Below are 48293 nucleotides of genomic sequence, written 5' to 3' on the forward strand. Positions count from 1 at the left end.
CATTCGTGCCAACAGTCGATTAAGTTCCAAACAGAATGGCGCACTACACTAGCAGAAGCAGTGGCTCATTGAAAAATAATTGCTCTGCTTCCGCCATTGATACTCCGTGCTTATCGTTCTTACGGTCGTTAATCGTTGTCCCAATCAAAACCGATGATGTTGGTCAAATTAAGCATTTTTGTATATTGTCAACGTATACAAGATGGCGCAACTCATGTCGCTTCATTGCGGCGACGATAGTCGTCGAACAAGGTTGATTGGACGATGACTACAAAGAGAATGGCTTCCCGATATTTGCCGATATTTATATGGACATCGAACTGCGCTATTACAAAGTGGAGTGGTCGTCAGCAAATGAACCGGAACGCTCGTTAAACGCATACCATGCTTGTGCGGCGACTTCAGCGGTGCGGGCCTTTTCCTGCCGCACGCTGTTCTGCTTCATCACGAAGTCGGTTAACAGTTGTTCGGCCACGCCGGAGAGGTTGTCTGTCATCCCCTTTGCTTGGGATACCAGTTCTTCGTTGAGGGTAAGATTGACCGGGCGCTTGCGCGATTGATTGCTTTGCATTGATTTCATGGCTTGCCTCCTGTGCGCAGGGTATGCGCATCAGAAAGATTTGTGAATTGAAAATTTGCCTGCCATGCGAAAGACAAAAGTCATTGCATGCCGAAATCACGCGGCCTTACATCTGACATTTTCAACCGGTTTGCCTGCATGGAACTCACGCTGCCAGCCTCAGTTCGACTTTCTTACCGGCCCGAGTCGCCAATGTGATCAACATGTCCAGGCTGAACTTTTCGAACTTGCCGCGGATCAGGTCGGACACGCGTGATTGGGAGATGCTTAGCGCTTGGGCTGCTTCGGCTTGTGTCCATTGTTTGTCGCGGATCAGGATTTCAAGCTGACACATGAGTTCGGAGCGCATCGCGAGGATGACAGCCTCGTCCGGAGGAAAGCCGAGGTCGAGAAATACGTTTCCACTGGATTGGGTAATTTTGAGTTTTTCTTTTTTCATTTCGAGTTCTCCTTGAGTTGCCTGTAGCGGTTGGCTGCAAGCTCAATATCTTCTTTACGCGTTTGCTGCGTTTTCTTTTGGAATGCGTGCAGCACATAAATTGAATCGGCGAATTTCGCAACATAGATGACACGCCACTCGCCCAGTACATGAACGCGGATTTCATAAGCACCCGCCCCCACCCCCACACTCAACATCGGCTTCCAATCGGCGGGCATCAGTCCGGCTTGAACGCGGAATAGCTGAAAGCCAGCAGCTTGCTTCACTTCACGGGGGAAGGCGGCAAGGTCGTCTTCGCTAGAGCCGATGAACTTGAGTGGTTTCATGGCGTCAATATATTAGTATTTATATAGAAGCGCAAGCGAGGGGGTTCAACACATATCAGTCGTAGCGGCGTTGCGCTTCTACCGCGAGACCCGCCCCGACGCTGCCAAACAAGTCACCTTCCATGCGTCTAGCCATAGGCAAGATTGCAGCAATGCGTTCGCGCAGCATGGGCACGCCACTGGCACCACCGGTAAAAAATATTGTATCCACCGACTCGCTACGCACGCCGGCTTTTGTCAGCAAGGTGCTCAGGGTGTCGCCGATCTTTTCTACCAATTCCGCCGACGCTTGTTCAAACTCGATGCGGGTCAGCGTGTGGCGCATGCCGGGGGCGAGTCTATCCAGATGCAGGGTTGCGCTATCGCCAGCGGACAGGGCGATCTTGGCTTCTTCCACCTGCACCGCCAGCCAGTGGCCGGTGCGGTCGCGGATCAGCTTGAGCAGGCGGTCCATTGCTTCGGGCGCCTGCGTGTCTAAATACAGTTCTTGCAGATCGGCCCAAGTGCGGCGGGTATAGGCCTGGTTGATGGTGTGCCAGGTGGCAAGGTTTAGGTAGTAGCTCGTGGGCATGGTCAAGCCGCGCTTGAGCGGGGTGCCATAACCCAGCAGGGGCATCACGCCTTTCAGGCTCAGTTGACGGTCGAAGTTGGTGCCGCCGATATGCACGCCGCTGTTGGCCAGCAGATCGTTGCGCCTGTCGGCTGCCAGTGCGCGTTGCGGCGAGAGCCGGATCAGGGAGAAGTCGGAGGTGCCGCCGCCGATGTCGGCGATCAGCACCAGTTCCTCGCGGTCGATCTGGCGTTCGTAGTGATAGGCGGCGGCGATGGGCTCGTACTGGAAGCTTACTTCGCTAAAACCCGCAGTGCGGGCTATGGCTTCCAGCGTCGCTTCGGCCTTTTGGTCGGCGGCCGTATCGTCATCCACAAAAAACACCGGCCGGCCAAACACGGCCTGTTCGAAAGTGCGATCCGCCGCCGTTTCGGCGCGGCGCTTGAGTTCGGTGATGAACTGGGTCAGCAATTCCTTGTAGGGCAGTGAGCGCCCATTGATTTCGGTTTTGCCTTCCATCAGGCTGCTGCCCAGCAGGCTTTTCAAGGCGCGCATCAAGCGTCCTTCGTAGCCTTCCAGATATTCCTGGAGGCCGGCCTGGCCGACGCTTACGGTGTTCTCCTCGGCATTGAAAAAAACCACGGAGGGCAGGGTGGGCTTGCCGTTTTCCAGTGCCAGCAGGATAGGCTGGCCGGGACGCAGCCAGCCTACGGTGGAGTTGGACGTACCGAAATCGATGCCGCAGGCGCGGGCGGGAGTTTCAACAGGCATGGTCAGGAGAGAGGTATGAAACCGAACCGATAAAAAATGGAGGGAGATGCTACCGCCCGCGCAGAAAAATGTCGAATGGCAGTTAGAAATGATTGTTCAAAATATGCTCCGAAACAACAGCAGAAGCCGATGATCTGCCCGTCGGCCATTTTATTGCAAAGATGTTTTTATTTATGGGCGCCTCTAAAAATTCAATTTTCTAGACAAGACAAGGCGCGAGTAAAAATTTGAGCGCGGCATATAGTTGATATGTAAGCGATAATTTTTTAGAGTAACGCAGTATTGTGACGAAAATTGGATTTTTAGAGGTGCCCTTATGTTCCACCAGCAATGTCCTGGTGCCAGTATCGTGTGTGGCTTTTACGATATCGCTCCACGCTAATATTTTGCGCATCCATTTTTACGATGATGGCGCCGTCCCGGTCCGAACGCAATGGTTCGCTGTCCACTGCAAGATAGCGTTCGACCACCTCCTTTTTCGGATGACCAAAGCGATTGCGGTAACCCACGGTGAATACAGCATAGCGAGGATGTATGGCCGTTACGAAAGCATTCACCGATGAGGTTTTGCTGCCGTGGTGTGGCACCACCAAGAGTGTGGAGGGGAGCTTTTCTTCATGCTGTTTCAGTAATCGCCATTCGGAATCTTTTTCGATGTCGGCGGCGAGCAACACGCTGTTTTTGCCCGTGCTGATTTTCAACACGCAGCTGCGGTTGTTGTCGCGGATTTTTTCTACTGTATAACTTTCCGCTGTCGGGTGTAGCACTTCAAAGTGTACGCCGTCCCATTCCCATGTTTGCCCATCCATGCAGCGTTGTGTGTTCGAAGTGTGTTGTAACAGGGGATGGTTTGCGGCGAGCGAGGATGAGAGCCATCCTACTGGCATTCCTTGCAAAATAGATAATGCGCCGCCGGTGTGGTCGTTGTCATCATGAGTAAGAATCAGGCCGTCGAGTTGAGAGATGCCCATGCCGCGCAGCGCCGGGATGAGAATGCGGTTGCCACTGTTGGCCTCGCTATTAAAATTGGGACCGGTGTCATATAGCAGTGCATGGTTGTGTGTCTGCGCGGCTACCGCCAAGCCTTGCCCGACATCGAAAATTACCAGGTGTAACGCACCTTCTGGCGGTACTACGGGCAGTACCAGAAACATCGGCAGCAGGGCGATCAGTCCCAGCCAGCGTGCGGGAAATCCGCGCGGCAGCAGCATCCATAGCACACCAAACATGCCAACGACTATGCTCCATGTGGGCGGTGCGTGCTGTGTCCATACCGCATCTGGCAAATTATTCAGCCATTCCAACAGGTTGATACACACGCCCATGACTTGATGTGCCAGCCACAGCGGCCAATCGAAGGGAAGCACCGCGCCCAGCAGGGTGAGCGGCACCACCACGAAGCTGACCAACGGAATGGCAAAAGCATTGGCGATGGGCGACACCAGTGAAATTTGCTGAAACATCGCCAACAGCGGCGGAATCAGCCCGATGCTCATTGCCCATTGAACTCGACCATAGGTTATTAACCAGTGTGGAGGGCGTAAACGGTGCGCAGTCACATAAAAAATCAATGCCACGGCACCGAAAGAGAGCCAGAATCCCGGCGACAGCACCGCCCATGGGTCGAGCAATAACACAACGAGCAAGGCGGCGGCAAGAATTTGCGACGGTGCGACAGTGCGGGAAAGCCACAATATGGAAGCGATCGTCGCCAGCATATAAACCGTGCGTTGCGCCGGTACACCATAACCTGCCAGTAGCGCATAGCCGAGTGCCACCAGCAAACCAATGAGCGCAGCAGCTTTGCGTGCCGGTAGCGCGCGCGTGAGGCGCGCACTGCGTCGCCATAACCAATAGCTTGCAGCAAACGCCAGCCCGGATAGCATGGTGATGTGCAGGCCGGAAATACTCATCAAATGATTAACGCCGGTGCGTGTGAATACCTGCCACTGTGCTGCTGGGATACTGGCCTGGTCACCGATGGCCAGTGCGGTTAACACGCCGACGTAATTATTTTCTGCGACGACACTCACTTCAGCGTTATCGCGAACTACTTTCTCGCTTGCAGCTTGTGGGGTTTGCAGGGGATGAAGCTGATTGGGGAGGGGGTTTAACGTATGCTGGATATGGTCGCGTGCTTTTTCGCGCAGGCTCTGGATAGTGTAATCGGGTGATTTCACTAATGCATCCAGTCGCGAGTTATCGTGCTTTCGATTAATGTAACCGTTGGCGCGCAGGTTGTTTTCCAGCATCCATGCTTCAAAATCAAAATCGTGGGGATTGCTGCTGCCGTGCGGTTGCTTCAAGCGTACTGTGAGCCGCCAACGTTCACCGGCGTGGATGTCAAGAGGTTCTTCCCGTATACCATCGTAACTGGCTAGCAGGATGTGTGGCGGAACAATGGCATTAGGGGTGAGCACTTGTTCAACATCGAAGACAAAACGAAGTCCGTGTTCATGCTGTGCGGGTAGTTTTGCGACCACGCCTATGACTTGAATATCTTTGCCTTGCCATTCGGCAGGTAAAGCATCGGACAGACGTTGCTGCGCAAAAAATGCGGCGTAGAAAAAACCAAGGGAACAGGCAAATGCCGCGAGAAAAACAAGATATGTCTTGCGTTGCACGAAAGTGTTACGCGGTAGTACCCAAGTAACAGCAAATAATAATGTCAGTCCACTCCAGGCGAAGTTGGGAAGCGCTGCCTGTTGTTGCAAAAGCCATACGCCAAATACAAAAAATAAAACGGCATAGCGCATGGCCTGTTTAGTGTCGCCGAATGAATTTGAGCAATTCGAACCAAACTACGCTGCATAGACCGGCAGCACAACTTAGCGCGAGTTGATAGGGGGTGAGAGGCGCGAAGTGGAATATTTCGCGTAAAAAGGGTAAATGCAGGATCAGGAGCAGAAAGGAAAGTGCACCGCCCGTCACCCACCACAGTGCAGGATTGCTGCTATTGAGGGAGCTGAATATGCTGAGTTGCCAGGAACGGTTGACTAAAATCAGCCCAATATTACCGATTACCAGCGTGGAAAAAGTCAGTGCGCGGGCCTCCTCTTCCGTTGCGCCATAATGCAGCGCATAGCCCAGCACTATGAGAGTGGTTAGCAATAGTAACGTACCCTGTATTAGGCTGAGCAGGATGACCTGCTTTCCGAACAACGGCTCCTGTGGGCTGCGCGGTGGACGCTGCATGACATTGCGTTCTGCCGGTTCTGCTTCGAAGGCGATGGAACAGGCCGGGTTGATGATCATTTCCATAAACACGATATGGACCGGAGCGAATACCGTTGGCCAGCCCAATAACAGTGGGATCAGAGATAAGCCGGCGATGGGTATGTGTACCGCAAGAATATAAGCCATCGCTTTGCGCAGGTTATCGAAAATACGGCGCCCGATACGCACGGCGCGCACGATAGAAGCAAAATCATCATCCAGCAATACCAGTGCGGCCGCTTCGCGTGCCACATCGGTGCCACGCCCACCCATAGCGATGCCGATGTGCGCCGCTTTTAACGCGGGAGCGTCGTTTACCCCGTCGCCAGTCATCGCCACTATCTCGCCATTTGCCTTGAGCGCGTTCACCAGCCGCAGTTTTTGCTCCGGAACCATGCGCGCGAAAATATTGCTGTGGCGGATGCGTTCGCGCAATGTTGCATCATCCATTTTTTTAAGTTCAGTACCCGTAATAATGCTGCCGTGCCCACCGGGTAGACAGATTTGTTGAGCAATTGCGGCGGCGGTAGCAGGATAATCGCCGGTTATCATTGCCACGCGGATGCCCGCCGCAGTGCACTCCTTGAGTGCTGCTGCAACGGTAGGGCGGACTGGATCAGCCAACCCGATCAGGCCGATAAATTCGAACTCGAAATCATGCTGGATACCAGGCCATTCATGACCGCGATAACTGGCCTTGGCTACCCCCAATACGCGCATGCCTTGTGTAGCAAGTATGTTTACCCGAGTAGAAAGTATGGATAATTGATGCTCATCCAGATGGCATAGATCGGCCACTGCTTCCGGCGCGCCTTTGGTTGACACTACATACTCATTGCGGTCGTTTGCCTGCCATACGTGCGAGAGCGCGAGTAGTTCCGGCGACAATGAATATTCATGTACCAGCGCCCAATCATGATGTAGATGTTCTGTGTCGGTCAGATAATATTCGCCGAGTGCGTGGATGGCTTTTTCCATTGGGTCAAATGGATCGCTTTTGCTCGCCAGAATACTGAACTCGACCAACTCATGAAATGTCTCGGGTAGTGGCGTGTGCGATGCATCCACTACAAACGATGCATCGCCAACGATTAATTGCTGCACCGTCATTTGATTAAGCGTGAGTGTGCCGGTTTTGTCTACACACAGCACAGTGGTCGAGCCCAGCGTTTCCACCGTGGGCATGCGGCGGGTCAGCACCTGATGGCGAGAAATGCGCCATGCCCCCATCGCCATGAAGACGATCAACACAAATGGATATTCCTCCGGCAAAATTGACATCGCCAGCGTGATGCCAGCCAGAAACCCGTGCAGCCAATCACCACGGCTAAGGCCATAGATTATTACCAATAGCATGCTTAACAGAGCGCCGACAATGGCAAGGTTGCGCACCACCCTGTTGATCTCTTTTTGTAACGGTGTGGTTTCGTTATCCAAGACCTGTAATGCCTTGCCGATTTTGCCGAGCTCGGTGTGCGGCCCGGTTGCCAGTACACGTGCTGTGCCTTGTCCTTGAACCACCAGCGTGCCGGAATACACAAACGGCAAGTCATCGCCGCCGGGCGGATGCAGTGTATGGGCATCAGGTTGGCCGATCTTGCGTACCGGAACTGATTCGCCAGTGAGCATTGATTCATCCGTCGCAAAATCATTGCAGGAAATCAGTGCCGCGTCTGCTGGCACCCGATCACCTTCGGCCAGAACCAGGATATCGTCGCGCACCACTTCACGTCCGGCGATGCGTTGCGCGACACCTTCACGCACCACTAGCGCGCGCGGACTGCTAATGTCGCGCAATGCCTCCAACACCCGTTCCGTCTTGCGTTCCTGATAAATGGTGATCCCCATCACCATGCATACAAAACCCAGCAACATCAGCGCATCACTGATATCGCCCAACAGCAAATAAATCATTCCAGCCACCAACAATAGCAAGAACATAGGTTCGCGCACCACTTCCAGTGCAATCGCCGGGATGTTGCGGCTCCTGCCTGTGGGCAATTCGTTCATACCTTCAACTTCCAGTCGCCGATGTGCTTCGGCATGCGTCAGGCCGCGAATGTCGGTTGGATCGGGTATTTTCGGGCTCATATGTGCAAACTTCCCAAAGAGGGCTGGCATATCAAATATAATCAGGTAATCTACTATCCTGATTTTGTTCAGTAACGATTTTGCCTCATTCAACGAATACCCGTGCCGAAAAAATATTTCAGAAAACTCCTGCCCAGCCATGAAACATTCAAACAAAGCCGTTGGGCGCGTTGGTTTGGCGGCTGGCTACATCATCCCAATCTATGGCATCTTAACCGCCACTCAGTGTCGGGCGGTGTAGCCGTCGGTCTCTTCGCCGGACTGATTCCTGGTCCGTTGCAAATGATAGGCGCAGCTTTACTGGCAGTAATGTTCCGCGTTAATTTGCCGGTAGCTGCGGTCACCACGCTGTACACCAACCCGTTTACCATCGTACCTCTCTATGCGCTGGCATATGAGCTCGGTGTATTTGTTACCGGGCATGTTAATGGCCAGTCGCCCGTCAACCTTTCCCTGCCGGAAATGACGTGGGTTAACTGGCCTGCCGTCATGCTGGATTGGATTGTGTCATTGGGTAAACCCCTCGCTGCAGGCTTGCCGCTTTTGGCGTTAAGTTTTGCTATTGCGGGTTATTTTGGTGTGCGTATGTTGTGGCGTGCGATGGTGATATGGGAATGGCGCAAGCGTGCATCACGGCGGCGCTGATGTTGCGCATGGAAAGCGTGTAGGACACTGAGCTCAGTTTTTTACTGCTTTGTATGGATTTCAGTAAACCGGATTTATCGACTAAATATAAAATATTGCTATGAAAAAATTGAACCAACTGAATTTCGACAACACTTTTTCTCGGCTGCCAGATATTTTTCATAGCCGTCAGAATCCTACGCCTTTGCCCCATCCCTATGTGGTTAGTTTTAATGCTAGTGCTGCCGAATTAATTAATCTGGATGTAACTGAAGTTGAACGCGCGGAGTTCACCGAGTATTTTATCGGCAACCGTTTGCTGTCCGGCAGCGAACCATTATCGATGCTTTACGCTGGGCACCAGTTTGGTTACTTTGTGCCGCAGCTGGGAGATGGACGCGCAATTTTGCTTGGTGAAGTAAAAAATAACGCTGGAGAGTATTGGGATATTCAATTGAAAGGCGCAGGTATCACACCGTTTTCACGCAATGGCGATGGGCGTGCCGTGTTGCGATCAAGTATTCGTGAATACTTGTGTTCAGAAGCGATGCATGGCTTGGGTATTCCGACTTCGCGCGCTTTGTGCATTGTCGGCAGCGATGCAGAGGTGTACCGCGAGACTATCGAAAGTGCCGCCGTTCTTACTCGTTTGTCACCGTCGCATGTGCGTTTCGGGTCGTTTGAGGTGTTCGCCTATAGAGATCAACATGAACCGATCGCCTTGCTCGCTGATTATGTTATCGCAAAGAACTTTCCTGACATTGGCGATGCGCCGGACAAGTACTTGCGTTTTTTGAATGAGGTAATCGCGCGCACCGCAAATCTGATGGCTAAATGGCAAGCTGTCGGTTTTGCACATGGCGTGATGAATACAGACAACATGTCGATCCTTGGGCTGACTTTCGATTATGGTCCGTTCGGTTTCATGGAAACCTACGACCCGGGTTTTATTTGTAATCATTCCGACCATGGTGGGCGCTACGCTTTTGATCAACAGCCGCAAATCGGTCTGTGGAATCTGTCTTGTCTGGCGCAGGCTTTGACGCCTATTATCGAAGTGGAGAAAGCGCAAGAGGCTCTGGAAAATTACGAGCCGACATACTACGCACACTATATCGAATTGATGGGCAAGAAGCTGGGGCTAACCAATGTCAGCAAAGAAGATGCTACTCTCATTACACCATTGCTGGAGATGATGCACGCAAGTCAGCTGGATTACACTAATCTGTTTCGCAATTTAGGTTTGTTCAAATTCGCACCGGATGAGAAGAACAGCGAGTTACGAGATCAATTCATCGATCGACTAGCGTTTGACGCATGGGCCGAAGTTTATCGTGCACGCCTACAGAATGAGCCGGGAACGGATGAGGAGCGGAAGGTACGCATGGATAAGGCCAACCCAAAATATATTCTGCGCAATTCCATGGCGCAAAGTGCCATTGCCATGGCTGAGCGGGAACGCAATTTTTCGGAAGTAGATCGCTTGTTGGCATTGCTTAGCCGACCCTTCGATGAGCAACCAGAGATGGAAGATTATGCCGCACCAGCACCTGATTGGGCGCGCCATGTCGTGGTAAGTTGTTCATCCTGATGAATGTTGCCAGTTCCACATTTGGTTATTACAACACAAAGCCTTAACACGATACTTGGCCGGAATTTAAACTTGGCCGATAGAGTAGGCTGTGTGTGTTGTTTGATAATGAATACCTGCGGCTAAAGTTACTTACACATATGCTACTGGAATGAGAAATTCACCACAAAAGTATTCAAAAAATAAACAGTCAGGTTGTTATGTTAGCTAAGCATAGCGCGTTGAGCGACTGGCTCGACTATCTTGAGACCAAGCATCCCAAAGCCATTGAGTTGGGCCTTGAGCGCGTTGCAAAAGTTAAACAGCAGTTGGGACTCAACCCAACTTTCCCTGTCATTGTTGTCGGCGGCACTAACGGCAAAGGTTCAGTGTGTGCAATGCTCGAAAGCATGTTGCATGCAGCGGGTTATCGCGTTGGTTGTTACACCTCGCCGCATTTGCTGGATTACAACGAGCGTGTCCGCATCGGCCAGCGGCAGGCCAGTGATATGGAGCTGTGCGCAGCATTCGAGCGGGTAGAGCAAGCGCGTACTGCATCTCATTTGCAAAATACTGACTCTCATTTGTGGGGCAAGGATGAATTGTCAGAAGTTTCGTTAACTTATTTCGAGTTTGGCACGCTGGCTGCGATGCAATGTTTTATTGATCAAGCAGTAGAGGTGGCGATACTTGAAGTGGGTCTGGGAGGGCGGCTGGACGCGGTTAATGTGTTTGACCATGATTGTGCGGTGGTTACCAGCATTGACTTGGACCATATGGAGTATCTTGGTGATACGCGTGAAGAAATTGCGTTTGAGAAGGCGGGCATTTTTCGTGTTGGGAAAGTGGCGGTGTTTGGCGATATGGATGTGCCCATTACGATTCGTGCGCAGGCGCAGCATATCGGCGCGCAGCTGTGGTGTCTGAGCGAACAATTCAGTTTTACGGCAGGTGCGCAACAGTGGAATTATCATGGTGTGAATAACACTCGCAGCGCCTTGCCCTATCCTGCTTTGCGTGGAGCATTTCAATTGCACAATGCCAGCGCCGCATTGGCGGCGCTGGATGCGCTTAAGAATAAATTGCCGGTGAGTATGGCGGCGGTGCGGCGCGGCTTGGTCGAGGTCGTATTGCCCGGTCGCTTTCAGATTGTGCCCGGTAGGCCGATGCTGATTTTGGATGTGGCGCACAATCCACAGGCGGCTCGCTCGCTGGCGCAAAATCTGACTGACTTGCCGCCTTGTAAGAAGACTTTTGCAGTGTTCGCCATGCTTAAGGATAAGGATATGGCCAGTGTGGCGCGTGCGCTTAAAGGGCAAGTGGATGTCTGGCTAGTGGCTGGCATAGCCGCGCCGCGCGGAGCAACGACTGCGGAATTATCCAGTGTGTTATATGCCGATGGAGTGAAATGCGCGGTGCTGACGTTCGTCACGGTAACAGATGCGCTTCAGTATGCCTGTAATGAGGCCGTCGAAAATGATAGAATCATAGCATTTGGTTCATTCTACACAGTAGCAGAAGTAATGCGTGCGCAGTCTATGCTGCGCTTGATTTGAACGGAGATACATGATGGCAAAACAACTCATGGATGATGAAATCAGTCTCAAACGTCGAGCAAGACGTCGGTTGATTGGCGCAGGAGCGCTTGCCATTGTGATTGTGGTATTGCTGCCCATGGTGTTGGATAGTGAACCCAAGTTAGTGGGGCAGGATATTGAGTTACGAATTCCAGATAAGGATAAGGTGGGTGAGTTCATGCCCAAGATGGGCGTGCCGTCAGCGCCAGTCTCCTTTCCTGTGGATTCTTCACCGCTTGCTGTCCCTGCTTCAGCAGTGCCCGGCATGCCTGTTGTTAAAAGCCAAGTAGCCGCAGCACCGCAACAAGCTGATAAAAGTAAGCTTGCTCCAGTCAAGGCTGAAACTGCGTCAGTGGAGAATAATCCTATAGAAGATAGGCAACACACGCCACACTCTGGTTTTGTGGTGCAAGTCGGCGCATTTACCAACGCCGACACTGCACACCAATGGCAGAAAAAATTGAGCAAACAAAATATCAAGGCTTACACCGAGAAGATCGGTAACAAGACCCGTGTGCGCGCGGGGCCTTATGCCACGCGTGAAGCTGCAGAAAATGTGAACAAAAAACTGGAGGCGCAAGGCCTGAAGTCGACGGTAAGTTCAGTGTATTAAGCATGACATGGTTTGATTATATTGTCGTTATTATCACCTTATGGTCGGTGTTGCTGGGATGGTGGCGTGGTTTTGTGTATGAGGTACTTTCGCTACTCGGCTGGGTCATAGCGTATGTGGTGGCACGTTGGCAGGCTGTTAATTTTGCAACGTTTATGCCGACAGCGTTGGGAGTGGATGCGATTAAAGTCACGGTTGCTTTTGCTTTGCTGTTTGTGGCTACTTTGATTGTCAGTAGTATTGTGGTATGGATGTTATCGAAATTAATTAAATCGATAGGCCTTGGATGGTTGGATGGCTTATTCGGTAGCATGTTTGGCATGTTACGGGGCACGCTATTAGTGCTGATATTGGTGCTGCTGGCAGGATTAACTGATTTGCCGAAGGAGCCGTTTTGGCGTGAGGCGAAGCTGAGCAAGCCTTTGGAAAGAATGGCTCTGGCAAGTCTGGTCTGGTTGCCAGATAGCGTGGCGCGCCATGTCCATTTCGGATCGAAAAAATGATTATTGGGGTTAAAATATGTGTGGCATTTTAGGCGTTGTTACGCAATCATCGGCCAATCAAATTCTATATGATGGGTTGCTTGTGTTGCAGCATCGCGGGCAGGATGCCGCAGGTATTGCCACCATTGAAGGAAATACCTTTCATCTGCACAAAGGTAATGGCTTGGTACGTGATGTGTTCCGAACGCGTAACATGCGAGCGCTGCGTGGCAATTCGGGCATAGCGCATGTCCGCTATCCTACTGCGGGTTCTGCCATCGATCACAATGAAGCACAGCCATTTTATGTAAATTCGCCATTCGGCATTGTGCTTGGACATAACGGTAACTTGACCAATACCGAGCAATTGCAGCAAGAATTGTTTCTGGAAGATAGGCGTCATGTAAATACCAAGTCCGATTCGGAAGTGTTGCTGAATGTGCTTGCACACGAGTTGCAAGCTAATTCCACAATGCGTTATCGGCTTGATATTAAAAGTATCTTTGCAGCCGTATCTGGAGTGCATCGTCGCTGCCATGGTGCTTACGCAGTGGTGGCAATGATTGCGGGTTATGGTCTGCTGGCGTTCCGAGATGTTTATGGTATCCGGCCACTGGTATTGGGTAGTAATCAAACTGAAAATGGCACGGAATATTTGATTGCTTCGGAAAGCGTCGCGCTGGATACGCTAGGCTTCAAGTTTCTGCGCGATATTGCACCAGGTGAATCGGTATTTATTGAATTTAATGGGAACTTGCACAGTCAGCAATGTGCAGAAAATCCCACACTTAATCCATGCATTTTTGAGTATGTTTATCTGGCGCGTCCGGATTCAGTGATCAATGGGGTTTCGGTATATGAGACACGTTTGAACATGGGTGAAAATCTGGCCGACAAAATTTCTCGTGAATGGCAGCAGCATGATATTGATGTAGTAATTCCTATTCCGGACTCCAGCCGTCCTAGTGCCTTGCAATTGGCTAATCGTTTGGGTATCTCATTCCGTGAAGGTTTTGTGAAAAACCGTTATATTGGACGTACCTTCATTATGCCGGGACAGGCAATGAGGAAAAAGTCTGTGCGTCAGAAGCTAAATCCAATTAGCGTAGAGTTTAAGGATAAAAATGTCTTGTTGGTGGACGATTCCATCGTACGCGGCACCACTAGCCGTGAAATTGTTCAAATGGCGCGTGATGCCGGAGCGCGCAAGGTGTACTTCGCCTCCGCTGCACCCCCGGTACGTTTCCCAAATGTGTATGGGATTGATATGCCGAGTCGCAGGGAGCTGATTGCCACCGGCCGTAGTGATGAGGAAATTTGTCGTGAGATCGGTGCAGACAGATTGGTTTATCAGGATATTGAAGATCTTAAAGCGGCAGTGCGCAAGATGAATCCGAAACTTAAGTACTTTGATGCTTCATGTTTTGATGGAGATTACATAACGGGAGATGTTACATCAGAGTATCTCGATGCAATTGAAGCGGCGCGTGAAAATAGCAAGGTAAGTACGGATGATGATTCCAGCCAGCTTGATCTTGATTTAGTCGCGAACCAATAATGTGAATTTCTGATAAAACTAAAGCGACCAGAAAATGCATGCTACAGAAATAGAAATGCTCCTTGGTACTGGAACCGAGAATTGAATTTGTTTGACAGGGGCCGGTCTTTTAGCATAGAATTCGCGCCCTTGAAAGTTCACTAATTCTTGTTTTAGGAAGTGCTATGAAAACATTTTCAGCTAAGGCTCATGAAGTCCAGCATGACTGGTATTTGGTAGATGCTGCTGACAAAATTTTAGGTCGGTTAGCCAGTCAAATTGCAGCCCGTCTACGCGGTAAACATAAGGCAATATATACACCGCACGTGGATACGGGCGACTTTATCGTCGTGGTCAATGCTGAGAAGCTGCGCGTTACCGGTAACAAGGCGCAAGACAAGGTTTATCATCGTCATACTGGCTATCCTGGCGGACTTTATACCACCAACTTTATTAAGTTGCAGGAACGTCATCCAGACCGCGTGCTGCAAAAAGCGGTTAAAGGTATGCTGCCAAAAGGTCCTTTAGGCTATGCCATGTTGCGTAAGCTTAAGATTTATGGTGGAGCTGAACATCCACATTCGGCACAGCAACCTAAACCTATTGATCTATTGAAAGCTTAATCATGAATGTGACTTACAACTATGGTACCGGTCGTCGTAAGAGCGCAGTAGCTCGAGTATTCATTAAACCAGGCAAGGGTGATATTGTGGTAAACGATAAGCCTCTCGATGTATTTTTTTCGAGAGAAACTGGTCGTATGATAGTACGTCAGCCGCTGGAGCTTGCTGAGATGGTTGATAAATTTGATATTTTGATTACCGTGTGTGGAGGTGGTGAATCTGGCCAAGCTGGAGCGGTTCGTCATGGCATCACTCGTGCTCTGATAGATTTTGACGCGAGTTTGAAACCAATGTTGAGCAAAGCTGGACTTGTTACCCGCGATGCGCGTGAAGTTGAGCGTAAAAAAGTTGGTTTACGCAAGGCGCGCCGTCGCAAGCAATTCTCCAAGCGTTAAGCGTATTTGGAGTGTTTGGAAAAACCGCCTTTGGGCGGTTTTTCATTTTCAGATTTAATTTCGTAAAACAAATAGTTGGCAAACAGCTGAACATTGCATAAGCTGGGATAACGCATTGACATTATTTTGATAAGCTTGAAGAAGTCTGACGCGGTTAAATCTGTCACGTACTGAACGAGTTTAGCACTGTCGATCGCCTTCACAGTGATAATTGCTGCTGAATGATATTTGCAATACATAACGCAACGTTCAATAGGGGAAGGAAGTGATTAAAGTTGGTATCGTTGGAGGTACAGGTTATACGGGAGTCGAGCTGCTAAGGTTGTTAGCGCTACATCCGAAAGTGGAGTTGCGTGCCATTACCTCGCGCGCCGACCAAGGAGTGCCAGTCAGCCAGATGTTCCCCAGCTTGCGCGGCTATGTGGATTTATGTTTTACCCACCAAGACGAAGCACACCTAGATCAATGTGACTTGGTGTTCTTTGCCACACCCAATGGTATTGCCATGCAGCATGCCCGAGCATTGCTTGACGCAGGTGTGCGGATAATAGATTTAGCGGCGGACTTTCGTATTCAAGACGTGGGGGTGTGGGAAAAATGGTATGGAATGAACCACGCTTGCCCTGATCTGGTTCCTGAAGCAATATATGGTCTGCCAGAGAGTAACCGCGAGCAGATTAAACATGCGCGGTTAGTGGCCAATCCGGGTTGCTATCCAACGGCCGTTCAGCTCGGTTTTATTCCGCTGCTGGAAGCGGGGATTGTGGACTGTAACAGCTTGATTGCTGATGTTAAATCGGGTGTGTCCGGTGCGGGACGCAAAGCAGAGGTCAGTATCATGTTTGCCGAAGCGGCGGACAACTTCAAAGCCTACAGCGTATCTGGGCATCGCCACTTACCGGAAATTAGCCAAGGACTCGCGCGAGCGGCACAACAGAAAGTCGATCTTACCTTTGTGCCACATCTGACCCCGATGATACGTGGTATTCATGCCACATTGTATTCGCGTATACAATGTGACGTCGACCTGCAGGCGCTGTATGAGCGGCATTACGCCGATGAGATATTCGTGGATGTAATGCCAGCCGGTAGTCATCCGGAAACGCGTACGGTACGCGGTGCAAATTACTGTCGTATCGCGGTACATCGGCCGCAACAAGGTAATACTGTGGTTGTATTATCAATAATTGACAATCTGGTCAAAGGTGCAGCTGGTCAAGCGGTACAAAATATGAATATTATGTTTGGCCTACCTGAAACAACAGCACTGACTAGCATCCCACTCTTGCCTTAGAATAATTATAGATGGCCTGAATGGACTTAAGCGAGAGGCAATAACCCAACGCACCTGCTTGCGTGCTTGGTAATAGCTTGCATGGCTTCTACACGAGGTTTTGAGCGGGTCAAGCTTCACTTTACTTTCGGCAGTTAATTTTTCAAATTTTAATCATCATGTTATTCCACTTACCCTGGCAGCCTGTCGGACTTAAAGAAAATCGGCTGCATATTTAGCTGAGTGGCGATTATTTCGCAGAATGCTTGGGAAATAGAACAACGATTACCCTGCAAAATCGTTAAGTAGGTAAGCAGGCATTTAGCCGCAAGGTGAAAGCTCGCAAAATCTACACTGGCTCAGCTAAACTTTAGCTACAATTCTTAAAGTCCGACAAGCTGCTAGATCAAGAAGCTCACGAAATTCAGGACAGTTCGAAAAAATCGTTCATTAGAAACCTTTTGATTCATGTTTGAACGATACTATTACTTCATAAAGTACACGGAAAACGTTAGAATCGCGGTCTTTGCAATACTCTTGAGGAAATTCAACCATGTCTATGGCTGACCGCGACGGTTTTATCTGGTATGACGGCAAACTCGTGCCTTGGCGAGATGCCACAACACATGTATTGACGCATACCCTGCACTACGGCATGGGTGTGTTTGAAGGTGTGCGAGCATACAAAACTGCTCAGGGTACGGCAATCTTCCGCCTTAAGGATCATACCGACCGGCTGTTCAATTCAGCCTATATCTTTAAGATGAAGATGCCGTTCGACAAAGAAACTCTGATGGAGGCGCAACGAGAAGTAGTGCGCGCCAATAATCTGGAGTCCTGTTACATCCGGCCCATTGTGTTCTATGGCTCTGAAGCCATGGGTATCGCTGCCACTGCTGTAAGCGTCCATGTCGCCGTTGCGGCTTGGCCATGGGGCGCGTATCTTGGTGTAGATGGAATGGAAAAAGGCATTCGTGTAAAAACTTCCAGTTTCACCCGCCATCACGTAAACATTAATATGTGCCGTTCCAAATCAGTCGGCACCTATACCAACTCCATTCTGGCCCATCAAGAAGTAGCGCATGATGGCTATGATGAGGCGTTGCTACTGGATGTGGATGGTTATGTGGCGGAAGGAGCGGGCGAGAATATCTTTATTGTGAAAAAAGGCAAGCTGTACACACCCGACCTGACTTCCTGTCTGGAAGGCATTACGCGCGACTCCATCATCACACTGGCGGCTGGTCTTGGTTTGCAACTGTTCGAAAAACGCATCACGCGCGATGAAGTATATTGTGCCGACGAAGCCTTCTTTACTGGAACTGCGGCAGAGGTTACACCGATCTGTGAGCTGGATAACCGCACTATAGGCAATGGGTCGCGCGGCCCGATCACAACGCGCCTGCAAGCGCTATTTTTCGATTGTGTCAGTGGAAAAAATCCGCAACATGCCGATTGGTTGGCACACGTTTAAAAGGAATTATATGCAAACCGAACACGCCAAGCTACGCTATATCGAAGTGACCACTGCAGACTTACCACTTTTTTGCCCCATGCCTAATATGAGCTTATGGAATGCACATCCTAGAGTGGCTATTCCCGTAGACAAAGTCGGCGAAGCGCGCTGCCCCTATTGCGGCACACTTTACAAGTTCAAGGGAGAGTTACCTAAAGGACATCATTAAAAATCCCCTTTAGGTGCGGACTCATGGAGTGCGCGATCACATCAAGCACGCACTCCCGCTAACGTTGTTTCGTGACTCTTGATAGAGTCACATGCATATCCTTATCCAATTCATGGAGTAAAACAATGCAAAACATACCTAAGGAAATTTTCAAGGCCTATGATATTCGTGGCATTGTCGGTAAATCACTGACCCAGGAAATTATTGAGATTATTGGCCATGCCATCGGTTCAGAAGCCACAGCACGCGGTCAGCACACGATTGCCATTGGCCGCGACGGTCGTCTATCTGGCGTGGAATTTGCCGCCGCTTTGGCACGAGGCATACAGAAGAGCGGCATCAACGTCATTGATGTTGGGCGTGTGGCCACTCCCATGGTGTATTTTTCAGCTTATCATCTGGAAACGCATTCCGCAGTGATGATTACCGGTAGCCACAACCCCCCTGATTACAATGGACTGAAAATGGTACTGGGAGGCGAGACGCTTTCCGGTGATGCCATACAAGCGTTACGCACACGTATCGAGCAAAATAATCTCAGCCATGGTGCGGGTGTTTATTCGCAATACGATATAAGCCCCGTATACATTGCACGCATCGTTTCCGACATCAAATTGGAACGACCCATGAATATTACGGTCGATTGCGGCAATGGTGTCGCTGGAGATTTTGCCGCCAATTTGTATCGCCAGTTGGGCTGCACAGTCACGGAACTGTTTTGTGAAGTGGATGGCAACTTCCCTAATCATCATCCTGATCCTTCACAACCGGAAAATCTGCAAGACCTGATCCATGCACTCGCCAGTAATGATAGTGAACTGGGTTTGGCCTTCGACGGCGATGGCGACCGCTTGGGTGTAGTCACTAAAAATGGCAATATCATTTTTCCAGACAGGCAGTTAATGCTTTTCGCTGCCGATGTGCTGGCACGCAATCCTGGTGCAGAAATAATTTTTGACGTTAAATCCACGCGAAAGTTGTTTGGCTGGATCACACAACATGGTGGTAAACCCATACTCTGGAAAACCGGCCATTCCTTCATCAAGTCAAAAATGAAGGAATGCGGCGCATTGCTGGCCGGCGAAATGAGTGGCCATGTATTCTTCAAGGAACGATGGTATGGCTTCGATGACGGATTGTATGCGGGGGCCCGTTTGCTTGAATGCTTGAGCAAACAGACAGATGCAAATAGCACGCTGAATGATCTGCCCAATTCAATAAACACACCGGAACTGCAAATTAAGCTAAAGGAGGGTGAGAACTACGCTCTGATTACCCAACTGCAGAAAGATGCCAAATTTACCAATGTAAAAGACATTATCACCATAGACGGTCTGCGTGTGGAATATGCCGACGGCTTTGGCTTAATACGATCCAGTAATACAACGCCAGTGGTCGTATTACGCTTTGAAGCAGATAATGAGGAAGCTTTAATCAGAATTCAACAAGACTTTCGCCACGTACTGCTGAATGCCAATCCAAGTTTACAGCTACCATTCTGATCTGAATGATTGGATGTCCTTTCTCAAAAATAATGGGCACCACAAAAGTCAAACTAAGTGTTGGACAAAGCCGCTACATGGAGAAACGCTATTTGTACTATCTGCGCCCACAATTAAAGGGCGCCTCTAAAAATTCAAGTTTCTAGCGAGTAAAAAAGCAGCGCTTGGAAAAGATGTATAACAACCCAGAACCAAGCAAATGTTATAGCTAAAGGGAAAAAATGCCCGAAGTTACACGTGATCATTTCCTGCGAGCAGCTGCTGACATCAGCGCACATGGCGACAACGACACACTTCCGTTTGATATTGACACACAGTTTACTTCGTATAAGCAGTTTGAGCTTGCAAGCCTAGCGTTTGCTTTCTTCGAGCAGTTGCAAAATGATAATGAACAAAATAGCGCACGAAAAATATCCGCACTTAGTGTGTTTAGCGAACGTCTTCTAGCACCAACTGGGCCGACAGGCTTTCGCGTTGTAACCAAGATTCATCCATTCTGGAACATTTACTTCAACGGCCTCGGTATAGCAATTGCTGAAGCATTAGAAAGTAACCGTGATGGTCGTGCTCATTCATACCGCCTCCTGCTCAACGGCGGTAACGAACTGTTCGATAGAACATCCTCGTGGAAAGTATTCCGTGAAAAAACTGTTACCGATGCCAATGCATCCAGTGATGGAACAATCATAGTTCAAACCGATATTTCAAGTTTCTACGAACACATTTCACATCACCATATTGAGAACTTAATAGACGACTTGTTTCCTGACAATGGACGTATTGGCAATCAGGTGAATGCCCTCCTTAGTAAGTTCTCATCTGGCAGGTCATTTGGCCTTCCAGTCGGAGGACAGTGCTCCCGAATTCTTGCGGAGCTATTCCTCAATTTGGTTGATCATCGAATGACGGGAGCTAGAATTCGATGGCACAGGTATGTCGATGACTATGTACTTATAGCAAGCTCTCATGCGGATGCTTACAAAGCACTTGCTTTTCTTTCGCACACGCTTGCTGATTATGGACTTACGTTGAACAAGACAAAGACTGTAATGCTTACAGCCAAGCATTACTCGGACTATGTAACGGCTCAACTTGGCGGCAATGATGATGAAGCAGGAAAGCTTAGAGAGATTGACCTGCGCTTTGATCCTTACTCAGATACATCAGTCGAAGATTACGAATCACTGAAGCAAACCGTCGAAAGCCTTCAAGTTCATAGACTTCTAAATCGAGAGTTGGAGAAAGCCATCCCCGATACTTTCTTAGTGACGCAGATTGGGAGAACTCTAAGGTTACAGGAGCCTAATATAGCAATTCAACTAGCGTCCGCGCTCCTCAGTCAAGGAAACCTTCACGCTTTCCGGGCATCTTGGTCAGCCATCATGCGAGGAATTGCAAATCTTCGCTCTTCTGAAGAACACAGCAACATCTTTGCCGAACTCGATCAACTTTTAGACCTTATCCCAGAGCATTCCGCACATCTATTGCAGGCAGAAGCAGGTCTTCTTCATTATCTCCGAACGCTGAGGTTCGCGAGGACAACTCAACGCACAGCCTTCGCCCATAATGTTTACAGTAATACTCGTTCAGATACAGTCAGGAGGTCTTGCATTGATTGTTGGCGGCAGTGGAAAGACAGGGATGCTTTCACCTTCCTTCGAAATAGATGGAACGAACTTAGCGCAGAGTGCCAACGCATTGTGTGGCTTTCGGCATCGGTGTTTGGTGATCAAGGTGATGGGTTTAAGCGGCAAATTAAACCAAGCCTAGGTCAATCATGGAGGCTTGGGATTGAGTGCCAAGGTGTCACTAGTTATGCCACTATTTATCAGGAGTGGTGCGATGACGCACAATCCTGTGAATGACCCAAGAACAGTCGCCCGCAACATTCCCGGCGTTTTTGACTCATTATTTCCTCAGTTAACTCCCAGTATCGTCGCTCATTTTAACCGAACAGCGCAGGTTTCACTGTGCGCGCCTATCCCTATTAAGATGGTGCAGGAGAGTAAGCTTCTTAAAGCCATGCTCTTTGAACTTGGTTTCACTGTTGGTGAAAAGCAGCTCGCGGGAAATAAATTTGACTGGGATGATTGCTTGCGGATTGCTATCGCTCGGCAGAAACGTTATTTCGATGCACAAGTACCGAGTGAGCTTACCAAGCTTGACAAACAGGTAGCCGAAATGACTGGCAATAATATTGCAACAATGATTAAGGAATTGGCCGCAGAACGTAAACATCCTATAAGGTCAGCACCTGCTGTTTCGGGTTTTCAATGGATTTCTTCAGGGCACGGTGATTTTGCAATCGGCCCAACCCTTATAGAGGTGAAGTGTAGTAGTGGAAATTTTTCAGCTCCAGACTATCGGCAGATAGTTATGTATTGGCTACTTAGCTTTTCTGCATCAGTAGAAGACAATCGCGCAGAATGGTCTGAAGGTATTTTGTTAAATCCACGTTCAGCAAAGTATGTGGCGTTTGAACTTGACGATTTTTTACGTGTAATAAGTGGCGGGCGTACAAAAGTTGAAATTCTTCAGCTTTTCTCATCAATGGTTGGAACACGCGATGTTAAATAAGGTAATGAAGATTAAGCTCGTCATCATATGGACCTGCGCATATCTTTTGAGGAATCGTTACCCATGGATTCTAAGTATTGGGCAGTCGTGTAAGTCATAGTCAACGCATTCAATGCGTAACGATTTTTATCAAAGCGTTTTTTACTCTGATCTCAGGAGAAATATTGATTCCTTGAGCGATCAAAAAGATCAAGTTCTCTCCCCGTATCGAAATGGCACATGTGTAACATCAGTGACTTACTAAAGTATCGTCATAAAAAATAACCTCACCTGTGGAGATATTATGAGTGCCACCGATAATTCCACATTCACCCTTTTCAATCATTTCTTTTAAAATCGGACTACTTTCCATAATGGCGTGGACTGTTCGTTTAACATTACCCGTGGAGACTTTTTCTACAAATTCATCATTACTTGAAGTGCGGTTATCGGTGACAGTTGTTTCATCATCAACTGCAGGTTGTAGCTTACTTAACAAGGCTGTCAAATTCCCCATTTCTACATGATCGCAAGCCCCTTTTACCGCACCGCATTTAGTATGACCTAAAACCACGATGATTTTAGCGCCGGCGACTTTGCAACCAAATTCCATGCTGCCCAATATATCTTCATTAATGATATTTCCAGCTATACGCACACTAAAAATATCGCCCAATCCTTGATCAAAAATCAACTCTGTAGATGTGCGGGAATCTATGCAGCTCAAAATTACCGCAAACGGATGTTGTCCATCGGAGGTTTCATTAGCCTGTTGCAGCAAGTTACGATTGACTTTCAAGTTATTGATAAAGCGCTCATTTCCTTCTTTTAATATACTTAATGCCATTCTAGGGCTAATGGCAGACTGTAGTTTTTTGGTTAATGTTTTTATTTTTGTTTCAACCGTTACATTTTTTGTTCTAGCATTACTTTCATAATTTTTTATGATCTCAGCAACATCGTAAGCAATGAATTTTGAATAGGTGGCATCAATAATCACTTTGGCATTATTAGGGATACTATTTAAAGTATTTAAGATCCCTGCTTTATTGATAAATGACACCTCTTCTGCCAAAACCAGATGATGAACTTCTTGTCCGTTTTCTGAGCTAATAATTTTTTTCACAAAATGCGAATTTCGGTAGCTGTGGCGTAATGTAAAGAAAATACCAAAAGCCATACCAATCAATATACCGCCTAATAAATCGGTCGCCAATATGCCGATTACTGTCGCGATAAAAGGCACGAATTGCTCCCACCCTAACTCGTACATTTGTTTAAATAGCGCAGGTTTAGCTAATTGATAACCGACTATAAGCAAGATTGCCGCTAAACTAGCTAACGGAATTTTGTTCAATAATCCCGCAATGGTAATCGCGCTAATGAGTAAAAAGATGCCATGAAGTATCGTGGATAGTTTGCTTTTTCCACCAAAGGAAATATTAGCCGAACTACGCACAATCACTTGGGTAACCGGCAAACCGCCAATCAAGCCAGAAATGATATTACCCAAACCTTGCGCTTTTAATTCTCTATTTGCAGGGGTCACTCTTTTGTCAGGATCCAATTTATCGATTGCTTCAACACATAACAGGGTTTCTAAACTGGCGACAATTGCAATAATTAACGCAACTTTCAAAACTTCAACATTGCTAATGGCCGAGAAATCAGGGAAGGTAAACTGATTAATAAATCCGGACAAGTTATCAGGCACGGGAAGTCTCACGACTTGATCAGCTGCCAAACTAAAATTCAATAATCCATTTTGATAAGCCATGTTCATGAAAATGCCTAACACCACGACGACTATAGGCCCTTGAATAAATTGAAATATCTTATTTTTTTTGATTAAAACCGTATCCCATAAGATAAGAATAACCAAGGACAATGCTGCAATTAATAACGCGCCAGGGGAAAATGCATTTATAGCACTGACAATTGATGTAAAGGTGTTTTCTCCACTGACTTGCAAAAAAGCATCAGCTCCTACAGCATCTTTGCCATAACCTAATGCGTGCGGGATTTGCTTTAGAATAATCAATAAGCCAATGCCTGTTAACATGCCTTTAATCACCGAAGAAGGAAAAAAATAGACAATAAAACCCGCTTTAGCAAAACCCATAATAAGCTGGATAATTCCGGCTAAAACCACCGCTAATATAAAGACTGGCCACGAGCCAAGAGTCGCAATACCTGAAAGCACAATCACAGCCAAACCAGCGGCGGGACCACTAACGCCATGAGACGAGCCACTGGCAATACCGACCACGATACCACCAACGAAGCCAGCAATAATTCCCGAGAATAAAGGCGCACCCGATGCCAAAGCAATTCCAAGGCACAAAGGAAGAGTCAACAAAAACACAACAATACTGGCAGGCAAGTCGTTTCTAATGTCTTTAAACATTGTTTACTTCTCCAAACAGTTGGTTTAGGATCATGTGGAATAGCAACGCTATATGATTAAGATAGTAATGCTATCATTATAAGCTAGTAAAGCGATTATTTTTTTCAAAAATTTGCTGAACAGCTCTGTCAAGACAATCAAAAAATTAAAGCTTCTAACAGTCTATCAGGCTTAAAGAATCGTAGCGGGAATTGAACTGAACGAGAATATATTTTGCAAGCTTTCACCTTATGGCGGAATGTCTGCTTACCCCCACTTGACGTTTTTGCAGAGTAATAGTTGTTCTATTGCCCAAAAAAAACGAAAAAGTCACCGCTCAGCTGAATTTTCTGCCGATTGCATTAAAGTCCGACAGGTTGTTAAAACAAGCATAATTAGGTAGCGCAATGGAAATTCAATTACACGTTAATATGAATGAGAAATTATTTCTCAGAAACCCAGAGCAATCGGAACTGGGTAGAAAAATCATCTTGCACAGCATTCAATTAATCCATAAAAATGGCTTTGAAGTCTTTACGTTTAAAAAGCTGGCAAAGGAAATGGGCTCTACTGAGGCCGGTATTTATCGGTATTTCGAGAATAAGCACAAGGTATTAATTTATTTGACAGCTTGGTATTGGAGTTGGCTTGAATATCAGGTTAGTTTCCAGACCAACAATATTAAAGATTCGATAGTTAAACTTAAAGTAGTTATCAAGTTACTCGCTGGCACTGTCGAGGATGATATCAGAACTGCCCATATTGATGAGCGTTGCCTGCATCAGATTATTATTACTGAAAGCTCAAAAACCTATTTAACCAAAAATGTATCCCAAGATAATAAAGATCAGCTATTTAAACCTTATAAAGACCTTTGCGCCGTCATCGGAAATATAATTATTGAGTGTAATCCGAATTACAAATACCCGAAATCATTAGCCTCTACGATCATTGAAGTGGCACATTTGCAGAACTTCTTTATGAATAATCTACCGTCATTAACTGATTTCGGCTCTCATAAAGATGAATTAGAAATTGTTTCATTTCTGGAAGATTTAGTGTTTTCCAGTATTAGTAAAGCTTAGAATAACTGCTGAATATTAAACTTAATTATTTGAATGGCATGAGACACCTCACACGCTTGAGAAAATTTTGCCGCCGTATTACCTTGATAATCTGTCAGCTTCGAATTCGGTGACGCCCGCCCCTTGAGTTGAGCAAGAGGCTCTACAAGCAGTACATGCCCCGACACGCTTAACACGACTGCCAGACCGCTCTATTGCGAGCAACCTACCACCCACCTCCAAGTGCTTTGTATAGCGCAATAAGATCAGTTACCGCAACTGTATGCGTTTTTGCGTATAAATCTTCGGCTTCGTGCAAACTGCGCACAACTTCCAACAGGTCTGCCAGCGCTATATCTCCGAACTTGAAACGTTGCTTGGCATGGCCATAACTACGACGAGCAGATTCTATAGCAGTGCGCTGAGCCTGAACCGACTCAAGCGAGAGTTGGTAATTGCTGAGGCTCCGCTCGGCATCTGTCAAAGCTGACAATACAGCCTTTTCGTAGGCGTGCGCCGCAGCTGTTTGGCGTTCCTCTGATGCTCGGATCTGTGCTTTTACCCGGCCGCCATCGAAGATACGCCAGGAAATTAACGGGATGATCGACCAAGTCTGGCTGGTTGACTTAAACAGATCGTCAATAGCAAGCGCTTGGAACCCGCCATTCGCAGAAATTGACAATCGTGGAAACCACTCGGCAGTGGCGACCCCAATATTTGCCGTTGTAGCTGCCAGACGCCTTTCGGCAGAACGAACATCAGGGCGACGGCGTAGCACGTCGGCACGCTCGCCAACAGGGATAGTCCTGAGCATGATCTCAGCACTTTTGCTGTCAGCCAGCGCCAGTTGACTCTCAGGCAATTCCCCAAGCAAAACGCCAATACCTAATGCAGCAGCCCGGATGCGTGCCCGGATGCCAGGTAACACGGCGGCGGCAGTATCGAATTGAGCCTGCGCCCGGTCAACATCACTCTGTGCGAGATCGCCCCCGACTGCACGTCGCCGTACCGTATCGGTAATGCGACGCAGCGTTTCGACCGACGCTGTGCGAGCGACCAACTCGCGTTGAGTTCCTCGCAAGGTCAAATATGTGCGAGCCACCTCGGCAACAATGCTTATTCGTATATCGCTTGCAGTTTCTTCGGTCGCTTGTAGTTGGGCTTCAGCAGATTCCACAGTCCGGCGTATACGGCCGAAAAGATCGATTTCCCAAGCTGTATCAAAGCCCACATCATGTATGGTCTGGTCGCGACTGAGTCCCGGAATGGATCCGATCGGAAGAGGGCCGTTCTTACTTTGGCGTCGCCGGTTGACACTTGCATCGGCTCCTAGCGTGGGCGCTTTCGCACCAATTGCCAAGTCGCGCAATGCGCGCCCTTCAGCGATACGAGCTTGAGCCTGACGAATGTCCAGATTCTGCGCGAGCGCCATTTCAATCAGTTGATCCAGCATGGGATCGCCCAAGGAGCGCCACCATGTGGCCAGTTCCGGGTCAACCACCACAGCTACTGCTGGCTTGGACCAACCTTTTCCAGTGTCTATTTCGGGGACTCGGTACTCGGGACCGACCGTACACGCAGCAAGAAGCCAAACGGATGCGACCATAGCAATGCGCCACAACATAATCTGGCTGAATCGAAACGATATAGGCGCTCGGGTAGGTTTGGTAATTAGCATTCAATACCTCACTGCAACTTACCGCGAACAAACAAGGTTGCAGCGGACAGGGTAACGAGAGCGATGACAGCCATCGGCCAAATATTTGCAAAGACTTCAGATGGGGGTAGCGCTTTTAGGAAGCTGCCCTGAAGAATAATTAAATAGTGCTTGAGCGGAATCGCCTGAGCCAGCCATTGAAGAAAGATTGGCATATTCTCAACGGGGGTAGCAAAGCCGGATATCAGAACAGCGGGTACACCAACGGCAAAAGTTCCGAGAATAGCTTGCTGCTGGGTTGCGCATACCGATGAAATCATCAGACCAATACCTACTAGAGAGAGAATGAAAAGAACCATGCTGATTAGCAACAGGACAAAACTTCCAGTGAATGGGATGCCAAACACAAAAATGCCAGCCGCCACCATGAACAAGCCAAGCACGATATTGATCAACAAGGCTGGTGCCATCTTGGATACGATAATTTCTATGGGTGTACAGGGGGAAACAAGTAGCTGATCGAAGGTCCCGAGCTCGCGCTCCCTGGCAATTGACAGCGCTGTAACGAGCAACGTTATAAATGTTACCAGTATGCCACCGATGCTCGGCACAATAAACCAACGGTAGATAAGGTTCGGGTTAAACCAATGGTTCACCACAGCACTCTCATTTGTGAGCCGGGGCCATGGAGTTAGTTCGGCACTGAGCCCGCTTGCGATGCTATTCAGGTACCCCAGCACGACTTGCCCTGCATTGGCACGGCGGCCATCGAGAATGACTTGTGCTTTTCCTATACGGCCGGCGTCGATATCTCGGGAAAAATATTCTGGTATGTTGATCACTGCAATGACTTCCCGCTGCTCGATCATCCTCTTGATCTCAGCAGGGCTTTGCACTGGAAGCAAACGGTGAACGAATTGAGCTGCACCAATACGCTCTACAAGTTCGTGTGACCATTTGCCAGCATCACGATCGTAAACGGCAATATCGACATTCTTCACATCAAGGGTTGCAGCAAATGAAAAGACAAAAAGCTGTACTAACGGGGGTACGATCAATACAAAACGGCTCTTGGGGTCGCGCAGCACGCTGAGTAACTCTTTGACAATTTGCGCCATAAGGCGTGGAGAGAACAGGCGCATGGTCTAGTTATCCAGACTCTTTGCCGTTTTTGCAAGTGCAACGGCGAAAAACACAATACCAATGGCCAGCATCGCCAGCATATTTGGAAGCAGGAGTGCCCAAATATCCCCAGCAAGAAATACGGTTTGTAGCGAAGAGACAAAATAGCGCGCTGGAATCACATAAGTCAGGATGCGAATCGGCGCTGGCATTGAATCAATTTCAAACAGATAACCTGAGAGCAGGAATGCGGGGAGGAATCCAGATAAGAGTGCGACTTGAGCAGCAATAAACTGGTTCTTTGTAACCGCTGATATCAGTAAACCTTGACCCAGCGCGGGTACAAGAAAAACGGATGAAAGAGACAGCAGGGTCAGCCATGAGCCGCGCAAAGGTACGCCGAAAACAGTTATTGCCAGAAGCGCGGAGATGATAGTCGCGCCCAGACCAAGCACAAAATAGGGCAATAGCTTTCCAATCAGAATTTCAACGACTGATGCGGGTGTGGACATGATCGCTTCCATGGTTCCGCGCTCCCATTCTCGCGCTACCACTAACGCCGTAAGCAAGGTGCCTATCATCGTCATGATGATAGCAATAGCGCCTGGCACAAGAAAGTGACGGCTTTCAATCTCTGGGTTGAACCAGAATCGTGGCTCCAGTGTAAGCGCACTGCCTATAGCCGGGGAGTGAGCTGATTGCCATATTTTGATCACGCCTTGCGCATAGTTGGCGACAAAGCGAGCCGTATTAGGTTGTGCCCCATCAGTTATGATCTGAACAAGAGGAGGGCGGGTGCCGGATGCTAGCCTCTGCTCAAAATCCTGGGGAATTACCACGTAACCCCGGAGCCGCCCGCCAACAACCTCCCCGGCAACCTCACGCCGGTCACGCGCAGGCGTAACAGCGAAATATCGTGTACCGGAGAAAGCCGCCGCTAATGATTGCGCAGCGGCACTGTCGGATTCCAAAACTATGCCGATGGGCACTTTCTGGGTATCGAGCGATACGGCATATGCAAAAAGAAAGAGCATTACCACGGGTAATACGAATGCGATTAGTATCGTCGAGGGATCACGGATTACTTGCAAACTTTCTTTTCGTACCAATGCCCATAGGCGCCGGAAATCGAATCGGGAAGCAACCTTTTCGGTGACACTCATTTAGTCTCCGTTGCCCGGGTGGTTGTGTTCTCTGCATCTGCTGATTGAATGAGCTGTATAAACGCGTCTTCCATCGTCGGCTCATCGCTCCCGTCCTTGAATACGCTCCGCTTCAGCGCGTCAGGTGTGTCCAGTGCGATCACCTTGGCTTGGTACATCAGCGCGACGCGGTCGCAATATTCGGCTTCGTCCATGAAATGAGTGGTCACGAGCACAGTCACCCCCTTGCGCACTAGTCCATTGATGTGCGTCCAAAATTCTCGGCGTGTTATCGGATCAACACCTGAAGTAGGTTCATCAAGAAACAACACTGGTGGCCGGTGCATCAGCGCACAAGCCAGTGCCAGCCGCTGCTTGACGCCAAGAGGGAGGTCGTCTGGCGACAAGTGTATATATTGCTGCAGGTGGAATATCTCGATCATTTCGTTTATACGTTCCCGCTTGGCAGCGCCGTCAAATCCGTAGACGCCTGCCGAGAATTCGAGATTTTGTCGTGCTGAAAGCAGACCATACAGGGAAAATTTCTGCGCCATATAGCCCAGCTGGCTCTTGGCTTCGCTCGTTGCTGTGCGAAGATCCAGTCCCATTACATGCGCTCCACCCGAGGTCGGTTTGAGCAAGCCACAAAGCATCTTGAAAGTCGTTGATTTGCCTGCACCGTTGGGGCCGAGGAGGCCAAATATTTCACCTTTCTTCACCTGAAAACTCACATGATCGGTCGCGATGAAATCACCAAAACGGCGAGTGAGGTCAAGACACTCGACAGCAATGTCTCCCTTGAAATTTACGGTCGCCATTCGCTCTGCAAGTGCTGATGTTCCGCCCGGTCCCCCGCCGAGCAAATCAACAAAGGCATCCTCGAATCTTGGAGTAACGGGTGCAATTTCTGCGCCGACTTCCCCGGCCAAGGCATCAATCTCTTCCCGGGTAGCATTCTTACGCAGAACGGCTCGAACGGAATTACCCTGAATGACGCCATCACAAACTGATTTCAGGTCTAGCACCCGTGACAGAACGATCCGGCGCTCTTGCTGTGGATCGAGCAGACGAAAGCTTCTGTGCTTCAACGTCGTCGTCAGCTCGTCTGGTGGGCCATCGTATTCGATCTTGCCCTCATTCAGGAGGAGTACAGTTGCGCAGCGTTCGGCCTCGTCGAGATAAGCCGTTGACCACACCACCGCCATGCCTTCGTCAGTTAGTTCGCGCACCATTTTCCATAAATCTTGTCGACTTACGGGATCAACACCAACGCTTGGTTCGTCCAGCAGCAAGACGCGGGGTTTCCCCATCATCGCGCAGGCAAGCCCCAGCTTTTGTTTCATGCCGCCAGAGAGTCGGCCAGCTAGACGCTTTGTAAAGGGCGCGAGTCGGGTAAACGTGAGCAAGCGCTCGAATATGTCCTGATGGGTGTTAGGTTCGACTCCCTGTAACTGCGCATAAAGACGAAGATTCTCCATCACCGATAGATCCTCATACAGCCCGAAACGTTGCGGCATATATCCCGTTAACGTGTGAATGCGGTCGCTGTCGCGCACGGTATCGCAGTCGGCGACAATAATGCGCCCCGCGCTTGGTGCCATAAGCGCCGCCATCAAGCGCATCAAAGTAGTTTTCCCTGCTCCATCAGGCCCAATCAAGCCAGTCAGCCTGCCCGGCAAAATGTTTGCAGTAATTTCGTGTAGCGCCTCGACATTTCCAAAGAACTTTGTAACACCGACAATCTCGACTGCCGGCTGTGATGACAGCTTGACCCGAGAAACTTGTGTGCTCATCTCATCGGTCATGTGCTTCAGTAGCAACTCGTATCGTCACTGGCATCCCCTGGCGAAGGGCGCTATCTGAATTTGAAACGACAATTCGTATGCGGTATACAAGATCAGTTCTAAGATCTGTAGTTTCCACAGATTTCGGTGTGAACTCAGCACGCGGAGAAATAAACCCGATCTCTCCCTGGTAGACTTTGTCTGTTGAATCAGTTCGTACCGTCACCTTGACGCCAGGGATAACCCGACCAAGATCCGGTTCGCTCACATAAGCTCTTATGTAGACCGGATCACGAAGCGACAGGATGTAGACGGCCGAGCTCGCGTTCACCATACTGCCCGGCTCGCGTACTCGAGACAGTACGGTTGCATTGGTCGGAGCAGCCAAGCGAGTATCAGCCAATGCTGTCATGGACTGTGCAACCATAGCCTCTGCTACGGCTAACCGTGCCTCTCCGGCAGCGACATCCTCCCGACGGGAACCTTCCTTTTTCAAGGCTAACGCTTGTTTTGCTGAGGCAAGAGCCGCCTCTGCCTGGTCACGTGCCGCACGAGCGGCATCGCTGACACGTTGGCTTACCGATCCTGATTTCACAAGCGCGCTCTGGCGTTTGAAATTATTATCCGTATTTTTGAATACGGCCTTGGCTTGGCGCACTGACTCATCTGCTTGTGCGATTTCTTGGGGACGATTGCCGTGGCGTAATTTTTCGAGTTCGGCACGGGCACGCAGCACCTCGGCTTCAGAGACTGCCAGTGCATCGCGGTATGGGCGAGCATCAAGTTCAGCCATAACGTCGCCGGTCTTTACTGTGGCACCCTCGTCAAAGAACGCTTTCGCCAGACGACCAGGCTGTCGGAAAGCTAGATCAACCTCGCGAATATCGACGTTTCCATAGAGAAGGAGTGAATTTTTTGGACCCGGATTACGGCTCAACAACCAGTAGCCCGCCACCAAGATGGCAGCGATGGCAACAACAAGAATAACGCGAAGTTTGACGGAATTCATTTCAACCTCCGGAAAGGAAACGGACAGTGTGGCGATATTTCGGTGGATTTGGGTTTGACTAGAATCGAGTTCGATCTCTCCGATAATTTCCCATCCTATGAGCCACAGTATACCGCTTCGTGCAGCCCGAAACACCCGCTCCTGCCCAAGAATGGCTGCATTTAGCAAGCGTGCAGGAGTCGCCTCTCTGTAAGCCATGCACCCGTTGAGTCAGCATCAGTAAACGCTCCATGAGCCAGTCGTAGAAAACGGCGTGACGCAGCACGCTGCTTCACCTGTTCGGCCAGGTTGCGTACCAATGAGATTGGTGGCAGCATTAACATGTCCAGCCAGAACTTAACGTGAAGATAAGGATAGCTACCATGCCCGCTTTTTTCACTTGTCACCTTCTTTGAGCCAGTCACATGGCCTACGAGATCAATGCTAATGCTCCACCTGTTGCCGTATCTCCTCCTGTGACCAAAAGAATCGTACTATTTTCCGACGGCACCGGTAACAGTTCCGCCAAGGCGGAAAAAACCAACGTGTGGCGTCTCTTTCAGGCGCTCGACCAAAAAGAGCCGGGCCAGATCGCATATTACGACGATGGCGTGGGGACATCGTCGAACAAGTATCTTGCCATGCTGGGTGGAGTCTTTGGCTGGGGCCTGAAGCGCAACGTCATCAATCTCTATAAATTCGTCTGCCGAAATTATGAGCCAGGCGCCGAGATCAGTGGTTTCGGTTTCAGCCGTGGCTCATTCACAATTCGAGTACTTACCGGGCTTATCACCACCGAAGGCTTGATCGCATTTCGCTCCGAGGAGGAGCTGGATCGCTACGCTCGCGCTGCCTATAGACACTATCGGTGCAAACGCTTTCCCTCCTACAGTCCAGTCGTTGTCATCATGCGCAAATTGCGCGATTTCATCATATGGGCGAGGGATTACGTGCGCAGGTACCAAACCTACAAAGAACTGGCTGAGGTCACACGCAAAGCGAAACGCACTGACATTCCCATACACTTTCTCGGTTTGTGGGACACAGTGGCGGCCTATGGAATGCCAATCGACGAACTTAAACACGGGATCGACTGGTTATTGTGGCCAATGCTGTTTGCCGACTGCAAGCTCTCACCCCTAGTCAAGCATGCTTGCCATGCGCTCTCGCTCGATGATGAACGCACCACGTTTCATCCCGTGCTCTGGGATGAGATCGCGGAAGCCAAGATGGTGGCAAACAATGAGGTACCGGCCGGTCGTCTCACCCAAGTATGGTTTGCTGGCGTGCACTCCAATGTCGGCGGCGGCTACCCAGAAGATCGGTTGCCGTTGGTTTCGCTCGATTGGATGATGAGCCAGGCAGCCGCCAATGGGCTTACGCTGCTCAAACCTGCAGTCGATGAAGTCGCTTATGCAAAATCTGCGTACGCACGGATTTACGATTCGCGCGCCGGATTCGGAGTCTATTACCGCTATTCGCCACGGCAGATACCGGTCGGGACGGATACTGAAGATTTGAGAATTCGTCCGATTATTCACGGTAGTGTCGTAATGCGGATGGCTTACGGTTCTGATCTATATGCGCCGATTTCTTTGCGTCGGGAATTCTGGGTGCTGGCACCAAACGGCGAACTCTTACCGATGGAGGGTGGCCCGGGAGCCCTAAAGCTCGACTCGCTTAAACTGCGATCTGCGGCCGCGCCTTTACAAACGCTAAACATAGCCCAAATAGTTGCTGATAAAACTGCGCTGCAACAAGCCATTGCATCACTCGATCGCCCGAACACCGACGCAGTCGGGTTAGTTTGGGACACCGTATGGTGGCGACGAACAGCCTATTTTATTACCCTGACTCTCACCGCGCTTTTGGCCGCCTTCCCCTTGTTTGGTGAAAATATTGCTAAGTTGTTTTTGAATGTAACCGACGGCCCGGTGATCAGTGCCATCACTTTCATCAGTAGTTACATGCCCAGCTACAGCGCTACGTGGACTAATTCATTCCGAAAATTTCCTACCGAGTTTACTCTGGTTCTTCTTGCCCTCCTGGTTAGCTTTTATCTCAGTCAAGTGATGAAGAAACGCATCCATGATCGTGCGCGTTTCGCTTGGCACAAGGAACTCAAACACGACTACCTCGACTGGCTGCTCCGATCAGAGTGCGGCGGCCGCAACGCCATGACGGTGTTTTTTGGCGGTGCATTATTGCTCCTGACTGCATCCTTCGTCTTAAGTTGGAGCGTGCTGACAAGACTTGAAATTGCAGCAGTCGCAGTCGCGTTTTTACTGTTACTTGTGTGGCGCACAAAAAGGATTTCGAAGCTCAAAGTCGACTCGCAATCTCTACCGAACTCATCGACATGGCCAAGCACCTTTGCACTGTCACTCGCCCGCAAGCTGCGCACGAACGCCACTCTAACCCACATATTCAAGTGGGTTAACGATAAGCTGGTTCCCTTATTGTTTGCAGTGGGTCTGTTCGTCGTCTGCATGCTGATTGCAAATCGTGTGCTCTTCGATGCCATAGATTCGACAGGATACTTTTGCACCAATAGTCATAGCGCCGGTAAGAGCAACGAGGATAACTTCAGCACCGATTATTTGTGTTGGGCATCGGGCTATACGCTTGACGAAGGTGTCCGTTATCGCATTACTTTGACGACGCCCGGTAACTGGTTTGATCGCGCAACTCGGGCTGATGTGAGTGGCATTTCGTCCTCCAGCGCAGTGCATTCAGCAGGGACTTTAATGAAACGCTGGTGGTTTGAAGATTGGTTCAAGCCTATCGCAAGGATCGGCAGACCCGGCAACGATGAGTATGTCCTGGAACCCGTCGCACCATTCAAGCACCACAGCTACCTGAATGACGCGAAGAAGCCACCTGGCAAGTTGTTCGAAAAAATTAGCCCTGATGATGCAAAGCAGCGTATGAGCTCCGATCCCACACCCGACGAACGAAAGACGCTCGTAGCCGAGTTTACTGCGAGAACAAAAGGAGAGATGTTCCTCTACGTGAACGATGCTGTTCTGTTGTGGCCCGGAAAGATTGATCTATTCTATGGCAATAATTCGGGCACCGGAATGTTAACGGTAGAGCGTGTGATGCCAGATGGACAATTGGCGCGACTTGATCGCCAGTTATAAGCGAACTGATCCTGAACTACCTGCGAGCCAAAAGAGCAGCTATCACGGGCTTGGGTAGAGTAGAGAACAGGTTCTCGCCTGCCCTCCCTCATCAAACCGTACGTGCGCTACTAACGCATACGACTTTCCGATGTTCTACACGCCAAGGCATGCGCCGATTTCCAGCCTGCTGTTGTTGGAACCTTGTATAGCCCATATTTCGTATAAAGCTGCTGGCTCGGGAAACGGCCTAAGCCGATCCCTCTGTCCTTGACCTTGTGACACTTCATCAGGTGCTTTCGCATTCGTTCTTCTGTATGCGTCTTCACCTTCTCCAATGCTTGGTTGGAATTGCGGTAATGAAAGTAGTTAGCCCAACCGAGAAGAGCGGAGTTCACACTTCCCACAACATCAACTATCGCTATCGGTGTGCGTTTCCTTGTTCACCCTGATTGCAAATCCCAGGAAATTAAAACTTTCCTGTCGGGCATCAACAATGTGGGTCTGGCTCTCGTTTAGCGTGAGATCAAGCCGTTCCAGTACATGCCGAACTGCTGCCAAGGGCGCATCTACCTTGCCCCTACATAGCACCACAAAGTCGTCCGCATAGCGGAAGATGTGCCCTTTCAGCTTCCAGCGCAGTTGACGTTTGTCCCATATCCGATCCAAAAGTCGATGGATGCCACTTCCGTTATTTCAGCATCCATCCAACGGCCTTCCCCTTCTGACCACAGGGTCGGCTTCTCCAATTCATTTACGAGGCTACGTCTAGGTTCACTTGCGTTACGGCCTGCTCTCTTGCTGTGTGGAAACTCACGACCCCGTGTTACCACGACGACGCTTCCTTATGCTACCGAGGCGTACGGACAACTCCTCGGACGGGACTTTAACCCGTTGGATCTATTACATTTACTGCGAACGGTCAGTTCTAACATTACAATATTATTTTCTTGTCTTCTTTAAATTTCCGCACTGCGCGACTTACCGTCATGTAGTGTACCCCGAAATGGCACCCGATCTCTTTCATCGTATAAGCACCGGATAGGTAAGCCCGAGCTATCGCCTGATCTCTATCCGGGTAGCGCATCAGAATAATGGGTAAGATGCTTGATTAATAATAAATTTACAGGCCTCTGCTACTTCATTTGTCAATTCGAAATGCTTACTTTATTGCTTACTTACCAAACAGGTGATATGGCTAACTGAGCCTGAATGTCCAAGTCCAAAAATAGGCATTTTTATATTCGATTTGTTTGGGACGGGGCATGGGCGTGCGACAACATATCAATTATGTATTGATCAAGCGACTTCACCCGTTACTCTGTTTGCATAAAATTAGAGATCAGATGGTCTTGTGGCGCAAGTTAACGGCATAAGTGCATCAAAACCCATAACGAAGCGCCAGATAAATATTACTGTTGTCCCTAAATTGGCCGAAAAAAGTATGGACATTTTTACCGCCAAATAGATTGCCACCCAGCTCTGATATCCAGTGATCATTTATCCGGTAGTTAACCTTGGGTCGTATATAAAAATCTGCATCCGAAGGCGAGTAATAGCTAAATACTGACCAGGTTACATTCTGGCTATGCGTTAGTAGCGTTAGTCGGGTAGTTAATAGGTGTCTATTTTCATCACGTGCGGGAGATCCGACAGGCAAGGTACGCAGGTAATTATTGTGATCAACCAGATGTTCCAGGTAATACTGGACACCCAGCGTCAGATTCTTGACGATTTCCTGTTCATAACCAGCCAATACTCTAAACTCACTATTATTGACGAACGGATTGTTGCCGTTGTTATCATCACGTGAGTCATAGTAACCAACTTCAATATTACCGATACCATTCGCTAATGGACCGCGAATACTGCTTCCCGTCACACGCAACTTCGGAAACAACGCAAGGCTGTTAACTGAATCAAAACCACCAGGACTTTTCCAGTGACCATCATAGAAATAAACTGCAGCTTCATAAGCACCTATGTTGCGATACAGTCGTAAAGCCAATTCACCATCGTTTGGTCTATTACTATTGGTAATGGCATTACGGCCAGCAATTGCGCCCAGTTGCGGTACAAAAAAGGAAATGCGACGACCATCGATAAATCGATCCGCATCAAATTCCGGTGTGTAAGCGATATCAAGATTGGCCAAATCACTGAACAATGAAGTCTTGAACGTATCCGATGGCGCCTTCAAATACTCTACGTCACGACCGATAAAGAATGCGTTCCAATCCTTGGGAAAGAGGTCATTGATAAACAGCAGATCGCCCGTACCCCAAGTGAGTATCTGTCTACCTGCTTTTATGTCCATAAAACCAGTTGGAGAAATAGTTAAGTTTGCGCTACGCAAATCAATCCAACCACGACCTGTATTGAGATCGATTCTGTGATCGTTGGCCACATTGTCATAAATCAGATCGGTCGTCAGATTGAATGACACAGCTCGAAAATTTTTGTCAAGCTCCAATTGCAAGCGGCTTTCTGCGATTGATGTGCCGCGTTCATGCGCATCATTAACGACGCGTGTACCGCCTCGTGCTTCCCAGAAACCCGATAACGCAAACGGTAATTTCACATCTGTTGAGGAATCCAGCAAAGACTTGACGTCATTTTTCGCACTTGGCATTCCTAGTAATGCTGGTGCTGATGCATTATTCAACCCGCTGGGTAAAGCCGGTTCGTCATCATGAACTTTAGGCAATGCTGGCTTTTTAGTGGTGAGGCCAGCGGGCAGATCTGGCTCATTGCTATTGTCTTTGCCGAGTCCAGCCGGTAAAGCTGGTTCTTCTGCCATGACCGGTAAAATAATCAGCCAATAGAAAAAAACTAGAATGAGCGATGATTTCATTAACGCAGAAATTTTCTTGGGGGGGTGCGTAGATAACGTTCGCTAAAGATATCATCGGGTAGGCCAATGTCATATTTCACGTCACTATATTCCATCACTGTTTTGCTGCCAGTTTTCAGGTTTTCCATGCTGGCTTTGGTGACTGTCGCATGTCCTTGAATGATATCAACCTTAAGTGCAGTGGCAACGCGGTACTTGCTGCCTTTTGCATCATAATACTCAACTTGCACCGGGATGAATGAGTCCTTGTGGATATACATCTTGTAGTGATCAAATTCTACCGATGATCGATCAATCGGCGTGTTTTTGAGTACGTAATAATTGTCTGTTGTCTCAATTAATTCGTGCTTATCTTCATCAATATCCCGACCAGATACATCCTCATAATAGAAATCAGAACCAACGAAACTGGTACGTTTATCTGATGCCGCAATACGTTTTACCAGATCCAGCGCAGGTAAATACAACCAGCGTTCATCATCGGTATCAAGTTCCTTCCAGACCAGAAAAGCCATTTTATTGACATCGGCAGGACGCGTGAAATAGACGTAGAATTTTTGCTTACCCCGATAAGCACCTTTCTCCAGCGCATCCGTTTCAGGCATATCTTTACGCAGAATTGTCATACGGCGATTACGCACACGGTTCTGATTATCCGTTATAGTCATCTCTACTTGGGCACGTCCGTCCTGACCTGCGTAATAAGATACCTTGTTGGCGCGATGGACAATGTCTTCAACGGACGGGGATTTCGCAATAGCTTGGCCACCTGCAAACACAAGGCATGCAGCGATTAGATTTAATAGTTTGCCTTTCATGTTGCCTCCATCATGATTGATTAAAATAATTTAATTTGACAATATCCATTACCGAAAAAGCCATTTTTCCAATATCCGGATCGTTGCCGGCAGAATCAACAATGAAGCGATGCCAGCACAGACGATAATCGCGGCAATGAATACACCCACTGTTTTATAGGGAATGAGGGGTGCTGCCAGTAAAGGCAGAAAACCTGCGCCAAGAACAATTGCATTGCGGGTAATAGCACGCGCCGGTTCGCCAAACATTTCGGGAATCGTTTCCTGCCATGAAGCATGATTTTTGCGAGCTTCGCGGGCTCTAGCCAGAAAGTGGATCGCATAATCTACCGCCAGACCCAGACTCAGTGAGCTTAATACCGCTACGGGCATATCATAGTTTTTGCCTGTTAGCCCGACAATACCGTAGATTAAGCCAACTGTGACTGTTAACGGGATCATGGCTAATATCCCCCACGGCAGCGAACGAAACAAGAACACCATCATCACTAATACAATTAAGAAGCTTCCGGCAAATGCTTCCAGCATTCCCGACACCATTTTGTCTTGCCATACGGTATTAATATAGGTTAAACCAAACCAGTGTGGCTGAAGCGCATGCGGTGGCGGGTTATCAGCAACAAATGTTTCGACAGATTTGATTACAGTTTCCATATCCTGATTATCACCACTGGTCAGTTGTAACCAAAGCACCGCTTTACGGTAATCTGGCGTGACTAAATGCCAGAGATCCTGTGGGCGATGGCTGTTCTGATAAGTAATGAGCGTTTGTGCCACCGCACTGGCCGTATCTGGTATGCGGAACGCCTCATCTTTGCCAAGCAGCAACTCTCTATGTACAGTTTTGACCACATCGACCACAGAATTAGATTTACCGACGATACCGGTCGTAAGTAGGTGTTGTTGCAATTTATCCAGATAATTCAGAACTTCCGGTTGTTTGAAAAGCTCATCACGCTGGCGCTCTTCATCAAAAAACAACAATAGATCATCCCACGCGTCGTATTCATCATCGGGCGCTTTATCAAGTGAGGTTTGCGCCATTAAGATCAAAGCGGACAACAGCTTGTTTTTGGATTCCGCAGAGGGCAATTCGGTCTCTATTTTGCTGATGGCCCGATCGAAAACTTTCCCGGAAAATAAGAATTTATTGCTTATAGATTGTGTCTTGCGTACTTGCAGCCTTTGTTTCAAAAGCTGCGCATAATCCGTGAGCGGTACACTATCGGATGATTGCTCAAATTGAAGATAAGCCATATAGGTGCCACCGAAGTGTTCATTTAACACCTTGTCGGCAACACGTATGGGATGTGAGGCAGTAAACCACTTGATTGGATTGTCGTTAATCTGGATCAGGCTGATACCCCAGGCTGCGATTAGTACTAGCGCAAATGTGCCCGCAATGATTTTTCGTGAATGATCATAGGTCCATACCCCAACCTTGTGGAGCGTTCGGCTCATTGGCGTTGAATCTTCCGCTTCACTGGAAGCATGTCCGAAACTTGCCAGTTTATGTTCCGGAATTAGCATGATAAAAGCGGGTATAAAAACGATAGTCCATAACCAGGCCAGGAAGACACCAATGGCAATGAAGATGCCAAATACCTGCACGGGTGGGATAGGCGTCAGCGCCAATGAAGCAAATCCGGCAATGGTTGTCAGTGAAGTGAATAACATCGGCTTGAACAGGTGTTTCATCACTTGTTCTATGGTGCGCCGACGGTCTTTAATCTGCGGATAGCGATCAAAAAATTCCGACAGAATATGCACTGAATCCAATACCGCAATAGGCATAATGAAAATTGGAATCATCGAACTCATGATATGCACGGTATTACCCGAAATTACCAGCAGTGCCATGGTAGATAGAGCGCAAACCACAGCTAGAATCATCGGTGAGATGATTAATACGAAATGTCGAAAAAACCACCAGAGCAGACAAAAGATCACCAGCATCGCCATCGGTGCCGATACAGCCATTTGGACAAACATCTCAACACCAAAGGTGTCTTCAGCTACCGGCAAGCCGGTAATGTAGACCTGGTCACCCGACCCCTTCCAATCTTCAACATATTTCAGTAACGCTTTTCTGACTTCATAGGAAATATGCTTGTTGGTCAGCGGCAGATACAGGGCAATCGCTTTGCCGTCACCGCTGACCAGCGTATCGTGCAAAAAGGGGATACGCGCAGCACGATCGCGTACAGCAACCGCCTCTTCCTCACTGGCGGGAGGTTGCGGCATCAGCCAGTCAAAATTTACTGCACCCAAACCACCTTGTTCAATATTGTCGACCATGGACGGCGCAATCATGTCGACTTCTACAACACCTTCCCACTGAGTGGGATCTTGGGCGCCTGGCCAGTTTAACTGTCGAGCGAATTCTGTTAATTTGAATATTCTTGTGAGAGAAGCGACGTTAAATACGCCATTCGGGTGTTTGTCATTGACGATTCCGACAACAACCATGTCATACAACGAGAATTCCTTCTTTGCTTGATTATGGAAAACGCGCGCCGGTTCAGTTTCGGACAACATATTCTCGGGGTCGGTATCTATTTTAAGGCTCTGCAAAACAGGAAATTGCTGCGGCCAGATACTAGGCAACGTTGCCAGCGTAACCAGCAACAGAGTCGACACAACCACTGCCAATATGATCGTTCGAGGTCTATCCAGGGAAAAACGGATAACGCTTTCAGCAAAAGTATTTTGCGTCACTTAAAACTCCGATTTGAATTGACAGTAAGAAAACATTAACATAATATTAGTATATTATAATATAAGAATCAACTAATATTAATATGGAAGATATGCAACAAAATGCTTACGCCGCATCGAAATTACTAAAGACGCTGGCGAACCCGGCCCGTTTGATGATTTTGTGCAACATTGTTAAGCAAGAGCGCGCAGTCGGTGAACTGGAAAAGCTGATTGGTTTGAGTCAGTCAGCATTGTCACAACATTTGTCACGCTTGCGCCATGAAGGGATCGTGGAATGTAGACGAGAAGGACAGAGTGCCTATTATTCTTTGAAGGATGAAGGCGCACGCCGTGTACTTGAAGTGCTGTATGGCATCTACTGTGGAACAGAGAATGAATAATTAATCAGTCAATCAGCATAAAAATTCAGCATAAAATTTTTAGGAGGAATGAATAATGGCAAAAATTATTATTATCGGTGGTGGCATTGGCGGTGTATCCATGGCTTATGAAATGCGCTGTCTTGCTCGCAAGGAAGACGAAGTTATGTTGGTCTCTGATAGCGAAACTTTTCATTTTGTGCCGTCTAATCCTTGGGTCGCTGTCAATTGGCGCAAACCAGCAGATATTAAAGTTGAACTTGCTCCCTGTCTAAATAAGAAAAATATTAATTTTAGTGCTGTGGGGGTCAAACGTGTGCATCCAGAAGAAAACCGTCTGGAATTGTGCGACGGATCCGATTTAATCTATGATTATCTGGTTATTGCCACCGGACCACGTTTAGCATTTGAAGAGATCGAAGGTCTGGGGCCAGAAGGCTTTACGCAATCCATTTGTCATGTTGATCATGCCAATAATGCAGCGGCAGCTTGGGATGGTTTCATCCAAAAACCGGGCCCTGTTGTCGTCGGTGCGGTGCAAGGTGCCTCCTGTTACGGGCCAGCCTATGAATTCGCGTTCATTATGGATGCAGATCTGCGCAAACGACGCTTGCGGGATCAAGTACCTATGACCTACGTGACAGCAGAGCCTTATATTGGTCATTTGGGACTGGGTGGTGTCGGCGATTCTAAAGCTATGATGGAAGGTTTGCTCCGCGAGCGTCACATCAAATGGATTACTAATGCCAAAGTAGAACGTGTTGAAGATGGCGTGATGCACGTGCTCGAACATAATGAAGACGGCTCTGAAAAACAACGCCACGAACTTCCCTTTAGTTATTCAATGATGTTGCCGGCATTCACCGGTATTGAGGCCGTTAGCAATATCGAAGGCCTGACTAATCCACGTGGCTTTATTAAAATTGATAAGTATCAACGCAATCCCCGTTATGAAAATATTTATGCGATTGGTGTATGCGTTGCGATTGCACCACTAGAGAAAACACCAGTACCAGTCGGTGTACCGAAGACTGGGTACATGATTGAATCAATGGTGACCGCAGCCGCGCATAATATTCGTGACGTTATCAATGGCAAAATACCCTCTACTGAAGCGACATGGAATGCCATTTGTCTGGCAGATATGGGAGATACGGGTGTCGCTTTCGTGGCTATCCCGCAAATACCACCACGTAATATTACCTGGACAAAATCCGGCAAATGGGTGCATCTCGCCAAGATAGCCTATGAAAAATATTTTTTGCACAAAGTCAGAAAAGGAACGACGGAACCAATCTATGAACACTACGTATTAAAGGTATTGGGTATTAATAAACTCAAATAGACAAAAGGCGCAATAACCATGAATATTGATCGTATGGTAATAGCATTCGCTGGCGTCATGATTCTCGTGAGCCTGTTGTTATCGCAACTACACTCTGACTATTGGTTATGGCTGACAGCCTTTTTCGCCGCAAACCTTTTTCAGGCATCTTTCAGCGGCTTCTGCCCACTGGCGATGTTTCTGAAAAAGATGGGATGTAAGCCGGGCGTCGCTTTTTATTAGCAGGATCAGAAATATCGTACGGTTACGGTTGAACAACATTCGCTTACTTCGGACTGAATTCATCCGACTGCAAATCTCCCAAAGGATTTTGTGCTGCGCTGATCTGTAGCTGTATGAGTAGTTTATTTGCGACACGAACTACGTCGTTTGGCACACCTGCCATTAAAGCAACTTGCAGACCGTAGTTTTGACTGGCCGCGCTTTCGATAACGCTGAGCAGGCTCTGTTGTGCAAGAATCCAGGCGTGCCGAATATTCTAGTGAGCGTTATTTAACAGCCTTTCGCGCACTAAATTAATGTGCTGGCGGAGAATATAGAACTGGTCGCCAAACGACTTGGGTACCGTTATCCTGTTAACTGCCTGTTCGATCTCATCCAGCCTCTTGATCAGTTCACCTCGTTCCTTTGGTGCGCGAACATCAAGCTGTCCTCGTTCAAGTTCCAGTAACGCGCCATACCATTTGTAAAGGCGTGACCTGATGCGCCAGCGATAAATTGGAGGCAGCAATCGTAATCCGGGGATCAGCACGACCAGAATGGGTACTATCACAATCAGGACGCGGTTCAGAAGTGTGGCCAGCCAGAACGGCAAGTTACGGTAGAGGAAGCTCTTGCCCGTTTTGTAATAACGGCTGGCATCTTCGCTAATACGAAATTCATGCTCAAGTGGCGCGGGGAATTCCCCTTGACGCTGTAACAGACCGCTACCGCCATGAACCTCATGTGCAGCCTCGAGCAATAGGTCGGATAAAGCTGGGTGCAAGCCTTTACGCGCGACAAGTTCAACCGTGGGGCCGACCAGCATCACGTTGTGTCCGGGAATGTTCTTGCCAAGGTCTAGAGAACCTTCCGGTAATTCAATCTTGTTGAGATAGCCTAGTTGACGACTATAAGCATCGGCCCGTGAGAAGCTCATGAGCTTTATTTCCGGGGTGTTCAGCATTTTGCGCGTGGTTTTCAGCGAAGCTGATTCTCCCATCATGAACACGGCATCGATCTTGCCTGCAATCAAGTTTTCTGCAGCCTCGTCCGTTTCCAGGTTCAGTAGTTCGGTGATGCCGCCTAATTCGATGCCGTTGGCCTTGAGTAATACTGAAGACAGGTTGTAGGTACCGCTGTTGATTTGGCCGATAGCCAACTTCTTGCCACTTAACTGGGTTAGTTTGTCTATCGTCTCTTTGTCACGGTAGAACACCATCAGCGGTTCATAGAAAATGCTGCCGAGGGAGATAAGTTGGTCTGTGTCCATGCCTTCTAGCAAGCCCCCTTGTATCAACCCACCCTGAACAAAACCGACATCCAGATGGTACGAAGGATCGATCAGATGTGCCAGGTTTTCTAGCGAACCTTGCGAAGGAATGACATTCAGTTTTACCCCGCTACGCGCCAATATTTCTTCATATTTCTTGGCAGTGAGTTGGAACATGCTGTCCTTCGGGCCACCGATTAAGGTAATAGTGTTAGGAGGTGCCGAGTCGACAAACCATAGCACGGCGAAAAGCAGGATCAGTGCCGTCGACATGATGGTGATAATTCCCAGTATCTGGCTAAGTCCAATCATTTCTAGGACGGTCAACTATATCTCTGAAAACGGCTTGATCTTCGTCATTGCATTACAACATTTTTTTTCAGATCTTCTTCAAATTTCCGCACTGCGCGACTGACCGTCATGTAGTGTATCCCGAAATGGCCCCCGATCTCTGCCATCGTATAAGCACCGGATAGGTAAGCCCGAGCTATCGCCTGATCTCTATCCGGGTGGCGCATCTGGTACTCATCCAGCGACAAAGCGACCGATCTTCGATGGGCCTTTGAAACTTCCCGTAGCGCTTCTCGATTTTTTGTTTGCCAGTGGCGCTCTACGAAAGCATTGTCACCCAGCAACAATTGATGGCGAGTTTCCAGCATGGGGCTGGGCAAGCCCCTGCCCGCCATCACGAACTGGCGATAACCCCTGAGCGCTTTGCTGCGCTGTGAACCAAACTGACCAAGCAACCAGTCCGCATCCAGCCACGGAGGGGCTGCCTCCTGTCCCGTGATAAAAGGGTAACTGCTCCAGCGCCAGTCCTCAAGCGATTCCACCATGTTGGCGCGCAGTGGGTTCAGCACCACATAGCGCGTTAACTCCAGTAAATAGGCTTCCTTTTGTACCAGGATCGCCTTGTAGCGCCCCTGAAAAAGATGCCCCGCCAGGCCATGGCGGCGGTTGAAGCGCTGGGTATACAGGCCGTTCAATTGCCGCATCCCACCGGACAAATTACCGTCCACCGTCTCCACCAGCAGGTGATAGTGATTGGTCATCTGGCAAAAAGCATGAACCACCCAGTTAAATCGAGCGCAAACAATGCCCAGCACCGCCAGCCAATCACTGCGATCATCGTCGCTCAGGAAAATATCTTCCCGACGATCCCCACGCGAGGTGACGTGATAAAGGGCACCCGAAAATTCTAGTCTGAGAGGTCTAGCCATCAGTGAAGTGTAACAGAGTTTGTTGGAATGTTAGAACTGACCCCGTGCGCTTTAGCCATCCAAAATAAAGGTTGTGGCCAGAGCAGTAAATGTTTATCGCGGCTGTTTGCGAGTATTTTTTTGCGCTCTTGACTTAGGGGAGGCTAATGGGTGACCCCGTGACCCCGTGCGCTGTTGAGCTGCGTTAAGAGCCGTCTGAGTTGAGCATGCGATCGATTAGCCAACGTCCAGCAGCAGTGTGATCCAGTTCGGCAAAAACCGTTTCGATTGAATGATACTCAATCGGCGCGGGACATTGATGTTGAGCGTCCGCTGGCCCAAAAAAATGAAGCGTACGGTTTGGCTGAGCCAATCGCAAGAGCTTTGCCGCCTTGGTGGCGACATGATTCGTGGAGACGGTTGTTTGGGCCAAGAGTTCCTGGCCGTTTTGCCGATAGCCAGCATGATCGATATCTTCGAAGGCGCGCGAGCCGCTCCACACACACACGCACATGCCGCTGGCAACAAGATAGTTGGTGACAAGCGTTTCGACATCGCGATTGTGCAGCGACCAAACGGCGCGAGGTGAGCTCTCACCGCGAACCAGCGCCGAGAGTCTACCCCTCGCACGTTTAGCGCATGATTGAACAGTACATTGTCTCGGAGGAAGGTTGCCCAGAAAATTTGCGGATGAGTCGACCACGCGAGCGTCGGAGAGCGGCAAGCACAGTAATCCATTGAGCCGTTGAAATTCGGTGCCCGGTCTGATTAATCCAACGAGACGGTCCGATCGATTGGTCGTGGCACCTTTGTAAGCGGCGATCACAGCTGCGCCGTCCCGCCGCATGGTGTGAAACAAGGTTACGTCAGTGTGGCCGCGGCCTATATAAAGACTTGGATCGGGACCTTTGCGGTCCCAAGCGAGCGCAATGAGTCGGCGGCGAAACAGTTCAGCGACCTCTGTCAGGTCGGTCAAGTTGTGCGTAATCGTGATTTCGAGTAATTCAGCCATGAGTTCGGAAGGGTGAATGTGTGGGGTCTGAATGTGTGGGGTCAGTTTTAACATTACAACATTTCTTTTGTGCCATGAAGGTCAGACTCGATTTAATCTTTATGTCCTCGTTACCATTGATTTAATCGAGTCCGATCCCAATTTCGACAATTTCGAAAATTGCGTCTTAAGCTGCGCTTAACTTCATCAGCCAATACATGAGCGCTGCACCGAGGATAAAGCCGGCGAAGAACAGTTGGGTGTCGCCTGCGGTGCGGGTCTCCTGTGTGGATTCTGCCACTGGCGGTTGTATTGCTTCCCATGCGCTGATGATCTGTCTGGCTTGGTCATAGTCTTCCTCCTCCACCATCACCCGCACGAATCCCATTGCCTGTAGTTCGCCGATACCGCCTTGCAGATATTCGCCCTCAATGCGTCCCTTAATGCTGCGCTGTTCGAGCAAATTCAGGATCATGTGTCCGTCCAGTCCGCTGGAGGCTTCGTAAACGCTTTTCATTTCGATATCATTTCGGTCATGTGTATAGTGCCGTGCTCAGTGAGGCGACAGAGAGGATGAATGAAAGCGAGGGCGAGCTGTATTATAGCGAAATGTGTCTGCCTGCCATCCCTGCATTATTATTTTCGACCTTGTCTGCAATGTCGGTTCGACCCACCATCGTTAAGCCGAGCAGTCTTAAAGCCTCCGCATGTCAGTCAGCAGGAATGGTGTTAGTCATTGCCTTGTGCATATTTCGCACATTTTGCAAGTTACAATGACTGACCCAAATTTCGTTTTTCGAACTCTTCAAGGGCGCCTCTAAAAATTCAATTTTCTAGACAAGACAAGGCGCGAGTAAAAA

The 48293-nt window shown here is 48.7% G+C and carries 43 protein-coding genes; 19 read left to right on the forward strand and 24 right to left on the reverse strand.

All coding sequences use genetic code 11. The annotated features are described in order from the left end of the window. Nucleotides 1–328 precede the first annotated feature (328 nt). The 6 genes from MJ769_RS00030 to MJ769_RS00055 all read right to left on the reverse strand — a co-directional run bounded on the left by MJ769_RS00030 (nucleotide 329) and on the right by MJ769_RS00055 (nucleotide 7973). Nucleotides 329–580 carry a type II toxin-antitoxin system CcdA family antitoxin gene (locus MJ769_RS00030; protein ID WP_239233803.1) on the reverse strand — a complete coding sequence of 84 codons (252 nt, stop codon included), beginning with the start codon at nucleotides 578–580 and terminating at the stop codon, nucleotides 329–331. 145 nt (nucleotides 581–725) lie between these two features. Beyond that, on the reverse strand, nucleotides 726–1019 hold the full coding sequence (locus tag MJ769_RS00035; RefSeq protein ID WP_239233804.1) for a helix-turn-helix domain-containing protein: 294 nt from the start codon (nucleotides 1017–1019) through the stop codon (nucleotides 726–728). Next, nucleotides 1016–1345 carry a type II toxin-antitoxin system RelE/ParE family toxin gene (locus tag MJ769_RS00040; protein ID WP_239233805.1) on the reverse strand — a complete coding sequence of 110 codons (330 nt, stop codon included), beginning with the start codon at nucleotides 1343–1345 and terminating at the stop codon, nucleotides 1016–1018. The genes MJ769_RS00035 and MJ769_RS00040 overlap by 4 nt, the downstream gene beginning before the upstream one ends. A gap of 55 nt (nucleotides 1346–1400) precedes the next feature. After that, nucleotides 1401–2666 (reverse strand): Hsp70 family protein, encoded by a 1266-nt coding sequence (locus tag MJ769_RS00045; protein WP_239233806.1) that lies wholly within the window; start codon nucleotides 2664–2666, stop codon nucleotides 1401–1403. A 314-nt stretch (nucleotides 2667–2980) separates the two neighbouring features. Then, nucleotides 2981–5422 carry a DNA internalization-related competence protein ComEC/Rec2 gene (locus tag MJ769_RS00050; RefSeq protein WP_239233807.1) on the reverse strand — a complete coding sequence of 814 codons (2442 nt, stop codon included), beginning with the start codon at nucleotides 5420–5422 and terminating at the stop codon, nucleotides 2981–2983. Between the two features lie 7 nt (nucleotides 5423–5429). After that, entirely contained in the window at nucleotides 5430–7973 is a 2544-nt protein-coding gene (locus MJ769_RS00055) for a cation-translocating P-type ATPase (RefSeq protein ID WP_239233808.1), read from the reverse strand. 102 nt (nucleotides 7974–8075) lie between these two features. On the opposite strand from MJ769_RS00055, the gene MJ769_RS00060 reads away from it, so the two are divergent. The 8 genes from MJ769_RS00060 to rpsI all read left to right on the forward strand — a co-directional run bounded on the left by MJ769_RS00060 (nucleotide 8076) and on the right by rpsI (nucleotide 15394). Further along, nucleotides 8076–8618: a DUF2062 domain-containing protein gene (locus MJ769_RS00060; RefSeq protein WP_239233809.1), complete on the forward strand. Its 543-nt coding sequence runs from the start codon at nucleotides 8076–8078 to the stop codon at nucleotides 8616–8618. A gap of 100 nt (nucleotides 8619–8718) precedes the next feature. Further along, entirely contained in the window at nucleotides 8719–10188 is a 1470-nt protein-coding gene (locus tag MJ769_RS00065; protein WP_239233810.1) for a protein adenylyltransferase SelO, read from the forward strand. Between the two features lie 200 nt (nucleotides 10189–10388). Beyond that, nucleotides 10389–11723 carry a bifunctional tetrahydrofolate synthase/dihydrofolate synthase gene (gene folC, locus MJ769_RS00070; protein WP_239233811.1) on the forward strand — a complete coding sequence of 445 codons (1335 nt, stop codon included), beginning with the start codon at nucleotides 10389–10391 and terminating at the stop codon, nucleotides 11721–11723. 10 nt (nucleotides 11724–11733) lie between these two features. Continuing rightward, complete coding sequence (locus MJ769_RS00075) at nucleotides 11734–12357, forward strand: SPOR domain-containing protein (protein WP_239233812.1); 624 nt, start codon at nucleotides 11734–11736, stop codon at nucleotides 12355–12357. Between the two features lie 2 nt (nucleotides 12358–12359). Beyond that, nucleotides 12360–12860 carry a CvpA family protein gene (locus tag MJ769_RS00080; protein WP_239233813.1) on the forward strand — a complete coding sequence of 167 codons (501 nt, stop codon included), beginning with the start codon at nucleotides 12360–12362 and terminating at the stop codon, nucleotides 12858–12860. 16 nt (nucleotides 12861–12876) lie between these two features. Continuing rightward, nucleotides 12877–14397 carry an amidophosphoribosyltransferase gene (gene purF, locus MJ769_RS00085; protein ID WP_239233814.1) on the forward strand — a complete coding sequence of 507 codons (1521 nt, stop codon included), beginning with the start codon at nucleotides 12877–12879 and terminating at the stop codon, nucleotides 14395–14397. A 164-nt stretch (nucleotides 14398–14561) separates the two neighbouring features. Beyond that, nucleotides 14562–14999, forward strand: coding sequence for a 50S ribosomal protein L13 (gene rplM / locus MJ769_RS00090; protein ID WP_239233815.1), 438 nt, complete (start codon nucleotides 14562–14564; stop codon nucleotides 14997–14999). A gap of 2 nt (nucleotides 15000–15001) precedes the next feature. After that, on the forward strand, nucleotides 15002–15394 hold the full coding sequence (gene rpsI / locus MJ769_RS00095; RefSeq protein WP_239233816.1) for a 30S ribosomal protein S9: 393 nt from the start codon (nucleotides 15002–15004) through the stop codon (nucleotides 15392–15394). On the opposite strand, the gene MJ769_RS00100 is transcribed toward rpsI, so the two are convergent. Continuing rightward, the gene (locus tag MJ769_RS00100; RefSeq protein WP_239233817.1) at nucleotides 15391–15597 is read right to left on the reverse strand and encodes a hypothetical protein; all 207 of its coding nucleotides are present in this window, start codon (nucleotides 15595–15597) and stop codon (nucleotides 15391–15393) included. The two genes, rpsI and MJ769_RS00100, sit on opposite strands and share 4 nt — an antisense overlap. A 62-nt stretch (nucleotides 15598–15659) precedes the next feature. On the opposite strand from MJ769_RS00100, the gene argC reads away from it, so the two are divergent. From argC to MJ769_RS00130, 6 genes are all read left to right on the forward strand, one after another. Beyond that, nucleotides 15660–16688 carry an N-acetyl-gamma-glutamyl-phosphate reductase gene (gene argC / locus MJ769_RS00105; RefSeq protein WP_239233818.1) on the forward strand — a complete coding sequence of 343 codons (1029 nt, stop codon included), beginning with the start codon at nucleotides 15660–15662 and terminating at the stop codon, nucleotides 16686–16688. Between the two features lie 532 nt (nucleotides 16689–17220). Beyond that, entirely contained in the window at nucleotides 17221–18141 is a 921-nt protein-coding gene (locus MJ769_RS00110; protein WP_239233819.1) for a branched-chain amino acid transaminase, read from the forward strand. Nucleotides 18142–18151: 10 nt separating this feature from the next. Next, on the forward strand, nucleotides 18152–18352 hold the full coding sequence (locus MJ769_RS00115; RefSeq protein ID WP_239233820.1) for a zinc-finger domain-containing protein: 201 nt from the start codon (nucleotides 18152–18154) through the stop codon (nucleotides 18350–18352). A gap of 125 nt (nucleotides 18353–18477) precedes the next feature. Beyond that, nucleotides 18478–19854: a phosphomannomutase/phosphoglucomutase gene (locus tag MJ769_RS00120; protein ID WP_239233821.1), complete on the forward strand. Its 1377-nt coding sequence runs from the start codon at nucleotides 18478–18480 to the stop codon at nucleotides 19852–19854. Between the two features lie 221 nt (nucleotides 19855–20075). After that, on the forward strand, nucleotides 20076–21719 hold the full coding sequence (locus tag MJ769_RS00125; RefSeq protein ID WP_239233822.1) for an RNA-directed DNA polymerase: 1644 nt from the start codon (nucleotides 20076–20078) through the stop codon (nucleotides 21717–21719). After that, on the forward strand, nucleotides 21697–22431 hold the full coding sequence (locus tag MJ769_RS00130; protein ID WP_239233823.1) for a hypothetical protein: 735 nt from the start codon (nucleotides 21697–21699) through the stop codon (nucleotides 22429–22431). The genes MJ769_RS00125 and MJ769_RS00130 overlap by 23 nt, the downstream gene beginning before the upstream one ends. Nucleotides 22432–22660: 229 nt before the next feature. On the opposite strand, the gene MJ769_RS00135 is transcribed toward MJ769_RS00130, so the two are convergent. Next, nucleotides 22661–24817 (reverse strand): bifunctional SulP family inorganic anion transporter/carbonic anhydrase, encoded by a 2157-nt coding sequence (locus MJ769_RS00135; RefSeq protein WP_239233824.1) that lies wholly within the window; start codon nucleotides 24815–24817, stop codon nucleotides 22661–22663. A 386-nt stretch (nucleotides 24818–25203) separates the two neighbouring features. Between MJ769_RS00135 and MJ769_RS00140 the strand changes: the two genes are divergently transcribed. Continuing rightward, entirely contained in the window at nucleotides 25204–25881 is a 678-nt protein-coding gene (locus tag MJ769_RS00140) for a TetR/AcrR family transcriptional regulator (RefSeq protein WP_239233825.1), read from the forward strand. A 205-nt stretch (nucleotides 25882–26086) separates the two neighbouring features. Here the strand turns inward: MJ769_RS00140 and MJ769_RS00145 are convergent, their stop codons facing one another. The 6 genes from MJ769_RS00145 to MJ769_RS00170 are packed head-to-tail and all read right to left on the reverse strand — an operon-like array spanning nucleotide 26087 to nucleotide 32960. Then, on the reverse strand, nucleotides 26087–27538 hold the full coding sequence (locus tag MJ769_RS00145; RefSeq protein ID WP_239233826.1) for an efflux transporter outer membrane subunit: 1452 nt from the start codon (nucleotides 27536–27538) through the stop codon (nucleotides 26087–26089). A gap of 8 nt (nucleotides 27539–27546) precedes the next feature. Further along, nucleotides 27547–28659, reverse strand: a complete 1113-nt coding sequence (locus tag MJ769_RS00150) for an ABC transporter permease (protein WP_239233827.1) — start codon at nucleotides 28657–28659, stop codon at nucleotides 27547–27549. A 3-nt stretch (nucleotides 28660–28662) separates the two neighbouring features. After that, the gene (locus tag MJ769_RS00155; RefSeq protein ID WP_239233828.1) at nucleotides 28663–29802 is read right to left on the reverse strand and encodes an ABC transporter permease; all 1140 of its coding nucleotides are present in this window, start codon (nucleotides 29800–29802) and stop codon (nucleotides 28663–28665) included. Continuing rightward, nucleotides 29799–31574, reverse strand: coding sequence for an ATP-binding cassette domain-containing protein (locus tag MJ769_RS00160; RefSeq protein ID WP_239233829.1), 1776 nt, complete (start codon nucleotides 31572–31574; stop codon nucleotides 29799–29801). The genes MJ769_RS00155 and MJ769_RS00160 overlap by 4 nt, the downstream gene beginning before the upstream one ends. Nucleotide 31575: 1 nt before the next feature. Continuing rightward, complete coding sequence (gene hlyD / locus MJ769_RS00165) at nucleotides 31576–32772, reverse strand: secretion protein HlyD (RefSeq protein ID WP_239233830.1); 1197 nt, start codon at nucleotides 32770–32772, stop codon at nucleotides 31576–31578. Next, nucleotides 32736–32960, reverse strand: a complete 225-nt coding sequence (locus tag MJ769_RS00170; RefSeq protein WP_239233831.1) for a hypothetical protein — start codon at nucleotides 32958–32960, stop codon at nucleotides 32736–32738. The genes hlyD and MJ769_RS00170 overlap by 37 nt, the downstream gene beginning before the upstream one ends. Nucleotides 32961–32978: 18 nt before the next feature. Here MJ769_RS00170 and MJ769_RS00175 point away from each other — a divergent pair, with 18 nt between their 5' ends. Further along, the gene (locus MJ769_RS00175; protein WP_239233832.1) at nucleotides 32979–35696 is read left to right on the forward strand and encodes a DUF2235 domain-containing protein; all 2718 of its coding nucleotides are present in this window, start codon (nucleotides 32979–32981) and stop codon (nucleotides 35694–35696) included. 110 nt (nucleotides 35697–35806) lie between these two features. On the opposite strand, the gene MJ769_RS14575 is transcribed toward MJ769_RS00175, so the two are convergent. From MJ769_RS14575 to MJ769_RS00195, 6 genes are all read right to left on the reverse strand, one after another. Beyond that, a complete protein-coding gene (locus MJ769_RS14575; RefSeq protein ID WP_445083043.1) occupies nucleotides 35807–36082 on the reverse strand; it encodes a group II intron maturase-specific domain-containing protein in 276 nt (91 codons plus the stop codon). A 4-nt stretch (nucleotides 36083–36086) separates the two neighbouring features. Continuing rightward, on the reverse strand, nucleotides 36087–36344 hold the full coding sequence (locus tag MJ769_RS00180; protein WP_239233833.1) for a hypothetical protein: 258 nt from the start codon (nucleotides 36342–36344) through the stop codon (nucleotides 36087–36089). 265 nt (nucleotides 36345–36609) lie between these two features. Next, nucleotides 36610–36762 (reverse strand): helix-turn-helix domain-containing protein, encoded by a 153-nt coding sequence (locus tag MJ769_RS14545; RefSeq protein WP_338140731.1) that lies wholly within the window; start codon nucleotides 36760–36762, stop codon nucleotides 36610–36612. Between the two features lie 294 nt (nucleotides 36763–37056). Then, the gene (locus tag MJ769_RS00185; RefSeq protein ID WP_239233834.1) at nucleotides 37057–38529 is read right to left on the reverse strand and encodes a hypothetical protein; all 1473 of its coding nucleotides are present in this window, start codon (nucleotides 38527–38529) and stop codon (nucleotides 37057–37059) included. After that, the gene (locus tag MJ769_RS00190) at nucleotides 38529–39347 is read right to left on the reverse strand and encodes an outer membrane lipoprotein-sorting protein (RefSeq protein WP_239233835.1); all 819 of its coding nucleotides are present in this window, start codon (nucleotides 39345–39347) and stop codon (nucleotides 38529–38531) included. The genes MJ769_RS00185 and MJ769_RS00190 overlap by 1 nt, the downstream gene beginning before the upstream one ends. A gap of 48 nt (nucleotides 39348–39395) precedes the next feature. Beyond that, nucleotides 39396–42065 carry an efflux RND transporter permease subunit gene (locus MJ769_RS00195; RefSeq protein WP_239233836.1) on the reverse strand — a complete coding sequence of 890 codons (2670 nt, stop codon included), beginning with the start codon at nucleotides 42063–42065 and terminating at the stop codon, nucleotides 39396–39398. An 83-nt stretch (nucleotides 42066–42148) separates the two neighbouring features. On the opposite strand from MJ769_RS00195, the gene MJ769_RS00200 reads away from it, so the two are divergent. Genes MJ769_RS00200 through MJ769_RS00210 form a run of 3 tightly spaced genes read left to right on the forward strand, consistent with a single transcriptional unit; the run spans nucleotide 42149 to nucleotide 43994 of the window. After that, a complete protein-coding gene (locus MJ769_RS00200) occupies nucleotides 42149–42448 on the forward strand; it encodes an ArsR/SmtB family transcription factor (RefSeq protein ID WP_239233837.1) in 300 nt (99 codons plus the stop codon). A 55-nt stretch (nucleotides 42449–42503) separates the two neighbouring features. Further along, nucleotides 42504–43772 carry an NAD(P)/FAD-dependent oxidoreductase gene (locus tag MJ769_RS00205; protein ID WP_239233838.1) on the forward strand — a complete coding sequence of 423 codons (1269 nt, stop codon included), beginning with the start codon at nucleotides 42504–42506 and terminating at the stop codon, nucleotides 43770–43772. A gap of 18 nt (nucleotides 43773–43790) precedes the next feature. Continuing rightward, complete coding sequence (locus MJ769_RS00210; protein ID WP_239233839.1) at nucleotides 43791–43994, forward strand: YgaP family membrane protein; 204 nt, start codon at nucleotides 43791–43793, stop codon at nucleotides 43992–43994. A gap of 256 nt (nucleotides 43995–44250) precedes the next feature. Here MJ769_RS00210 and MJ769_RS00215 read toward each other — a convergent pair whose 3' ends face one another. The 4 genes from MJ769_RS00215 to MJ769_RS00230 form a co-directional block, all read right to left on the reverse strand. Further along, nucleotides 44251–45570: a TAXI family TRAP transporter solute-binding subunit gene (locus MJ769_RS00215; RefSeq protein WP_239233840.1), complete on the reverse strand. Its 1320-nt coding sequence runs from the start codon at nucleotides 45568–45570 to the stop codon at nucleotides 44251–44253. A gap of 29 nt (nucleotides 45571–45599) precedes the next feature. Further along, entirely contained in the window at nucleotides 45600–46463 is an 864-nt protein-coding gene (locus MJ769_RS00220; protein WP_239233841.1) for a transposase, read from the reverse strand. A gap of 184 nt (nucleotides 46464–46647) precedes the next feature. Further along, nucleotides 46648–47508 (reverse strand): hypothetical protein, encoded by an 861-nt coding sequence (locus tag MJ769_RS00225; protein WP_239233842.1) that lies wholly within the window; start codon nucleotides 47506–47508, stop codon nucleotides 46648–46650. A gap of 112 nt (nucleotides 47509–47620) precedes the next feature. Continuing rightward, a complete protein-coding gene (locus MJ769_RS00230) occupies nucleotides 47621–47950 on the reverse strand; it encodes a putative signal transducing protein (protein ID WP_239233843.1) in 330 nt (109 codons plus the stop codon). Between the last annotated feature and the right edge of the window lie 343 nt (nucleotides 47951–48293).

Source organism: Candidatus Nitrotoga sp. BS, from assembly GCF_927797785.1.
Classification (GTDB): Bacteria; Pseudomonadota; Gammaproteobacteria; order Burkholderiales; family Gallionellaceae; genus Nitrotoga.

What these genes read in the sequence shown, in the direction of transcription:
- MJ769_RS00220 (WP_239233841.1), bottom strand. Translation starts at nt 46,463, where the DNA reads ATGGCTAGACCTCTCAGACTAGAATTTTCGGGTGCCCTTTATCACGTC.
- MJ769_RS00150 (WP_239233827.1), bottom strand. Translation starts at nt 28,659, where the DNA reads ATGCGCCTGTTCTCTCCACGCCTTATGGCGCAAATTGTCAAAGAGTTA.
- MJ769_RS00225 (WP_239233842.1), bottom strand. Translation starts at nt 47,508, where the DNA reads ATGTTAAAACTGACCCCACACATTCAGACCCCACACATTCACCCTTCC.
- MJ769_RS00190 (WP_239233835.1), bottom strand. Translation starts at nt 39,347, where the DNA reads ATGAAAGGCAAACTATTAAATCTAATCGCTGCATGCCTTGTGTTTGCA.
- MJ769_RS00200 (WP_239233837.1), top strand. Translation starts at nt 42,149, where the DNA reads ATGGAAGATATGCAACAAAATGCTTACGCCGCATCGAAATTACTAAAG.
- MJ769_RS00210 (WP_239233839.1), top strand. Translation starts at nt 43,791, where the DNA reads ATGAATATTGATCGTATGGTAATAGCATTCGCTGGCGTCATGATTCTC.
- rplM (WP_239233815.1), top strand. Translation starts at nt 14,562, where the DNA reads ATGAAAACATTTTCAGCTAAGGCTCATGAAGTCCAGCATGACTGGTAT.
- MJ769_RS00145 (WP_239233826.1), bottom strand. Translation starts at nt 27,538, where the DNA reads ATGCTAATTACCAAACCTACCCGAGCGCCTATATCGTTTCGATTCAGC.
- MJ769_RS00185 (WP_239233834.1), bottom strand. Translation starts at nt 38,529, where the DNA reads ATGAAATCATCGCTCATTCTAGTTTTTTTCTATTGGCTGATTATTTTA.
- MJ769_RS00075 (WP_239233812.1), top strand. Translation starts at nt 11,734, where the DNA reads ATGATGGCAAAACAACTCATGGATGATGAAATCAGTCTCAAACGTCGA.
- MJ769_RS00205 (WP_239233838.1), top strand. Translation starts at nt 42,504, where the DNA reads ATGGCAAAAATTATTATTATCGGTGGTGGCATTGGCGGTGTATCCATG.
- MJ769_RS00230 (WP_239233843.1), bottom strand. Translation starts at nt 47,950, where the DNA reads ATGAAAAGCGTTTACGAAGCCTCCAGCGGACTGGACGGACACATGATC.
- MJ769_RS00130 (WP_239233823.1), top strand. Translation starts at nt 21,697, where the DNA reads ATGACGCACAATCCTGTGAATGACCCAAGAACAGTCGCCCGCAACATT.
- MJ769_RS00045 (WP_239233806.1), bottom strand. Translation starts at nt 2,666, where the DNA reads ATGCCTGTTGAAACTCCCGCCCGCGCCTGCGGCATCGATTTCGGTACG.
- MJ769_RS00140 (WP_239233825.1), top strand. Translation starts at nt 25,204, where the DNA reads ATGGAAATTCAATTACACGTTAATATGAATGAGAAATTATTTCTCAGA.
- MJ769_RS00125 (WP_239233822.1), top strand. Translation starts at nt 20,076, where the DNA reads ATGCCCGAAGTTACACGTGATCATTTCCTGCGAGCAGCTGCTGACATC.
- MJ769_RS00080 (WP_239233813.1), top strand. Translation starts at nt 12,360, where the DNA reads ATGACATGGTTTGATTATATTGTCGTTATTATCACCTTATGGTCGGTG.
- rpsI (WP_239233816.1), top strand. Translation starts at nt 15,002, where the DNA reads ATGAATGTGACTTACAACTATGGTACCGGTCGTCGTAAGAGCGCAGTA.
- MJ769_RS00135 (WP_239233824.1), bottom strand. Translation starts at nt 24,817, where the DNA reads ATGTTTAAAGACATTAGAAACGACTTGCCTGCCAGTATTGTTGTGTTT.
- MJ769_RS14545 (WP_338140731.1), bottom strand. Translation starts at nt 36,762, where the DNA reads ATGCGCTACCCGGATAGAGATCAGGCGATAGCTCGGGCTTACCTATCC.
- MJ769_RS00120 (WP_239233821.1), top strand. Translation starts at nt 18,478, where the DNA reads ATGCAAAACATACCTAAGGAAATTTTCAAGGCCTATGATATTCGTGGC.
- purF (WP_239233814.1), top strand. Translation starts at nt 12,877, where the DNA reads ATGTGTGGCATTTTAGGCGTTGTTACGCAATCATCGGCCAATCAAATT.
- MJ769_RS00050 (WP_239233807.1), bottom strand. Translation starts at nt 5,422, where the DNA reads ATGCGCTATGCCGTTTTATTTTTTGTATTTGGCGTATGGCTTTTGCAA.
- MJ769_RS00030 (WP_239233803.1), bottom strand. Translation starts at nt 580, where the DNA reads ATGAAATCAATGCAAAGCAATCAATCGCGCAAGCGCCCGGTCAATCTT.
- hlyD (WP_239233830.1), bottom strand. Translation starts at nt 32,772, where the DNA reads ATGGCTTACAGAGAGGCGACTCCTGCACGCTTGCTAAATGCAGCCATT.
- MJ769_RS00175 (WP_239233832.1), top strand. Translation starts at nt 32,979, where the DNA reads ATGGCCTACGAGATCAATGCTAATGCTCCACCTGTTGCCGTATCTCCT.
- folC (WP_239233811.1), top strand. Translation starts at nt 10,389, where the DNA reads ATGTTAGCTAAGCATAGCGCGTTGAGCGACTGGCTCGACTATCTTGAG.
- MJ769_RS00155 (WP_239233828.1), bottom strand. Translation starts at nt 29,802, where the DNA reads ATGAGTGTCACCGAAAAGGTTGCTTCCCGATTCGATTTCCGGCGCCTA.
- MJ769_RS00040 (WP_239233805.1), bottom strand. Translation starts at nt 1,345, where the DNA reads ATGAAACCACTCAAGTTCATCGGCTCTAGCGAAGACGACCTTGCCGCC.
- MJ769_RS00160 (WP_239233829.1), bottom strand. Translation starts at nt 31,574, where the DNA reads ATGAGCACACAAGTTTCTCGGGTCAAGCTGTCATCACAGCCGGCAGTC.
- MJ769_RS00055 (WP_239233808.1), bottom strand. Translation starts at nt 7,973, where the DNA reads ATGAGCCCGAAAATACCCGATCCAACCGACATTCGCGGCCTGACGCAT.
- MJ769_RS00110 (WP_239233819.1), top strand. Translation starts at nt 17,221, where the DNA reads ATGTCTATGGCTGACCGCGACGGTTTTATCTGGTATGACGGCAAACTC.
- MJ769_RS00115 (WP_239233820.1), top strand. Translation starts at nt 18,152, where the DNA reads ATGCAAACCGAACACGCCAAGCTACGCTATATCGAAGTGACCACTGCA.
- MJ769_RS00035 (WP_239233804.1), bottom strand. Translation starts at nt 1,019, where the DNA reads ATGAAAAAAGAAAAACTCAAAATTACCCAATCCAGTGGAAACGTATTT.
- MJ769_RS00065 (WP_239233810.1), top strand. Translation starts at nt 8,719, where the DNA reads ATGAAAAAATTGAACCAACTGAATTTCGACAACACTTTTTCTCGGCTG.